The sequence below is a fragment of the Saccharothrix espanaensis DSM 44229 genome (assembly GCF_000328705.1).
GTDB lineage: Bacteria > Actinomycetota > Actinomycetes > Mycobacteriales > Pseudonocardiaceae > Actinosynnema > Actinosynnema espanaense.
In genome coordinates, this window is sequence record NC_019673.1 from 2,909,761 (window position 1) to 2,966,943 (window position 57,183).

Here is a 57,183-nt window from a genome sequence, read left to right on the forward strand (position 1 = left end):
GTTGTCCGACTTTTAAACTGTGTCTTCCACAGTCGAGGGGGTGCGCGGTGGTCGTCCCGCCCGACGCCGGCCACGAAGTCGAGGTACTGCTCCGCACAGGTCCGTTCCACGCCGCGCTGCGCGCCGCCGTCGAGCGCAGCGGGCTCACCCTGGAACGCCTGCGCGACCGCCTCGACCGGCGCGGCATCCACGTCAGCCTGTCGACGCTGAGCTACTGGCGGCTGGGCCGCAGCCGTCCCGAGCGCGCCGACTCGCTGCGCGCCGTGCAGGCCATCGAGACGATCCTCGGCCTGCCCCGGCACTCGCTGGAAGCCCTGCTCGGACCGCCGCGCCCCCGTGGCCGCTGGGTGTCCAAGCAGCAGCAGGCCCGGCAGTACGGGCGGATGCTGGAGCCCGCGCAATCGTTGGCGGAGACGGTGGAGGCGCTCGTCGGCCCGTCGGACGGCAACCTGCGCCTGTGGTCGCAGGACGACGCGGCCACAGTGGACGCCCACGGCGTGATCCGCTCGGTCCACACCAGACAGGTGCTGCGCGCCGTCGCCGGGCACCCCGACCGTTATCTGGCGGTGTACTGCGCGGACGCCGACACCCCGCCGGACGCGTTGGGCGCGGAAGCGGTGGCCAACTGCCGGCTCGGCCGCGTGCGCAGACACCCCGGTGCGCCGGTGATCGCGGCGGAGCTGCTGTTCGACCACACCCTGCGCGCCGGCCAGACACATCTGCTGGAGTACCGCTTCACCATCACGGAGAACGGCGCACAAGCCCACGACTACCGCCGCGCGTTCCGCTACCCCGTGGGCACGTACGTGTTGAGCGTGCGATTCACCGAGCCGCGCCTTCCCGTGCGCTGCTACGCCCTCGGGCAACCCGGCGTGGACGCGCCGCTCGTACACGGCGACGAACTCCCACTCACACCGGGCCGGATGCTGCACGTGACCGCGAAGGACGTCCAACCGGGCGTGGTCGGCATCGGCTGGGACTGGTCCTAGTCCAGCTCGGCCAGCCGCCGCGCCAGGTAACGGCGTTCCGCGGGCGGGTTCGCGACATGTCCGCCGATACGGTGTTGAAACTGACCCGACGTGAGGTTTTAGAGTCGGTCCCATGACGGGGACCGGGCACGCGAAGCAGCCGCGCTGGAGCGTCGGCGCGCTGGCGAAGGTCACCGGGCTGACGGTGCGCACCCTCCACCACTACGACGAGCTGGGTCTGCTGCGCCCCAGCGAGCGGACCCACTCCGGGCATCGCCGCTACACCGAGCCGGACGTCCAGCGGCTTTACCGGATCCGCCTGCTCCGGCAGTTGGGCATGTCGCTGGAGGAGATCGGCGAGGTGCTCGCCGACCCGTCGCACGGCCCGCTGCGCGGGGTGCTGGTCGGGCACCTGGACCGGTTGGACGACCAGGTGTGGCGGCTGGAGGCGCTGCGCCGGCAGACGAGGGGCCTGCTGGACCAGCTCGACGGGCCGCCGCAGCAGGACTCCGGCGGCCTGCTGGCACTGCTCGGCTGCACCGGGATCTTCGACGACTACCTCACCAAGGAACAGCACGAATTCCTCGACGGGCGCTCCGCCGGGCTCGGCGAGATCGGCCGCAAGGAACTCGACGCGGAATGGCCGCGGGTGCTCGTCGCGATCATCGGCCATTACCGCGCCAAAACCCCGCCGGACGATCCGGAGGTCCGCGAACTCGGCCGCCGGCTCGCCGGCATCGGCCGTGACTTCGCGGGCGGCGACCCGGCCATCCTCGCCTCGATGAGCGCGTTCTTCCGGACGCACGGCCACGGCGTGCTGCGTGACGTGCTGCCCGACGAACCGGTGTCCGACCTCGGGGACGGTCTCTGGGACTACGTCGGCCGGGTGCACGCGGCCGCGCGGTAAACGGCTCGGGGGAGCCCCTTCTCGAATTCCGACCACCGGTTCGGGCGGTCGGTGCTGCCCGAAATCAAGAAACAGGGGGAACTGTCTTGTTGCGCACAACAGCAGGCTTGACCGCCGCTTTGCTGCTCGCCTGGACGGGATCGGCGAGCGCCGCCGACACCGTGCGACTGCCCGCGCCGACCGGACCGCACCAGGTCGGCGTCACCACCCTGCACCTGGTCGACCGGGACCGGCCCGACCCGTGGCCGGACGCGCGAGGGCGCGCCCGCGAGCTGATGGCGACGGTGTTCTACCCGGCGCACGACGTGCGCGGCTACCCGGTCGCGCCGCAGATGACGCCGAAGGCCGCCGAGACGTTCGGCTGGCTCGACGTGACCGCCGCCCACCCCGAACTGCCCAAGTCGGGCGTCGACTGGGCGGCCACCAAAACCCATTCGCACGTCGGCGCGCCCGCGTCGCCCGTAAGGCGTCCGGTGCTGCTCTACAGCCCCGGAGCGGCCGATCCGCGCACGATCAACACGACGCTCGCGGAAGACCTCGCGAGCCGTGGCTACGTGGTGGTGTCGTTCGACCACCCCGGCGAGACCAGCGAAGTGGAGTTCCCGGACGGCCGGGTGCGCATCATCGCCCTGCCCGCCGACCCGCGCACCCACCCGGAAATCTTCCGGGCCATGATCGACACCCGGATCGCCGACACCAGGTTCGTCCTGGACCAACTGGAGGTGCTGGCGCGCGGGCAGAACCCCGACGCGGCCGGCCGGGCCCTGCCGCGCAACCTGTCCCGAGCCCTGGACCTGCGTCGGATCGGCATGTACGGGCACTCGGCAGGCGGCACCACGGCCGCCCAGAGCATGTACGACGACCGGCGCCTCGATGCCGCCGTGAACCTGGAGGGCTACCTCGACCACGGCACCGCTCAGCCCGGACAGCCCGGTGAACTGCTGCCCGTCGCACGCGACGGCGTCGACCGCCCGCTGCTCCTGTACGGCACGGACGGTTACCGCGACGCCCGTTACGACAGCTCGTGGGCCGCGATGCTGGCGCACGGCGGGTGCACTATGAAACGCGTGGTCACCAACGCGACACACTGGGTGTTCACCGACTTCGCCGCCATGGCCCCGCAGTTCCAGGCAGCCGGGCTGATGACGGCCGCCGACCGGGTCAAGCTGGTCGGTGCCATCGAGCCGAGCCGCTCGGTGCCACACGTGCGCGGCGCGGTCGCCGCGTTCTTCGACCGGCACCTGCGCTGAGCCCCGCTCCCGGTCGTTATGCCCACGGCGTAACGACTGGGAGCTGCCCCGGCACTGTGGACGGTGACAGGATTCGGACCGGACCGCACTGGGGGGATCATCTTGGGACAGACCATGTACGAGGCCATCGGCGGCGAGCCCGCTCTGCGCGAGCTGGTGGACGACTTCTACGCCAAAGTGCTCGCCGACCCGTTGCTGCGACCGGTGTTCGTGAACTTCACCGAACAACACCTCGATCACGTCGTCGTGTGGCTGGCCGAGGTCTTCGGCGGCCCCGCCCGGTTCACCGAACAGCTCGGCGGGCACCTGCACATCCTCCAAGCCCACCACGACCTCGGCATCACCGAGGAGCAGCGGGCCCGCTGGGCGGAGCTGATGGCCGAGTCGGCGCGGGTCACCCTGCCCGCCGACGAACACCTCCAGGACAGCTTCAACCGGTACATCCGGTGGGGCACCGAGATCGCCCGGGACGTGTCCGCACCCGGCGAGCCCTACCCCACCGAGGCGGGCGACGTGCCCCGCTGGGAGTGGCCGTGACCCGGAGTCGTACTACTTCGGGCTGATAGTCCTTCACCCCTCGGACGGACCGCCCGCATCCGTTGGGCCGATGTGCCCGACCGTCCCCACGCGGTCAACTGGTCACCTCGCAGGGATGCGACGGGGGATGACCGGGCCGCCGCGCCAACGGGGCCCGTTCCGGCGGCGCTCGTCGCGCCGGGACAGGCCCGACTGGACGCTCGCCTTGCGCACCCCTCGTGGCATCCTGACGGCCGCAGGCACCCGGACTCCGCCGGTGTCGTCGTGCGGCCGCGTGCGGGTCACCGCGACGAGTACGGGAAGGTGTTCGAGGCGTGTTGACGGGCGTGAGTGGACGTGCGCCGGGCGGAACCGCCCGGCGGACCCGGCTGGAGCGGGTGGCGGGCGGTGCGGTGCGGCTCGCCGCCGTGGTGCGCCGGGCCGGCGGCCTCGGCTCGTTCACCCGCCGCGCGCCGGTCACCGTGATCGCCCTGGTGACGCTGTGGACGGTCGGCGCGGTCACAGGCAGTCTGTGGTCCGGCCCGTCCGACGAACTGCTGGAGAACGTCGGGTTCGGCGTGACGTCCCCGCTGTGGGCGTCCCTCACGTCCACTCTGTGGTGCGCGAACCTCGCGGGCTACCTCGCGACGACCGTGCTGCTGGTGCTGTTCGGGCCCGCGGCGGAACGCGAGTTCGGGTCGCTGCGCGCCGCCGGGCTGCTCGTCTCGACCCACGTGCTCGGCGTCCTCGCCGGCAGCGGCCTGGTGCAGGTCGGCGCGGCGGCAGGGTGGAGCTGGCTGGACTACCTGGGCTACGACCTCGCGGTCGGCCCGTCGCCCGGCATCGTCGGCATGGCGCTCGCGCTGAGCTTCCGGCTGCCGCCCCTGTGGCGTCGGCGGGTGCGGCTGCTGCTCGTGCTCACGCTGCTGGTGCTCGCCCTGTACTCGGGGTACCTCCAGGACGTGCTGCGGCTGTGCGGCGGCATCGCCGGGCTGGTGATCGGTGCAGTCGCCGTGCGTGGACGCCCCGCGCCCGCGCCGCCGTCCCGCGAAGAGACCCGTGTGCTGGTCGCGCTGCTGATCGCCGCGTCCGCGCTGGGGCCGATCCTCGTGCTGATGTCGCCGTACTCCAACGGGCCGCTGTCGTGGTTCGCGGACGTGCTCGCCGTGCCCCAGGCCGACGCGGAGACGTTGGCGTCCTACTGCGCCGATCCCGACATGGTCGACCTGTGCCACACGCTGTCGATGCAGGCCGTGTACGACAGGCTGCCCGCGCTGTTGATGTCCGTCATGCCGGCCCTGCTGCTGCTCGTGCTCGCCGAGGGTCTGCGGCGCGGTCGCCGGTTCGCGTGGTGGGCCGCGTTCGTGGTCAACGTGGCCATGACCGGGCTGATCGGCTGGTACCTGTGGGAGGCCGTGCTGCTCACCGGCACCACCGTGACGCCGAGCGTGCTGGTCGAGTACTGCATCCCGTTCCTGCTGCCGCTGGGCACCGCGGTCGTGCTGCTGTTCACCCGACCGCACTTCCCGCTGGCCACGCCCGTGCGGCGGTTCTGGAAGACCACCGGCATCGGGCTGGTCGGGCTCAGCGCCGTGTACCTGATCGGCGGGTGGCCGGCGCGAGCGCAGTTCACGCCGGAGCCCGCCTTCCTCGACCTGCTGGCCGACCTGCCCGCGCGGTTCCTGCCGCCGGGGTACCTCGGTCTGGTGTCGACGCCGTTCCGGCCGGACGACTTCCTCGCGGCCGTGCTGTTCGAGTACATCGGCGCGGTGTTCTGGCTGATCGTGCTCGTCGCCATCCTCCAGGCGTCGTGGAACGCGCGCCGCGTCGAAGACGGGGACGCCGCCGCGCGCGCCCGTGAGCTGATGGTCGAGCACGGCGGGACGTCCCTGTCCTACATGACGACGTGGCGTGGCAACCGCTACTGGTTCACGCCTGACGGGCGTGCGGTCGTCGCGTACCGGGTGGTCGCCACGATCGCCCTTACGGTCGGCGACCCCATCGGGCCGCCTGACGCGTGCCGTGAGGCCGTGCGAGGGTTCGCGTCGTTCTGCGCGCACGAGGGCTGGACGCCGTGCCTGTACAGCATCAGCGAGGAGCTGCGCGACGAAGTGGCCCCGTTGGGCTGGCACGCCGTGCAGGTCGCCGAGGACACCGTCATCCCGTTGTCGGAGCTCCAGTTCACCGGCAAGAAGTGGCAGGACGTGCGCACGGCGCTCAACAAGGCCGCCAAGGAGGGCGTCACCGCCGAGTGGGTGCGCTACGCCGACGCGCCGCCCGCGCTCACCGACCAGATCAGGTCGATCTCGGCCGCGTGGGTGGCCGACAAGGGGCTGCCCGAGATGGGGTTCACGCTGGGCGGGCTGGAGGAGCTCTCCGGCGACGGCGTGCGGTGCCTGATCGCGGTCGACGCGGACCGGACCGTGCACGGCGTGACCAGTTGGCTGCCGGTGTACGTCAACGGGCAGGTCGTGGGGTGGACGCTGGACTTCATGCGGCGGCGGGCCAACGCGTTCGCCGGGTCCATGGAGTTCCTGATCGCGTCGGCGGCCATGACGTTGAAGGAGGAGGGCGCGGGGTTCCTCAGCCTGTCCGGCGCGCCGCTGGCCCGGCTGGACCGGGGCGTGCGGGCGTGCGGGGTGCAGCGGGTGCTGGACTTCGCCGGCCAGGTGTTGGAGCCGGTCTACGGCTTCCGGTCGCTGTTCGCGTTCAAGGCGAAGTTCCAGCCGGTGTACCGCCCGATGTTCATGGCCTACCCGGACCCCGCCGCGCTGCCCCGGATCGCCAACGCCGTCGGCCGCGCCTACCTGCCCGGCATGAACATCCGCCAGGGCGTCCGGCTGGCCCGGCTGCTCGCCTCCCGCCGCACCCGCCGCCCGTCCCCGGCCCGCTGACCCCGCTTGCCGGCCTTGCCTTGCCGGCCTTGCCGGCCCTGCCTGCTGAGCCCGCCCATGGGTCGCACCGGTCCCGGTCGGGTCACCCGGTGGCGAGCCGGCGCAGCCAGTCCTTCAGCAGCGCGGCTTCCGCCGGGCTCAACGGGTGCGACTGCCGGTTGAGCGTCATGTCCAGGGCCAGCGCGCGGGCCGAGAGCGAGGCGTCCAGCTCGGGCTGGTCGTCGGTGGTGATCGAGGCCAGCACGATCTCCCGGGTGTGCGCCGACAGGTCGGGGTCGCCGTCCCCGGACGGATCGGCGATCAGGCTCAGCGTCACGCCCGTGCCGGCCGCCTGGACGATGCTCGCCGCGGTCTCCGGCGGCACCCGCAGCCGGCCGGCCTCGGCCACCCGCTCCACGGTCGAGAGCAGGATCCGGTACGCCTCGGTTGCCGCGGCGGGCCGCCTGCCGGGCTGCGGAGTGCCGTACATCAGCACGTAGAAGGCCGGGTGGGTGAGCCCGAACTCGACGTGGCTGTCCCAGCCGCGCCGCAGGTCCCGCGCCGGGTCGCCGTCGCTCGGCGTGGCGAGCTTGGTCTCCAGGTACCGCTCGAACCCGTGCGCGGCCACCGCGTCGAGCAGCCCCTGCTTGTCCCCGAACAGCCGGTACAGCGCGGGTGCCTGCACCCCGGCCGCCGCCGCGACGGCCCGCGTCGACACCGCGTCGATCCCGCCCTCGGTCAGCAGCCCGGCCGCCGCCGCGATGATCCGCTCCCGGGGTGTGCCGGCCGCGCCCTCAGTCATGAGAACAACGTTAACACGATAGTGGGTAGCGCTGATACAGAACCACTGCTAACGTGAACTCGATACCACTGCTACCAACCCCAAGGAGTTCCGATGTCAACCCTTTCCGCAGTTCCCGCTGTCCCTACTCGCACCCTCGGCAAGACGGGCCCGCGGGTCTCCGCCCTCGGCCTGGGCCTGATGGGCATGTCCGACCTCTACGGCCCGGCCGACGAGGCGGAGAGCACCGCCACCATCCACGCCGCCCTGGACGCCGGCCTGACCCTGCTCGACACCGGCGACTTCTACGGCATGGGCCACAACGAACTGCTCCTGCGTGATGCCCTGCGCTCCTCGTCGCGCTACCGCGAGGAGGTCGTGATCAGCGTCAAGTTCGGCGCCCTGCGCGACCCGGACGGTGGCTGGTCGGGCTACGACAGCAGGCCCGAGGCGGTCAAGAACTTCGCCGCCTACAGCCTGCGCAGGCTCGGCACCGACCACATCGACATCTACCGCCCGGCCCGCCTCGACCCGGCAGTCCCGATCGAGGGCACCGTCGGGGCCATCGCGGAGCTGGTGGAAGCGGGCCACGTCCGCCACATAGGGCTGTCCGAGGTGGGAGCCGAGACCCTGCGCCGGGCGCACGCCGTGCACCCGATCTCCGACCTCCAGATCGAGTACAGCCTGCTCTCCCGGGGGATCGAGGCCGACATCCTCCCGACGGCCCGGGAGTTGGGCATCGGCATCACCGCCTACGGGGTCCTGGCGAGGGGCCTGCTCTCCGGCCACTGGACAGCGGACCGGGACCTGCCCGGCCAGGACTTCCGCACCATCAGCCCCAGGTTCCAAGGCGACAACCTGACCCGGAACCTGAAACTGGTCGAGGCCCTGCGAACAGTGGCGGAAGCCAAGGACGCCACCGTCGCCCAAGTAGCCATCGCCTGGGCCCTACACCAAGGCGACGACATCGTCCCCTTGGTAGGAGCCCGCACCAGGCCCCGCCTGGCCGAAGCCCAAGCAGCCACAACCCTGACCCTCACCCAAGCCGACCTGTCCGCCATCGAACAAGCCATCCCCGCAGGCGCCGCAGCAGGCTCCCGCTACGCAACCCCCTTGATGCGCGACCTGGACAGCGAACGCTGACCCACGCGCGCCGCCGGCTCCGCCGCCCGCCGGCCCTGCTGGCCCTGCCCCTGCCGCCCTCGCCGGGCCAGTCATCTAGGAGGCCAGCCCGCAGACCCGCCGACGACACGAAGCTACGACCCATGGCCACATCGGCTACGCCTTCGCCCGACCAGAACCGGCGCCAACCGAACTCCGAATGCGGCGGACCCGCCTCGCGCCGCCCGCGCCGGACACATCGGGCACCGTCAACCGCTATCGGGCACCGTTTCGAGGCCCGGCCAAGTCCTGTTCGATCGCGGTGCAGGCGGCCAACAGCGGGGGCAGCATCTCGTGGCGCAGCCGTTCCACCGTCGTGCGGCTGGCGTGGGTGGACACGTTCACCGCCGCCACCACCCGGCCCGCCCGGTCTCGTACCGGGGCGGCGATCGATCGGAGTCCTTCTTCCAGTTCCTGGTCGACCAACGCCCAGCCCTGGTCGCGGACCTGTGCCAGTTCGGTCCGCAGTCGGTCCGGCGAGGTGATGGTGTGCGACGTCAACGCTTCCAACCGCACGCCGCCCAGGTACGCCGTCAGCTCACCCACCGACAACCCGGCCAACAGAACGTGCCCCATGGACGTCGCGTACGCCGGGAACCGGGTGCCCACCGTGATCGACACCGCCATGATCCGCGACACCGCGAACCTGGCCACGTACACCACGTCCGTCCCGTCCAACACCGAGGCTGAAGTGGACTCCCGCACGTCCACCGACAACCGCTCCAGGTGGGGTTGCGCCACCTCCGGCAACGCCGCGCTCGACAAGAACGCGTACCCGAGTTCCAACACCCGCGCCGTCAACGAGAAGAGTTTGCCATCCGTACGCACATACCCGAGGTCCACCAACGTCAACAGGAAGCGCCGCGCCCCGGCCCGGGTCAGCCCGGTCCGCTTGGCGACGTCCGTCAGCGTCAAAGCGGGACTGTCTGCGGTGAACGCGCGGATCACCGCCAAGCCGCGTTCCAGCGACTGCACGTAATGCGCGCCGCGCTCCGGCGGTGCTTCCTGCTCCGTCATGGTGGCCATCACCCTATCCGCCGCACACCTCAACCCACCGCGCGACAATCCCTCGACGTGCGACAACTGCTCGACGTGCGTCGATCTCTCGACGTGCGACAACTGCTCGACGGGTTGTGGCGGCTCGTCGTGCGGTGGCTGGTCGTCGTGCGGTGGCGGCTCGTCGTGTGGTGGCGGCCGGTGGACGTGCCGTCCGCCGAACAGGTGCTGTCCGCCGGAGGTGCGCGAGCCGGCCGCCTTCCGACCGCTGCTACCCGACCACCGCCCAACCGTCCGTCGCTAGGCCTCCAGCACGACCGCCAAGCCCTGGCCCACGCCGATGCACAGCGCCGCCAAGCCCCACCCGCCGCCGCGTCGCCGCAACTCGTGTGCCAACTGGAGCACCACCCGCCCGCCGGACGCGCCCAGCGGGTGGCCGATGGCGATCGCGCCGCCGTTGACGTTGACGATCTCCGGGTCCAGTTCCGGCCAATCGGTCAGGCACGCCAGCGACTGGGCGGCGAAGGCCTCGTTCAGTTCCACCACCGCGAGGTCGCCCCACCCGATCCCGGCCCGCCGCAATGCGATCTCGGCGGCCTGCACCGGGCCGAGGCCGAACGCATGCGGGTCGACGCCGGCCGCGCCCCGGCCCGCGATCCGGGCCAAGGGCACCAGGCCCGCGCTGTCGGCCGCCTGCTTCGAGCCGAGCAAGAGCGCCGCCGCGCCGTCGTTGAGCGGGGAGGCGTTGCCCGCCGTGACCGTCCCCTGTGGACGGAACGCGGGCTTGAGGCCGGCCAGCTTCTCCAGGCTGGTGTCGGCGCGGATCCCTTCGTCCCGCGTCGCTGCCACACCGGGCGGGGGCACGACGTGGCCGTCGTAGAAGCCGTTGTCCCACGCCTTGGCGGCGAGCTGGTGGCTGCGCAGGGCGAACTCGTCCTGCCGCTCCCGCGTCACGCCGTACCGCTCGGCCAGTTGCTCGGTCGCCTCGCCGAGCGACACGGTCCACTCCGCCGGCAGGTCGGGGTTGGTCATCCGCCAGCCCAGCGTGGTCGAGTGCAGGGTCTCGTGGCCGACCGGGAAACCCTTGCCGGGCTTGAGCAGCACCCACGGCGCACGACTCATCGACTCGACGCCGCCCGCTACGACCAGCGACGCGTCGCCGACCGCGATGGTCCGCGACGCCTGCATGACGGCGTCCATCCCGGAGCCGCACAGGCGGTTGACCGTCGTCCCCGGCACGGACGTGGGCCAGCCGGCCAGCAGGGTCGCCATCCGGGCGACGTTGCGGTTGTCCTCGCCGACCTGGTTGGCGTCGCCGAACACGACCTCGTCCACGGTCGCCGGGTCGAGGTCGGTGCGGTCGCCGAGGGTTCGCAGGACGTGCGCGGCGAGATCGTCCGGGCGCACGCCGGACAGCGCCCCGCCGTAGCGGCCGAACGGGGTGCGCACGCCGTCGAGCACGAACACGTCGGTCACTTCGAGGCCTCCTTGAGCGCCCGCAGCGCGGCCAGCTCCTGGTCGGTGGGCGGGGGAGTGCGGTCCAGGTCCGGTGCCACCTTCAGGTCCCAGCCCGTGGCGGCGCGGACGTCGTCCACCGTCACGCCTTCGTGCACGGCGGTGAGCACCAGCTCGGCGGTCTCCGGGTCCGGGCGGAACACGCCGAGGTCGGTGATCACCAGGGTCGGGCCCGCTCCGCGCAGGCCCAGCCGCTCGCGGTCGCCCTTGCCCCGGCCGTGGCCGAACGAGGTGACGAAGTCGACCCGGTCCACGAACGACCGGCTGCTCTGCCGCACCACGACGTACACCTCGCGGCAGGACGCGGCGATCTCCGGCGCGCCGCCCGCGCCGGGCAGGCGCACCTTGGGGTGGTGGTAGTCACTGCCGATGACGGTGGTGTTGATGTTGCCGAACCGGTCCAACTGGGCCGCGCCGAGGAAACCGACGTCGATCCGGCCGGGCTGCAACCAGTAGTTGAACACTTCCGGGACGCTGATCACCGCGTCGGCGGTCTCGGCCAGCACGCCGTCGCCGATGGACGCGGGCAGCCGGTCCGGTTTGGACCCGAGCGTCCCGGACTCGTACACCAGCACCAGGTCCGGCGCGTGGGTGCGGCGGGCCAGGTTGGCGGCGGTGGACGGCAGGCCGATGCCGACGAACACCCGTTGCCGCCCGGAGAGCGCGCGGGCGGCGGCGACCGCCATCACCTCGTCCGACGTGGGGCCGGTGTCCGAGGCGGGTCCGGTGTCCTGTGCGGGGCTCATGCCGCTGCCTCCTTGACCTGCTCCAGCCACCGGCCGAACTCGTCGCGGTCCCGGCTGATCGGGTCCCACGCGGCGTAGTAGGCGTTGTCCCGCTCCGAGTAGCCCTGCGCGTACGAGGGGTGTGCGCCGCCGGGCACCTCGGCGACCCGGGTGACCGCCCACGACGGCAGCACGATCGCCCCCGGCACGGGGGACAGCTCGTCGACGATCTCCTCGACCGTCACCAGGCTGCGCCGCGCGGCCAGCACCGCTTCCTTCTGCACCCCGAGCAGTCCCCAGAGCTGCACGTTGCCGTTCCGGTCGGCGCGCTGGGCGTGCACGATCGCGACGTCCGGGTTCAGCGCGGGCACGGCGGTGAGTTCTTCGCCGGTGAACGGGCAGGTGATGGGCTTGATGGTGGTGGTCACCGACGGCAGATCGGTGCCGACGTACCCGCGCAGCACCGCGAACGGCAGGCCGGACGCGCCGGCGACGTACCGGTTGGCCATGCCCGCGTGGCTGTGCTCCTCGATCTCCAGCGGCACCGGCCACGAGTTCTGCACGGCGTCGCGGAACCGGTGCAGCGACCCCACCCCGGGGTTGCCGCCCCACGAGAACACCAGCTTGCGCGCGCAGCCCGCGCCGATGAGCTGGTCGTAGACGATGTCGGGCGTCATCCGCACCAGGGTCAGGTCGCGCCGCCCCTGTCGGATGATCTCCTGCCCGGCCGCCGTCGGGATCAGGTGGGTGAACCCTTCAAGGGCCACCACGTCCCCGTCGCCGACGAGGTCGCCGATCGCCTCCGCCAATGTTCCGATCTCCGCCACGGCACCCTCACGTGTTCGTATACCGAACAAAAGTTCTACATACGAACATACGAGGATGTGCGGGTCCGGTCAACCCCGAGGGGTGTCGCAAAGGCCTTCCAGCGGGCCCTACCGGTCAGTAGATTCACGTCGTGGACAAGCCCGACGCGAGTGGCAGCATCGATGTGGACGCCCCGGCCGACCTGGTGTACCGCCTGGTCAGCGACCTGCCGGGAATGGCGGACCTGGCTACCGAGTACTCGGGCGGCCGGTGGTTGAACGCCGACGGCCCACGGGTCGGTGCGCGTTTCCGGGGCACCAACAAGCGCGGGGTGCGCTTCTGGTCGACCGTCTCGACCGTGACGAACGCCGAGCCGGGCAAGTTCGCGTTCGAGGTCAGGTCGCTGGGGCTCGCGGTGTCGCGCTGGCAGTACGACATCGAGCCGAACGCGGAGGGCTGCCGGGTCACCGAAAGCACCTGGGACCGCCGCCCGGGGTGGTTCCGCCCGGTGACCGTCCTGGCCACGGGCGTCCGCGACCGCGTGCAGGAGAACCAACGCAACATCGAAGCCACGCTGGCCCGCCTCAAGCAAGCCGCCGAAGCGACCAAAGCCGCTGACGCCGCCGAGCGCCCCTGACGACCGGGCGTCCGTGGCGGCCGAGATGTCGGTGGTGGACCGAGCGGCCGACAGCCTGAGGGCCCTGGCTCGGCACCTCGGCCCCCGGGAACCGTCGGTCCCGGGAGCCTTCGACTTCGAAGCGCCTGCTCCGTGCTTGACGTTCCTTCGGCCCTGGCCCTGGCCCTGGCCGTGGCCGGGGGAGGGGTTACGAGTGCTTGAGGCGGCGCTTGAGTTCGGCGATCAGTTCCTCGTTGCTCACCTCGGCCGGGTTGGGGCGGGTGTGCCGCAGCTGCGCCTCCTCCGGGGTCAGCAGCTCGGCGGCGACCAGGACCTCCAGCGGGCTCACCTCGAACAGCTTCGCGATGGCGCGCGCCGTCTCGATGCTGATCGACTTGCCGCGCCGCCAGTCGGTGAACCGGCTGCGGTGCACGCCGGTGGCGCGTGCCAGGTCACCCGTGTTCAGGCCACGGTTCTCCAGGTTGGTCTCGATGTAGGTCCACAGGGGCGACGGCGTGATGTTCTGCTCTGAGCTCACGTCGGACATAGTAGTTGCGCGTACGCAACGCTCAACCGTTGCGTACGCACGTCCCCCGGTCCGGTGATCTCGTGACACGAACGGGGGTGCGAGACTGGGCGCGTGGTCGACGAACCCGAACCGACGTCCCGCAGCGCGTTCCCGTTGGCACCAACGCCGATCCACGTGTCGGACGACGTGCTGGCCGATTTGCGGACCCGACTCGAACTGACCCGCTGGCCCGATGACGCCGGCAACGAAGATTCACACTACGGGGTGAATCGCGGCTACCTGCGCGAGCTGGTCGACTACTGGCTCACCGAGTACGACTGGCGCGCGGCGGAGACCGCGATCAACGCCTACGAACACTACCGCGTGGCCGTGGACGGCGTGCCGGTGCACTTCATGCGCAAGCCCGGCGTCGGTCCCGCGCCCGTGCCACTGATCCTCACGCACGGCTGGCCGTGGACGTTCTGGCACTGGTCCAAGGTGGTGGACCCGCTCGCCGACCCCGGCGCGCACGGCGGCGACCCGGCCGAGGCGTTCGACGTGATCGTCCCGTCGTTCCCCGGGTTCGGGTTCTCCACACCGCTGCCGGACCACCCGGACCTGAACTTCTGGAAGGTCGCCGACGTGTGGCACCGGCTGATGACCGACACGCTCGGCCACGCCCGGTACGCCGCCGCCGGGTGTGATGTGGGCGCGCTGGTCACCGGCCAGCTCGGGCACAAGTACGCCGACTCGCTGTACGGCATCCACATCGGCTCGGGTTTGCTGCTGACCTTCTTCAACGGCGACCGGGGGTGGGACTTCACCGGTGGCCGACCCATCCCGGACGGGCTGGCCCCCGACGTCCGGGCGCGGCTGATCGAGCTGGAGCACCGGTTCGCCGGGCACCTGGCGGCGCACGTGCTCGCGCCCAGCACGCTCGCGTACGGGCTGTCCGACTCGCCGGCGGGCATGCTGGCGTGGATCCTCGAACGGTGGATCAAGTGGAGCGACTGCGGCGGTGACGTCGAGTCCGTGTTCTCGAAGGACGACCTGCTCACCCACGCGATGATCTTCTGGGTGAACAACGCGATCTCCACGTCGATCCGCACCTACGCCAACAACAACCGGTACCCGTGGCAGCCGTCGCACGACCGGGTGCCCGTGATCGAAGCGCCGACCGGGATCACGTTCGTGGGCTACGAGAACCCGCCCGGCGTCACCACCGACCAGCGGGTGCGGAGCTTCCTCGACAGCGAGCGGGCCGACTGGTATCACCACGTCAACCTGACCGTGCACGACCGCGGCGGCCACTTCATCCCGTGGGAGATCCCCGACCTGTGGGTGGACGACCTGCGCCGCACGTTCCGCGGCCGCCGCTGAACCGTGCGGGGCGGACGGTGTGCGCGTCAGGACTTCAGGAAGCGTTCGAGGGCGGTGAGCAGGCGTTCCACCTCGGCATCGGTCGAGTACGGCGCCAGGCCGACCCGTAGACCCCCGGCATCACCCAGGTCCAGCCAACGGGACGTTTCGACCGCGTAGAACGAGCCGGCCGGGGCGTTGACGTCCTGGTCGGCCAGGAAGCGGTAGGCGTCGGTCGGGTCGTGGTCGGTGAACGTCGCCAGCAGGGTCGGGGTCCGGGATTCGGCGCGCGACCACACCGTCACGCCGGGCAGGTCCCGCAGACCTGCCTCCACGGCCGCGCGCAGCCGGTCCTCGTGCGCTTCGACGGCCTCCCACGACGTGACGAGCCGCGTCCGGCGGTCGCCCGCACCGGGTGCGATACCGGCGATGAAGTCCACGGCGGCGGTGGTGCCCGCCAGCAGCTCGTAGGGCAGGGTGCCCAGTTCGAACCGCTCGGGCACCGCGTCGGAGGAGGGCAGCAGCTTGTCCGGGTCCAGCGTGGCCAGGAGGTCCGGGGCGGCCGCCAAGACGCCGCAGTGCGGGCCGAAGAACTTGTACGGGGAGCACACGAAGAAGTCCGCGCCGAACGCCGTCACGTCCACCGCGTTGTGCGCCGTGAGGTGCACGCCGTCCACGAAGAACAGCGCGCCGCGCTCGTGCACCAGTTCGGCGATGGCGGCCAGCGGCGGGCGGGTGCCGATCAGGTTGGACGCCCCCGTCACCGCGACCAGCCTGGTGCGCGGCGACAGCACGGCGGCCACGTCGTCGGGGGTCAGCTCGCCGGACGCCGGGTCGAACCCGATCCACCGCACCACCGCGCCCACCTGCGCCGCCACCTGCACCCACGGCCTGATGTTCGCGTCGTGGTCGAGCCTGCTCACCACGACCTCGTCGCCCGGCCGCCACGTCTTGGCCAGCGTGCGGGCGAACTCGTAGGTCAGCTGGGTGGCGCTGCGCCCGAACACGATCGCGGCCGGGTCCGCCGCCAGCAGGTCGGCCGCGGCCCGGCGCGCGGCGAGCACCACGTGGTCCGCGGCGCGCTCGGCCGCCGTGGTCCGGCCCCGGTTGGAGATCGAGGACACCATCACGTCGCGCACGGCGTCCGCGACCACCGAGGGCACCTGCGACCCTCCCGGACCGTCGAAGTGCGCGGTTCCGGTGGCCAGGGACGGGAAGTGGGCGCGGACCGCCTCGACGTCGTAGCTCATGTGCCCACTCTGGCAGTTCGCGCCGGCTCGCGGCACGGTGCGGTGGCGCGCAGAATCGGCCGTCATGGACAGGCACCGCGCGTGGAGCGACCTGGCCCGCCGGGCTCCGACCGCCGTGAACGGCTCGAAGCGGCGCTGGGCGCTGCTCATCGCGGTGAACTTCGTCGGCCCGCCGGCCTACTTGCGCCGGGCCGTCGCAGGTGACCCCGCCAGGAGGCCGGAGAGCGGCCGCCAGGCCGCCGGACCGGCGAAGTGTCCGGCGGCCGCGGCTGCGCGCCCGGGGCGCGGTACGTGGCGAGGACGCGCACCCGACGTGCACCGGGTGACGCGTCCAGCCGGCGACCGGCGGACGGCCTGGGGGAGCCGTCCACGGTCGCCCGGGGCGGGAGTGGCGTCCCGATCGCCACTCCGGGTCCGGGGCCTGCCCGGGGTCCGACCAGGTCGGAGTGGGCGGCTTCGGGGTCCACGGTGCCATCGGGGGCCGGGTGCGGCGCAGAGTCGGAAGTCCTCGGTGAACAGGGACCCCGGCACTGACCTCCGGCCCTGGGCGGTGCGGGCGGGAGCGGGCCAGGGTGGGGTGCGACACGAGGGAGGTCGACCGGATGGACACCTGGATCGCGCGGTCGGTGCGGCGGGCGCTGCCCGGGAACAACCCGCTGGCCCGGCCCGGTGACCGGGTCGAGGGGACGCTGCTGGTCGCGACCGCCGCGGTGGTGCTGCTCAGCCTGCCGGTCGCGGCGGCGATCGGGTCCGAGGTGCGCGTGACCAGCGGTGCGGGCACCGCCGTCCTGGTCGGGTTGGGGGTGTGGGCCGGCGCGAGCGGCGTGATGGTGCTGGCGTGCTTGCTGGTGCGCTCGACGCACAACCGGATCCGCGCCCGGCATTGGGAGCAGGACTGGAAGGCGTTCGAACCGGTCTGGCGCAAGTCGGCCTAGCCGGGCAACGGGCCCGCGCCGGTGACCTCCGGCCCGGGGGTGTCGGCGGGCCAGGTGTCGCACAGGTAGTGGCGCAGGAGCGCGGCGTGCGAGAGCGGGGTCGACAGGTCGGTCACGTCGCCGTTCGTCGTGTGGTCCAGCAGCACCACGTCGCCGCCGTTGGCTGGCTCGCGCAGCGCGGCGACCTCGTCGACCGCCCTGTTCTCCAGCACCCACCGGTAGACCGGCAGGTAGATGCGCCGCCGGGCGTCCTCGTAGGACAGCAGGTCCGCGCCGGCCCGGTGGCCGAGCACCTCGCCGAACCGGCGGACGGTCCGCTTGAGCCCGGTCATCCCGGTGACCCGGAGCTTGGCCAGGTCGACGTCGGCCTCCCGGAACACCTTGAGCGCCTGCCAGATGCCCTCCACGGACGCGCCCGTCAGGTGCGGGGTGAACGGCACCGGGATGCCGCCGTGCGGGTAGAACGGGCTCAGCCGCACCCACGGCTCCGGCCCGCGTGAGGTCACGTCGACCACCATCGCGCCGGGATGCGCCTTCTCGACCGACACCGCGCCGCGCCGTCGACTCACCACGTGCACCGCCACGTACCCACCCCCAGTTCGGCCGCCACGACCCCGTCACCGTAGCGACGGGGTACGACAACAGCGCCCGCGTGCGACGGCCGGTCGGAGGGCGGATCGGCCGTTGAGGTATACCCCTACCGGGCATAGGTGTGTGCGGGGTCTCAGGACGTTGACACGGGGATACCCCATGGGGGTATAAATGTGGTGGCTGAGAGGAGCGGGACATGCGGGGCTACAGCACCGGCAAGGACGACTACCTGGCGCGGCTGCGCCGGGTGGAGGGGCAGGTCCGGGGGTTGCAGCGGATGGTCGAGGGGGACAAGTACTGCATCGACGTGCTCACCCAGATCGCCGCCGCGACCAAGGCGCTGCAGGCGGTCTCGCTCGGCCTGCTCGACGAGCACCTCAAGCACTGCGTGGCCGACGCGCTGGCGCAGGGCGGCGACGGTGCCGACGAGAAGATCCGCGAGGCCGGCGAGGCGATCGCCCGCCTGGTCCGCTCCTGAACGGCTCCGGCACTCACGAGGAGGAACGTTTCCGATGGCAGAGACCACTTTCACCGTCACCGGCATGACCTGCGGGCACTGCGCGTCGTCGGTGACCGAGGAGGTCACCCGGATCGCCGGGGTCACCGACGTGGCCGTCGACGTCCCCACCGGCGCGGTCAAGGTCACCAGCGCCGAACCGGTCGCGCGGGCCGACGTGCGCGCCGCGGTCGAGGAAGCGGGCTACGCGCTCGCCGAATAGCAGGACCCACCGGAGCCCGCCCGCGCGGGGCGGGCTCCCCGGTTTCACCGAGGAACACCACCATGAGCACAACAGCGAAGCTCTCCGCCTACGGTGTGGCGCTCGTCCTGGTCGCGGGAGCGGCCTGGGCGGTCGGGAGCGCTGTCGGTCCCCTTCCCGCCGATTCCGCCGAGCGCGGTCACGGCGGCACGCACGGCGGCGAGGACGCCGGGCACGGGGACGACCACAGCGCCACCGTCGCGGGGGCCGAGCAGGACCAGCCCGCCGGGTTGGCGTCGTCCAGGGGCGGCTACACCCTCACGCCCACCGACCCGACGCCCGCCGCGGGATCACCCTTCACCTTCCGGATCTCCGACCGCGAGGGCCGTGCGGTCACCGCGTTCGAGGTCGAGCACGACAAGCGGCTGCACCTGATCGTGGTCCGCCGCGACACCGCCGGCTTCCGGCACGTGCACCCGGAGATGGCACCGGACGGCACCTGGTCGGTGCCGCTCGACCTGCCCGACGCGGGCACCTACCGGGTGTTCGCCGACTTCACCCCGACCGGCGGCCAGGCCCTCACGCTGGGCGCGGACGTGTCCGTGCCCGGTCTGTTCGAGCCGCGCGCGTACTCGCCGTCGCGGGTCGCCGAGGTCGACGGCTACCAGGTCCGGCTCGACGGCGACCTGGTGCCCGGCAAGGCGTCGCCGCTCAGGGTGACCGTCTCGCGGGACGGCGCACCGGTCACCGACCTCCAGCCCTACCTCGCGGCCTACGGCCACCTGGTGGCGTTGCGCCACAGCGACCTCGCCTACCTGCACGTGCACCCGGAAGGCGCGCCCGACGACGGGAAGACCGCGCCGGGACCGGAGATCTCGTTCGTCGCCGAGGTGCCGACCGCCGGGACCTACCGGCTGTTCCTGGACTTCCGGCACGCGGGCGCGGTGCGCACCGCCGAGTTCACCGTGGAGGCGGGTCATGGCCACTGACCTCGAACTGTCGATCACCGGCATGACCTGCGCCTCGTGCGCGGCCCGGATCGAGCGCAAGCTGAACAAGCTCGACGGCGTGACCGCGACGGTCAACTACGCCACCGAGAAGGCCAAGGTCACCTTCCCCGAGGGGCTCGACCCGGCGGCGCTGGTCGAGCAGGTCGAGGCCGCCGGGTACAGGGCGCGGCTGCCGCAGGCGGAGGCCGAGGCCGTGGCGGAGGAAGACCCGACGGCGGCGCTGCGGCAGCGGCTGGTCGTGTCGGCGGTGCTGTCGGTGCCGGTGATCGCGTTGGCGATGGTGCCCGCGCTCCAGTTCACCTACTGGCAGTGGATCTCGCTGGCGCTCGCGGCCCCGGTGCTGGTGTGGGGCGCGCTGCCGTTCCACCGGGCGGCGTGGACGAACCTGCGGCACGGCGCGGCCACCATGGACACGCTGATCTCGATGGGCACGCTCGCCGCGTTCGCCTGGTCGTTGTACGCGCTGCTGTTCGGCACGGCCGGCACCCCCGGCATGACCCACGCGTTCGAGCTGACCATCGCGCCGACCGACGGCGCGGGCTCGATCTACCTGGAGGTCGCCGCCGGCGTCACCACGTTCATCCTGGCGGGCCGGTACTTCGAGGCGCGGTCCAAGCGGCGGGCTGGCGCGGCGCTCACGGCGCTGCTGGAGCTGGGCGCGAAGGACGTGGCGGTGCTGCGGGACGGGCGCGAGACCCGGATCCCGGTCGCGGACCTCGCGGTGGGCGACCGGTTCGTGGTGCGGCCGGGGGAGAAGATCGCCACCGACGGCGTGGTGGAGGACGGCAGTTCGGCGGTCGACGCGAGCATGGTCACCGGCGAGTCGGTGCCGGTCGAGGTCGGCCCCGGTGACGCGGTGGTCGGCGCGACGGTCAACGCCGGCGGCCGGCTCGTGGTGCGGGCCACCAGGGTCGGCGGGGACACCCAGCTCGCGCGGATGGCGAAGCTCGTCGAGGACGCGCAGAACGGCAAGGCGCAGGCGCAGCGGCTGGCCGACCGGGTGTCGGCGGTGTTCGTGCCGATCGTGATCGCGCTGGCCGTCGGGACGCTCGCGTTCTGGCTGGGCAGCGGGCACGGGGTCGCGGCGGCGTTCACCGCCGGGGTCGCGGTGCTGATCATCGCCTGCCCGTGCGCCCTGGGCCTGGCCACGCCGACCGCGCTGCTGGTCGGCACGGGCCGGGGCGCGCAGCTGGGCATCCTGATCAAGGGGCCGGAGGTGCTGGAGTCGACCCGCCGGGTGGACACCGTGGTGCTGGACAAGACCGGCACCGTCACCACCGGTCGGATGAGCCTGGTCGAGGTGCACGCCCACGGTGCCGACGAGGACGTCCTGCGGCTCGCGGGTGCGCTGGAGAACGCCTCGGAGCACCCGATCGCCAAGGCGGTCGCGGCCGGCGCGCAGGCGCGGGTCGGCGAGCTGCCCGCCGTGGAGGAATTCCAGAACCTGGCCGGGCTGGGCGTCCAGGGCGTGGTCGACGGGCACGCGGTGATCGTCGGCCGGGAGCGCCTGCTCGCCGAGTGGAGCGTGCACCTGGACGAGGACCTGGCGCGGGCCAAGCGGGACGCCGAACGGCAGGGCCGCACGGCCGTGCTGGTGGCGTGGGACGGTGTGGCGCGGGCGGTCCTGGTGGTCGCCGACGCGGTGAAGCCCACGTCGGCCGAGGCGGTCCGCCGGCTGCGCGGCCTGGGCCTGACGCCCGTGCTGCTGACCGGCGACAACGAGGCCGCCGCGCGGGCGGTGGCCGCCGATGTGGGCATCGACGAGGTGTTCGCCGAGGTGCTGCCGCAGGACAAGGTGGACGTGGTGGCCCGGCTCCAGGCGGCGGGCAAGGTCGTCGCGATGGTCGGCGACGGGGTGAACGACGCTGCGGCGCTGGCCAAGGCCGACCTCGGGCTGGCCATGGGCACCGGGACCGACGCGGCGATCGAGGCGAGCGACCTGACGCTGGTCCGGGGCGACCTGATGGCCGCCGTGGACGCGATCCGGCTGTCGCGGCGGACGTTGGCCACGATCAAGGGCAACCTGTTCTGGGCGTTCGCCTACAACGTGGCGGCGCTGCCGCTGGCCGCGGCGGGGCTGCTCAACCCGATGATCGCGGGTGCGGCGATGGCGTTCTCGTCGGTGTTCGTGGTGTCGAACAGCCTGCGGTTGCGCGGGTTCCGCGGCACCGCGCCGACGGCCGCCCCGGTCGCCGGCGCGACCCGGCCGAAGGCGCCCGCCCCGGTCGGCTGACCACCCGCGACCCGATGGCCCGGAGCCGCCCGCTCCGGGCCATCACCCGTTGCGGCGGCCGAGGGCCTTGGCCTTGTCGTGGGCCCACCCCGCCAGCACCGCTCCCGCTGCGGTGGCGACCAGGTAGCCGGCCAGTTGCGCGCCGAACCCGCCGGGGACCCAGCCCAGCAGGCCGCTGTCGGCGTGGTCGAGGAGCAGCCGGACGGCCCCCTGCCCGCCGAGCACCAGCAGGATCGCGCCGGCGATCTGAAAGACGTCGTACTTCACGGTTCTCCCCCTCGCAGCCGTTCCAATGCATCTGCACTGTAATAGGATGGACGGGGCTGACGCAATGCGGTTGCATGGGAAAAAGGGGTGCGGGTGCCGAAGGTCGTGGACCACGAGGAACGCCGGGGACGGCTGGCCGAGGCGGTGTGGGCGCTCGCGGTCCGGGGTGGGCTGGAAGGTGTCACGCTGCGCGGGGTCGCGGCCGAGGCCGGCGTGTCGATGGGGCAGGTGCAGCACTACTTCCCGACGATGGAGGCGCTGGTCCGCGACGCGCTGGAGCGCGCCGTCCGCGAGCTGAACGCCCGGATCGAGCGGTCGATCCTCGCCATCGCCGACGCCGGGGCCGCCGTGGTGCTGCGGGAGTGCCTGCACGCGCTGATCCGCCCGGACGAGGAGAGCACCCGGCTGCTGCGCTTCTCGGTCGCCGTGCTCGGCCGGACCATCTCGGACCCGACCCTGGCCCGCGTGCTCGCGCCCGGCGACGACGAGCTGCTCTCGTTCACCGCCGGGCTCATCGCCACCGCCCGGCGCGGCACCGGCGACGACCGGCTCGACGCCGACATCTGCTGGTCGCTGGCGACGAGCCTGGGCGTGGACGTGGCGATCGGGCACCGCACGCCCGAGGACGCCCGCGCGGTGCTCGACTACCAGATCGACCGGGTGCTGCGGCCCTGACCGCTCAGCGCGCGAACAGGCTCCGCAGTGCCCGCACCACGTCGGCCGGCGCTTCTTCGGCCATGAAGTGCCCGCACGTCACGGTCTCGTGCACCAGGTCGTCGGCCCACGCACGCCACCGGCCCGCCGCGTCGAACCCCAGCGCCGCGCCCCAGTCCTGTTGCAGCACGGTCACCGGCATCCGCAGCCGGTTGCCCGCCCGGCGGTCCTCCTCGTCGTCCGCCACGTCCACCCCCGCCGACGCCCGGTAGTCCGCCACGATCGAGCCGATCGCCGCGCGGGACGCCGCCAGGTAGGTCTCGCGCACGTCGGCGAGCGCCTCGGGCCGGGTCGTCCACGCGTCGAGGAAGTGCCCGAAGAACGCGTCCGGAGCACCCGCGATGAGCTGTTCGGGCAGGTCCGGTGCCTGCGCCATGAGGTACAGGTGGAAACCGACGGCGGCCGAACGGCCCTGCATGACCTCCCACATGTCCAAGGTCGGCAGCACGTCGAGCGACGCCAGGTGGGTGACCGCGTCCGGGTGGTCCAGGCCGGTGCGGATGGCGACCAGCGCGCCCCGGTCGTGGCCCGCCAGCGCGAAGCGGTCGAAGCCGAACGCCTTCGCGACGGCCACCACGTCGGCGGCCATGGTGCGCTTGGCGTAGGTGCGGCCGGTGTCGGCCGGCTGGTCGCTGGCGCCGTAGCCGCGCAGGTCGGGGCAGATCACGGTGTGGTCTGCCGCCAGGTCGGCGGCGACGTGCCGCCACATCAGGTGGGTCTGCGGGAAGCCGTGCAGCAGCACGACGGGGCTCCCCGACCCGCCCACGGCCACGTTGAGGCGCACGCCGTCGGCGACGGTGACGTGCTGCTGGTCGAATCCTGCGATGGTCATCTGCGATTCCTCCCGGAGTGGTGCCACCAGGCTGTCCGGGCCCGATCAGCATCCGGTCAGCGTCCGGTTCACGCGGGGTTGACCAGCGAAGATGCCTGCCCCGGTTAGGCTGACCGGGTGATGGAGTTCGGGGTGCTCGGCCCGCTCACCGCGAGCGGACCCGGTGGTCCGGTCGACCTCAAGGGGCCCCGGCACCGGGCGGTGCTGGCCCGGCTGCTGGTCGCCAAGGGCCGGGTGGTGCCGGTCGCCCGGCTGGTCGACGACCTGTGGCCGGACCCGCCCGAGGGCGCGGTCGGCGCGGTGCAGAGCTTCGTGTTCACGCTGCGCCGCGCGCTGGAACCCGACCGGCCCGCCCGCAACCCGCCCCGGCTGCTGGTGACCGCCGCGCCCGGCTACGCGCTGGTCACCGACGAGGTCGACGCCGTGCGGTTCGAGGCCGCCGTGCACGAGTCGCGCGACCGGCTCGCCGCAGGCGACCCCCGGGCCGCGCTCGCGTCCGCCGAGGCGGGGCTCGCGCTGTGGCGGGGACCGGCCTACCCGGAGTTCGCCGACGAGCCGTGGGCGCGCGGCGAGGTGTCCCGGCTGGACGAGCTGCGCCTGCTGGCCGTGGAGCGGCGGGTCGAGGCGGTGCTGGCGCTGGGCCGGCCCGCCGAGGCGGTGGCCGAGCTGGAAGCGCACCTGGCCGGGCTGCCGTGGCGGGAGAACGCCTGGCGGCTGCTGGCGCTGGCGCTCTACCGGGCCGGGCGGCAGGCCGACGCGCTGGGCGCGCTGCGCCGGGCCCGGCGGTCGCTGGCCGACGAGCTGGGCGTGGACCCCGGTCCGGAGCTGCGCCGGCTGGAGACCGACATCCTCGACCACGCGCCGCACCTGGCCGCCGCGCCCGCGCCGGTCGTGCCCGCCGGCGGGACGGTCGCCGGCAGGGCGTTCGTCGGCAGGGACGCGGAGCTGGCCCGGCTGCTCGGCGCGGCCGCCGAGGCCGGCGCGCGGCGGCGGCTCGGGGTGGCGCTGGTCTCCGGCGACGCGGGCGCGGGCAAGACCGCGCTGGCCGGGGAGCTCGCCGCCCGGCTGGCCGGCTGGCGCACCGAGTGGAGCCGGCAGCACGAGCAGGGCGGCGGGCGGCTGCTGCCCGACGACGCCCGACCGGACCGGCGGCGCGCCCTGGTCGAGCACCTGTCCGCCGCGCCCGGCCCGCTGCTGCTCGTGGTGGACGACCTGCACTGGGCGGGGGAGGACGTGCTGGCGCTGCTGGCGGCGCTGGTCGCCGAGCCGGTCGACCTGCCGGTGCTGGTGGTCGGCACCTACCGGAGCACGGAGATCTCCGCCGCGCTGGGCGAGGCGCTCGCGCGGCTGGCCCGGGTCGAGCCGGTGCGGGTGTACCTGGGCGGCCTGCCCGAGCCGGACCTGGCGCGGCTGGTGCGCGCGACCGCCCACCGGGACGTGGACGACGCCACGGCCCGCGCCATCCACCGGCGCAGCGGCGGCAACCCGTTCTTCGCCCGCGAACTGGCCCGGCTGCTGGACGACGAAGGCGCGGAGGTGCTCTCCGCCGTCCCCGAGGGCGTGCGGGACGTCCTGCGCCGCCGCGTCGACGGGTTGCCACCCGCGCGGCGGCAGGTGCTGCGGCAGGCCGCGGTGATCGGCCGCGAGGTCGACCTGGACGTGCTGGTCGCGGTGGCGGGCGACGAGGACGTGGTGCTGGACGCGGTGGAATCCGCGCAGTTGCTGGGTTTCGTCACCGAACGCGGCCCGGACGCGGTGCGGTTCGCGCACGACCTGGTGCGTGACACGCTCTACGCCGACATCCCGTCGTCGCGGCGGTCGCGCTGGCACACCGCCGTCGCGCAGGCCGTCGAACGGGACCGGCCCGACGACGTCGAGACCGTGGCGCACCACTACGTCCGGGCCGAAAGCCGTGCCACGGCGGGGAAAGCGGCGCACTACGCCGGTGCGGCGGCCGAACGCGCCGAACGCCGGTTCGCCCCGCACGAGGCCGTCCGGTGGCGGCGCGACGCCGTCGCCGCCCACGACCGGGCCCACGACCGAGCCCACGATCGGGCCCCGGACGGCGAGCGGGTGCGGCTGGCGGCGGTGATGGGGTACGTGCGGGCGCTGGCCGTGACCGGGGAGCTGGCGTCGGCGCGGCGGTTGCGGGGCGAGGCGTTGAGCGCCGCCGAACGGGTCGGCGACCCGGAGCTGACCGCGGCCGTGCTCGGGTCGTTCGACGTGCCCGCGATCTGGACCGGCAACGACGACCAGGACCTGTCCGACCAGGTGGTCGCCGTCGCGGAGCGGACGCTGGCGGTGCTCCCGCCGGACCGGCCCGCCGAGCGGGCCCGGCTGCTCACCGCGATGGCGCTGGAGCTGCGCGGCACCGCCGAGGACCGGGGACGGGCGGCGGCCCGGGAAGCCGAGGCGATCGCCCGCCGGCTGGACGACCCGGCGCTGCTCGCCTACGCGCTCAACGGCCGGTTCATGCAGTCCTTCGAACGCGCGGGACTCGCGGCTGACCGCGTCCGGATCGGCCGGGACCTGCTCTCGGTGTCGACCCGGCACGGGCTCGTGGCGTTCGAGGTGCTGGCCCACCTCGTGCTGCTGCAAGCACAGTCGGCGCTGGCCGAGTTCGAGGCCGCCGACGACCACGCGGCGACCGTCGACCGGATCGCCGCACGCCACGAGCTGCCGCTGGTCGGCGTGTTCACCGGGTGGTACGCCGCGCTGCGGGCCTCGGTGTCGGGCCGGGACGCGCGGGCCGCCTACCGCACCGCCGCCGCCCGGTTGGGTGGCACCGGGATGGCCGGGCTGGAGGCCGGGATCCGCCCGTTCGCCCTGCTGTGCCACGGGATCCAGGCCGGCGGACCGGTCGCCGTGGACCTCGCCGAGGACTGGGGGCCGTACCGGCCGTGGGCGCTCGCGCTGCACGAACTCGACGCGGGCCGGCCGGCGCGGGCGCGCGCCGCCGTGCGGGAGTCGCCGCGCGACCTGCTCTACGAGGCGCGGACGTGGCTGACCGGGTTGGTCGCGCTCGGTCTCGACGACCGCGACCTGATGGGTGAGGTGTACGCGGCCCTGCGTCCGGCGGCCGGGGAGCTGGCCGGGGCGGGCAGCGGGCTGCTCGTGCTCGGGCCGGTGGCCGGGCTGCTCGGCCGGCTCGCCGGGGCGCTGGGCCGTCCGGGGGACGCCGAGGACCATTTCCGGCAGGCCCGCGACCTGGCCCGCAAAGCCGGTGCGGCGCACTGGGAAAACGAGCTCGGGGCCCGATCGCCGGGGCGGTCGCGGCGCTGATCGGCGATTCGCGCCGAATCGCGGAGGCGGTGGTGCGCCCCCGCGATTCGCTATTGCGCGCGAGGCGCGGTCAGACCTGGGTGTAGGTCAGGCAGTTGGCCGCGTGGTCGCCCGACCCGGGGCCGACCCGCACGTCGGACGCGGTGCACTCCAGGTTGGCGTTGTGCACGCAGTCCGTCCGCGAGCAGGCTCCCACCTGCGCTACGACCTTGTCCAAGCCGCCCTTGCGGGACAGCGGGACGAAGGTGCCGCAGTCGGCGGTGCCGTTGACGCCGTTGACCGTGATCGCGAACGCGTGGCAGCCGTCGTGGTTGTACGAACAGCCCGCGACGGTGCACGAGCTGACCGCGGGCATTTCGGTGGTGGTCATGGTTGCTCCTCATGCCGGTTCGGTGTTGTGGACATTGCCACCGGCATTACAAGGTCGCAACACGGGAATGATTAGGTAAGGCTAACCACGGTCTATTTTTGCTGTCCCGCACCTATTTCCAGGGGTTTCCGGGTGCCCCGGCCGGGAGTGCCCCGGCGCGACACACCACCGGGCGCTCGCCGATCAGGTGACGCTTGGCCGGCATCGTGGTCGGGTACACACGTTCGAAGGTCGCTCGATCGGGTCATGAGTGCTCGACGCGCGCCGCGGGAATGGGAGCAGTGGTGGACGAGCGCACCATCGCGGGCCGGTACCGGTTGACGGACCGGATCGGCGCGGGTGGCATGGGTGTGGTCTGGCGGGCCGAGGACACCCGGCTGCGGCGGATCGTGGCGGTCAAGGAACTGCTGACCCGCAACGGTTTCGACGCCGACTCGGCCAAGCGGGCGGTGCGCGAGGGCCGGATCGCCGCGCGGCTCCAGCACGCCAACGTGATCGCGCTCTACGACGTGGTCGAGGACGACGACCGGCCGTGGCTGGTGATGGAGTACCTCCCGTCGCGCAGCCTGGCCGCGGTGCTGGCCGACCGGGGCACCCTGACGCACGACGAGGTGCGCCGGATCGGGCAGCAGCTCGCCGCCGGCCTCGCCTCCGCGCACGACGCCGGCGTGATCCACCGCGACGTCAAGCCCGGCAACGTGCTGGTGACCGAGTTCGGCACGGTGAAGGTCACCGACTTCGGCACCTCGCGGGTCGCCGGCGAGGGCACGCTCACCGCGTCCGGGATGCTCGTCGGCACGCCCGCCTACCTCGCGCCGGAGGTCGCGCTCGGCGCCGAGCCGGGCTTCCCGTCCGACGTGTTCGGGGTCGGCGCGACGCTCTACGCGGCGCTGGAGGGCGCGCCGCCGTTCGGGGTGGACGGCAACCCGATCCTGCTGCTGCACCGGGCGGCCGAGGGCAAGTACCCGCCGCCGGAGAACGCCGGACCGCTCGGGCCGGTGCTGGCCCGGCTGCTCGACCGCGACCCGGAGAACCGGCCCACCATGGCCGAGGCGGTGCGGATGCTCGCCGAGGGGTCCGCGGAGCCGGTCACCGTGGTGGCCGAGGCCCTGCCCTTCGCCGCCGCGACCCGGATCGTGCTGCCGGTGCTCGACCCGCCCGCCGAGACCGGCCCGTCCGAGCCGCTGCCGGCTCCCGCGCCGCCCGCCGAGCCCGCGGCCACCGCCGCGGACGAGCAGGCGGCCGGCCTGCCCGAGACCGTCCCGCCGCTCGCGCCGCCCGCCGTGCCGATCCCGGCGGCGGACGCCCCCGCCGGGACGACCGTCTCGGCCGAGCCGGTGGCCACGAACCCAGCCACAACCCCGGCCGAGGCGGACCCCACCGACGCGGACCCCGCCGGGACGGACCCGGCAGAGACCGACTCGGCAGAGACGACGCCGGCCAAGACGAAGCCGGCCACGCTGCCGGTCGCGACGACCCCGGCGACCCCGCCGGCCAAGACCAAGGTGGCGACCCCACCGGTCGAGCCGCCGCCCGCCGGACGGCCCGACGGCGAGTCCGACGGTGTCCGGCGGCGGGTCGTGCTGATCGTCGCCGCGCTGGTGGTGCTGCTGGGCGTGGTGGTGGTGGTGCTCCTCAGCCACGACGGCGAGACGCCCCTCGACCAGCCCGGCGGTTCCACGGCGACCGGCGCCACCCAGCCGACCGGCCAGGACCAGCCGACCGGCGAGCAGCCCACCGGTGGGCAGCCCACCAGCGGGCAGGACCAGCCGACCGGGCAGACGACCCAGGAGACCACCCAGGAGACCACCACCGCGCCGCCGACGACGACCACCCCGGCCCAGCCGACCGGCCCGGACCAGGCGCTGACCGACTACTACGCGTTGCTGCCCGGCAACACCGAGGTCGCCTACACCAGGCTGACCGACCGCTTCAAAGCCGGTCGCACCCTCACCCCGGCCAAGTACCGCGACTTCTGGTCGCGGGTGGCGAGCGCGCCGCTGAGCGAGGTGCGGGTGGACGGCGACAAGGTGACCGCGCGGGTGACCTACAACTACCGCGGCGGGGGCAGCGAGTCCGAGGTGAACGTCTACACCCTGGTCCGGGTCGGCGACGGGTGGGCGATCGACCAGCAGGACACGATCGGCTGAGCGCCGCACGATGTCCGGTGTCCTGACCGCCGCGCCGTGCCTTTTGCGCTAATGCGGCTCGCACAACGGAAGCGTTCGCGCGCGGCGGGGCGGAGTTAGGCTGTGAGGCCCGCCGGGGGCGGTGTCGACGCCGGTCGGGGCGGCGTTTCACCAGGTGGGCGCCGTGTGGACGGGTGGTGTCCACATGATGGAATCACGAACGGGTGAAGGGCGTCCGAAGTTGATCTTTCGGTATGCTGGGCGGCCTGGGAGCGAGAGGCGCTGCAACGGATGCGAATCCGCCACGCTCGCCCCGGGGACCACCGGACAAGGGCGCCTTCCATGTCAATGGGAGGTGTCCGGATGAACGGTTCGGCGAAGATCGACGCCCTGCGGCAGCTCATGGACCGCCGCGTGGCCGTGCTCGACGGCGCGTGGGGCACCATGCTCCAGAACGCCGGCCTCACCCCTGCGGACTACCGGGGCGACTTCCTGCACGACCACCACAAGGACGTCGCCGGCGACCCCGACCTGCTCAACATCACCCGCCCGGACGTGATCCTCGACGTCCACCGGCAGTACCTCGCGGCGGGCGCGGACATCACCACCACCAACACCTTCACCGCCACCGGCATCGCCCAGGCCGACTACGGGCTGGAGTCGCTGGTCCGCGACATGAACGTGCAGGGCGCGCGGCTGGCCCGGCAGGCGGCCGACGAGGTCGGCGGGCGGTTCGTCGCGGGCTCGGTCGGCCCGCTCAACGTCACCCTGTCGCTGTCGCCCCGGGTCGACGACCCGGCCTACCGCGCGGTGACCTTCGACCAGGTCAAGGCCTCCTACGCGGAGCAGATCGCGGCCCTGGACGAGGGCGGCGTCGACCTGCTGCTGGTCGAGACCATCTTCGACACGCTCAACGCCAAGGCCGCCATGTCGGCCGCCCGCGAGGTCGCGCCGCACCTGCCGCTGTGGATCTCGGTGACGATCGTCGACCTCAGCGGCCGGACGCTGTCCGGGCAGACCGTCGAGGCGTTCTGGCGGTCCATCGAGCACGCCGAGCCGCTCGTGGTGGGCGTCAACTGCTCGCTGGGCGCGACCGAGATGCGCCCGCACGTCGCCGAACTGGCCCGGATCGCCTCCGCCTACACCGCGGCGCACCCCAACGCGGGGCTGCCCAACGCGTTCGGCGGCTACGACCAGACCCCGGACGAGACCGCCGAGCTGCTGCACGAGTTCGCCGACGCCGGCATCGTCAACGTGGTCGGCGGGTGCTGCGGCACCACGCCCGAGCACATCGCGCGCATCGCCGCGGCGGTCAAGGACCTGACCCCCGGCCGGGAGGCGACCGGGCCCGCCCCGGCCACCTCGTTCAGCGGGCTGGAGCCGTTCACCATCGGCGCGGACACCGGGTTCGTGATGATCGGCGAGCGCACCAACGTGACCGGCTCCAAGCGGTTCCGCCGGCTGATCGAGGCCGACGACCACCAGGGCGCGGTGGACGTGGCGCTGGAGCAGGTCCGCGGCGGGGCGAACCTGCTCGACGTCAACATGGACGCCGACCTGCTCGACAGCGAGGAGGCGATGACGACCTTCCTCAACCTCATCGCCACCGAACCCGAGGTCGCCCGCATCCCGATCATGATCGACAGCTCCCGGTGGAGCGTGCTCGAAGCGGGCCTCAAGTGCGTGCAGGGCAAGGGCGTGGTCAACTCGATCAGCCTCAAGGAGGGCGAGGAGCCGTTCCTGGCCCAGGCCCGCGCGATCCGCGACTTCGGCGCGGGCGTCGTGGTCATGGCGTTCGACGAGCAGGGCCAGGCCGACACCGCCGACCGCAAGGTGTCCATCTGCGGCCGGGCCTACGACCTGCTGGTGCAGCAGGTCGGGTTCCGGCCCGAGGACATCATCTTCGACCCGAACGTGCTCGCCGTGGCGACCGGCATCGCCGAGCACAACGGCTACGCCAAGGAGTTCATCGAGGCGCTGCCCCGGATCAAGCAGCGCTGCCCCGGCGCGCGCACCAGCGGCGGCATCTCGAACCTGTCGTTCTCCTTCCGCGGCAACGACGTCATCCGCGAGGCGATGCACTCGTCGTTCCTGCTGCACGCGGTGCGCGCGGGGCTGGACATGGGCATCGTCAACGCCGGCCAGCTCGCCGTCTACGAGGACATCCCCCAGGACCTGCTGGAACTGGTCGAGGACGTGCTGTTCGACCGCCGGCCGGACTCCACCGACCGGCTGGTCGCCCACGCCGAGACGGTCAAGGGCTCGGGCACCAAGCGGGTCGCCGACCTGGCGTGGCGGGAGGCCCCGGTCGAACAGCGGCTGTCGCACGCGCTGGTGCACGGGATCGTGGACTTCATCGAGGAGGACACCGAGGAGGCCCGGCAGAACGCCGCCCGGCCGCTGGAGGTCATCGAAGGTCCGCTGATGGACGGCATGAAGGTGGTCGGCGACCTGTTCGGCGCGGGCAAGATGTTCCTGCCGCAGGTGGTCAAGAGCGCGCGGGTGATGAAGCGCTCGGTGGCGTACCTGGAGCCGTACATGGAGGCGGAGAAGGAGAAGGCCCGGCTGGAGGGTCGGGTCGACACCCGGCGCGGGCCCGGCAAGATCGTGGTGGCCACGGTGAAGGGCGACGTCCACGACATCGGCAAGAACATCGTCGGCGTGGTCCTGGGCTGCAACAACTACGAGGTGATCGACCTCGGGGTGATGGTGCCGTCGTCGGTCATCATCGACACGGCGGTGGCCGAGGGCGCGGACGCGATCGGCCTGTCCGGGCTGATCACGCCGTCGCTGGACGAGATGGTCACGGTGGCGTCGGACATGCAGCGCCGCGGCGTGAAGCTGCCGCTGCTGATCGGCGGCGCGACCACGTCCCGCCAGCACACGGCGGTCCGCGTCGCGCCCGCCTACGAGGGCACGACCGTGCACGTCCAGGACGCGTCGCGGGTGGTCGGCGTGGTGTCCGAGCTGCTGGACGCGGGCCGGTCGGACGCGCTGACCGCGCGCAACCACGCCGAGCAGGACCGGCTGCGCAAGCAGCACGAGGAGCGCCGCAGCGTGCCGCTGCTGACCTACCCGAAGGCCCGGGAGAACCGGGAGGTGGTGGACTTCGCCGACCTGCCGGTGCCGGACTTCACCGGGGTGCGGCTGGTCGAGCCGGACATCGAGGTGCTCCGGGAGATGATCGACTGGCAGTTCTTCTTCCTGGCCTGGGAGGTCAAGGGGAAGTACCCGGCGATCCTCGACGAGCCGGTGGCCCGCGAGCTGTTCGACGACGGCAACGCCCTGCTGGACGAGATCATCGCGACCGGGGCGTTCCAGGCGCGCGGCCTGCTCGGCTTCTGGCCCGCCACCTCCGACGGCGACGACCTGGTGCTCGACGGCGGCCGGGTGCGGCTGCCGATGCTGCGCCAGCAGACCACCAAGCCGCAGAGCAGGCCCAACCGGAGCCTGGCGGACTACGTCGCGCCCGAGGGCGACCACCTGGGCGGGTTCGCGGTGGCCGTGCACGGCGCGGAGGTGCTGGCCGCGAAGTACGAGGCCGAGCAGGACGACTACCGGTCGATCATGACCAAGGCGCTGGCCGACCGGCTGGCCGAGGCGTTCGCCGAGCACATCCACCTCCAGGCGCGGCGGATGTGGTTCGAACCCGGCGCGGAGCCGTCGCTGGCGGACCTGCACGCGGAGCGCTTCCGCGGCATCCGGCCCGCGATGGGCTACCCGGCCAGCCCCGACCACAGCCTCAAGCAGCCGCTGTTCGACCTGCTGGGCGCGGAGCGGGCCGGGTTGGCGCTGACCGAGTCGTTCGCGATGACGCCGGCGGCGGCGGTGAGCGGGCTGATCTTCGCGCACCCGGCGTCGCGGTACTTCAACGTCGGGCGGATCGGCCGCGACCAGGTGCAGGACTACGCGAAGCGGCTGGGCACGTCGGTGCGGGAGGTCGAGCGCTGGCTGCGCCCGAACCTCGCCTACGACATCGACTGAGCCCGGCGTAACGGGCCGTCCGGCCGGGGCGATGCACGGTCGACGCCGAGTTCCGGCGTCGACCGCCACCGCCGAACGGGACCCGATGCTGGACGACGCCATTCGCAAGGCCGCCGCCGAAGCCGACCGCCGGGACGCGGCCCTCAAAGCCAGGCAGGACCGGGCGGACGCGGTGGCCGAGGTCGCCGTGCCGAAGATCCTGGCGCTGCTGGCCGATGGCCGCGACCGGCTGCGCGCGGCGGGCGTGCGGCCGGTGCAGGTCATCGCGCCGCGCAAGTCGACGCTGTTCCGCCCGGCGGGCTACGCCCCGCGCGCCGCGGTCTGGCAGGTGGGCGAGGTCGCCATCAGCCTCGACGACCAGGTGTTCCGGCTCAGCACCACCCTGCACGCGGTGCGGGACCGGCGTGCCGCCCGGGACCGGGGCCTGGCCGTGGGCGACGTGTACGCGGTGCTCGGGTCCCCGCTGTTCCTGCGGGGGTCGGCCGGGGCCGAGGAGGTCGCGCTGCGCGACTGCGTGTCGGTCGGGCGCGGCGGCTCCGGGCTGTTCCACGCCGGTCTGACCGGCGGCATCACCGTGCACACCTCGTCCGAGCCGGACGTGTACACGCCGCTGGAGGACGTCATCGCGGCGCAGGTGGTGGCGGCCACCCGGCGGTGACCGGGTGGCCGCCGGGTGGGTCAGAGCCCGCCGGCGAGGCGTCGGCGGGTGGCGCGTTCGACCAGGATCGCCGCGAACGACGTGATCCGGGAGCCCGCCAAGCGGGAGGACTCCTCACGGCGCAGGCGGCGGATCTCCTCGGCGGGGACGGTGGGGTGGTGGTCGATCAGGCGGGCGTCCACGGCGGCCAGGTGGTCGTCGGGGTGTTCGGCGGCGAAGTCGTCGGCGGTCTTGCTCAACGGGTGCCTCCTGTTCACGGCGGGCCCCCTCGGAGTAACCAGACCAGGTAAATTCCGGAGAAACGCAGGATGAACCGACGGTGGGTCCCGTGGTTGCTTCGACCGGGCGCGGGGGACTTCGCGGACGGACCGCCGAACTGCGGGTGAACGGGTGTGCGAGTCGACGCCGAACCGGGCGCGGCGTGGACTAGCGTCCGGCCGTCGAGAGGAGACCGTCGTGACTGACCGCGGCGACCGCATCGTGGCCGTGCTCCAGGACGCGTTCGCGGACCTGATGTCGGCCGACCCGGCCGCCTTCCGCCACAAGTTCCGCAAGATGGCGGCCGAGCCGTTCACCTTCTACCGGGGCAGCGCCTGCCTGTTCTACGCCGACATGGCCGACGAGCCCGACGAGTGGGCCGACGAGCGCACCGGCCGGGTGTGGATCCAGGGCGACCTGCACGCGCAGAACTTCGGCACCTACATGGACGCCGAGGGCCGGCTGGTGTTCGACGTCAACGACTTCGACGAGGCCTACCTCGGGTCGTTCACCTGGGACGTCCGCCGGTTCGCGGCCAGCCTCGCGCTGCTGGGCTGGCGCAAGGCGCTGCCCGACCACACCATCGCCGACCTGGTGCGCGCCTACGTCTCGGCCTACGTCCGCCAGGTGCGCGCGTTCGCCGAGCACCCCGGTGACGAGCTGTTCGGCCTGCGGCTGGACAGCACGGACGGCGTCCTGCACCGGGTGCTGCTGCGCGCCCGGCTGGCCACCCGCGTCGGCCTGCTGGACCAGAAGACCGCGGTGGTCGACTACGAGCGCCGCTTTCGCCGCGACCGCGAGGGGATCCGCGAGCTCGACGACGCCGAGCGGGCCAGGGCGGTGACGGCGTTCGAGGCGTACCTGGACACCATCCCGAGCGGCAAGCGGGCCGCGAGCAGCCTCAGCTACGCGGTCAAGGACGTGGTGGGGCGCTTCGGGTTCGGCATCGGGTCGGCCGGGCTCTCGGCGTACAACGTGCTGGTGGAGGGCCGCACCCAGGCGTTGGAGAACGACGTCGTGCTGTCGATGAAGCAGGCGAGCGTGGCCGCGCCCAGCCGGATCGTGGCCGACGAGCGGATCCGCCGCTACTTCACCCACCACGGCCACCGCACCGCCGTGTCGCAGCGGGCGTTGCAGGCGCACGCGGACCCGTGGCTGGGGCACACCACGATCGACGGCGTCGGGTACGTGGTGGCCGAGCTCTCGCCGTACGAGTCCGACCTGGACTGGTCGGACCTGACCGAGCCGGCCGACATGCTGCCGGTGCTGGAGTACCTGGGGCGGGCGACCGCGAAGATGCACTGCGTGGCCGACTCGGACTCCGACCAGACCCTGGTCGACTTCCAGGTCGAGGAGGCCATCGCGCACGTGGTCGGCGACCGGGAGGCGGAGTTCACCGAGTCCATGGTGGAGTTCGCGCTGCGCTACGCCCAGCGCACCCGCGAGGACCACCGGCTGTTCGTGGAGGCGTTCCGCGACGGCCGGATCAAGGGCGTGGAGTCGACCGCGCGCTGACCCCGCGTGACCGGCGTTCAGCCCACCGGGTCGGGGTGTCGCCGTGCGGGAGGCGGGGGTCGTGGTCCACGTTGGACGGACGGGGCCCCGCCCCACCGCCGAACCAGGGATGACACCACATGACTCGACGTCTCACCGCCCGGATCACCGTTCTGGCCACCACCGCGGCACTCGCCCTGGCGATCGCCGCCGCGCCGGCGTCGGCCGCCGAGGGCGTGCTCCTGCTGTCCGGTCGCGCCATCGAAGACCCGCGCGGCTGCTACGACGTGTACGGCTACGAGGAGATCCGGAACCTGACCGACGAGAACGTCCTCGTCTTCGACGACCGCGACTGCGAAGGCCGGCTGGTGCAGATCATCGGGCCGGACGGTGTGGGCGACGACCTCGTCCGCGACCGTGGCCGCAGCGTCTTCGTCGCCTGACCACGACGGGCGGCGGCACGGTCCACCGACCGGACCGCCGCCCGTTCGGGTGCTACGCGGGCTCGCCGCGCAGCGGACGGCCAGGGAGGGCGTCGACCTGCACGTCCCCGTCGCGCACCACGAAGGTGCCGGCCACCAGCAGGTGCCGGACGCCCACCGACGGCCGGACGGGGTCGAGGTAGGTGGCGGTGTCGGTGATCCGCTCCGGGTCGAGCACGACGATGTCGGCGTCCGCGCCCACCCCGAGGTGGCCCTTGGCCACCGCGCCGGGCGCGATCGGGTCGAGCACCCGGGCGGGCAGCCAGGAGCACCGCCGGAACGCCTCCAGCCACGACCACGTGCCGGTCTCGCGGACCATCAGGCGCAGCGACTTGGCGAACGTGCCCGCCGTGCGCGGGTGGGTGCGGCCCTTCGGCGGCAACGGCCACTCGCGGCGTTCGTGGGTGCCGTCCGGCCACAGGACCGGCATGGCGTCGCTGGCCACGATCGAGTCCGGGAAGGCCAGCGCGCGGTGCAGCATCGCCGCGTCGGCCGGGTTCTCCTCGTCGACGAAGGACACCACGCACAGCGCGCCGGGATCGGTCTCCCGCAACTGCCTCAGCCGGCCCACGTCGGCGACCCGCTCACCGGTCTCGACCATCATGATGTCGCCCGGCGTGATGTCCCACGCCGCCAGCCGTTCGGGCGCGAGGAAGAACGCGCCGATGCCGGTGCTGCCCGCGCCGTACGGGTAGGCCTCCACGGTCACCCGCGACCCCTCCGCGCGGGTCTTCTCCAGCAGGCCCAGCACCCGGTCGACGTGCCGCCGGGACGTGCTGTTGACGTGGCAGTGGTGCATCGACGCGCCGGTCTCGACGGCGGCCCGGACCACCTCGAACGACCCGTCCACCGGGGTGTCCGGGTTCGACTCGACCAGTTCGCGCACGTGGGTGTAGATCGGCGCGTTGGCCCGCGCCGCCATCGCGGCCACCGCCAGGTACTCGGCCGGGTCGGTGTCGGGCGCGTAGCCGAGCAGCACGCCGACGCCGAGCGCGCCCGCGCCGATCTCGCGCTCCAGCACCGCCACCCACGCCGCCAGCTCCGCCGGGCTGGAGGACCGCTGCCAGCGGGGGTCGCCGAGCAGGTGCAGGCCGCTGCGGAAGTCGGCGTCGGGCTCCAGCCCCATCAGCACCTGCGCGCGGGCCGCGCCCCACGACGCGGAGAAGCCGTAGTTGAGCGGCCGGCCCTCCCAGGCGGCCCGCGCGTAGGCGCGGCCGATCGGGGTCAGGCCCGCCTCCAAGTCCAGCGCGGTGGTCACGCCGTCCAGTCCTTGGAGGCGGTGGCCCGCGATGCTGTGCACGTGGCTGTGCAGGTCGACGAACCCGGGCCCGACGACCAGCCCGGTGACGTCCACGACCGGCACGCCGCCGGGGGCGGGCAGCGACGGCCCGACCGCGGCCACCTTCCCGTCCCGCACCAGCACGTCCGCGACCCGGTCGACACCTGTGCCGGGATCGAGCACCCGGCCGCCACGCAGCAGCACCATGCCGCCAGTCCACCACGCGGCGGTCCGCCGGCACGTCGTCGCGACCGACAAGCCGGCGAGGTCGGGTTGGTGCGTTCCCCCGATGACCCGGCTCGCCGGGGAGCGGGACGCTCGACCAAAGATCCGCGCACGAGAGGAACCCCGCATGGCGGACGCCACCGTGCTCGCCGGTGCCGACTGGCAGGCCCGGCTCGACGACCTCGCCGCACGCCACCGGGTGCCCGGCTTCCAGGTGGGCCTGCTGACCCCGGAGGGCGGGGTGCGGGTGCCGGCGGCGGGCCTCGCCGACCCCGACCACGGCCCGGAGATCACCGTCCGGCACCTGCTCACCCACACCAGCGGCATCGACGGCGACCTGCTCCGGTTCGCCGCGCACCTGCGCGACGACGTCGGGCTCACCGGCGAGCGGATCCTGTCCGCCGAGTCGGCCCGGCTGGGGCGGCACGGCGGCCGCGCACCACAACGGCAGCACCAGCGGCCGGCTCGCCGAACTGGTCTCGTTCCCCGAACCGGGGTGGCGCTGTGCGTGCTCACCGCCCGCAACGGCGCGCGGCGCGAATTCGCCCTGCTCACCCACCTGGGTGTCGATCACGTGTTCGCCGGTCGGCTGTTCGGGCGCACCGGCTGACGGCGGTGTTGTCCGATCCCACTACCCGGCGGTGGAAGTTCGGTCGGATCGTCCGACGAAGTGATCTGGGTCGCAAACGCAGGATTGCCGCATGTCCACCCCAACACTCGACGTCGACGCCGGGGCCCCACCGGGGGAGCGGGTGCCCGACGCGGTCCGACACCCGCTGGCGCGCTACCTGGCCCGCCGGCTCGGCCGGCTCGTGGCGTCGGTGGTCGTGCTGGTCACCGCCGCCTACCTGATGGTCCGGCTGCTGCCCGGCGACCCGGCGCGGCTGTCGCTGGGCGCGGAGGCGACCGCGGAGCAGGTGGCGCGCCGGCGCACGGAGCTGGGGCTGGACGAGTCGATCCTCACCCAGTACGCGCGGTTCTGGGCCGACCTGTTCCAGGGCGACCTGGGGCTGTCCTACAGCAAGCGGCTGCCGGTCTCGGAGGTCATCGCGCAGCGGATGCCCGCCACGCTGGAGCTCTCGCTGCTGGCCATCGTGGTGATCCTGGTGGTGGGGGTGCCGCTGGGGATGTTCGCCGCCGAGGCCGTCCGGGGTGGGCGGAACAAGGCGTTCGACGCGGTGTTCTCCGCGGTGACCGGGTTCGTGACGGTCGTGCCGGTGTTCGTGGTGGCCGCGGTGCTGATCCTGGTGCTGTCGGTGAACGCCCGGCTGCTGCCGGTGGCCGGGCAGTCCGGGCCGGACTCGTACGTGCTGCCGGTCGCCGCGCTCGCGTTCGGCGCGGTGTGCGCGCTGGCCCGGATCGTGCGGGCGGCGACGCTGACCGTGCTGGACACCGACTACGTGCGCACCGCCCGCGCCAAGCGGATGAGCCGGACCCGGCTGTACCTGCGGCACGTGCTGCCCAACCTGCTCGCGCCCACGCTCACCACGGCCGGCCTGGTGCTCGGCTCGCTGGTGGCGGGCAGCGTGTTCGTGGAGACGGTGTTCGCCTGGCCCGGCATCGGGCAGGTGGTGGTCGGCTCCATCACCCAGCGGGACTACCCGCTGGTGCAGGGGATCGTGCTGGTCTACGGCGCGCTCATCCTGGTGGTCAACCTCGTGGTGGACCTGCTGATCGGGTTGTTCGACCCGCGCTCCCGCATCGCTACGGTCTAGGGCGGCACGCATGTCCACACTCCCCGGCGCGGCCGTGCGCCGTTCCCGCCCGGTGCTGCGGCACCTGGCGAGCCCGACCGCAGTCATCGGCGTCGTCGGAACCCTCATCTTCGTCGGCCTGGCGGTGCTGGCCCCCGTGCTGTGGGGTGACGCCGCGGCGCAGGAGGACCTGGCCGCGATCGGGCGCGGCGCGTCCGCCGAGCACTGGCTGGGCACCGACGCGTCCGGCCGCGACATCCTCCTGCGCACCCTGGTCGCCACCAGGACGTCGCTGTTCTACGGCCTCCTGGCCACCGTCATCGGCGTCGTGCTGGGTGTGGTCGTCGGCTGCCTGCCCTACGTCCTGCCGGTGTGGCTCGGGCGGCTCGTGGTGTCCACGGTGAACATGCTGGTGGCGTTCCCGGCGCTGCTGCTCGTGCTGTTCCTGGCGGTGTTCTTCGGCCAGGGCACGGTCGGCGCGGTGTTCGCGCTCGGCCTGGCCATCGCGCCCACCGTCGCCCGGCTGTGCCAGACCATGGCCGCGAGCGTGGCGGGCATGGAGTACATCAGCGCGGCCCGGGTGCTCGGCGTGTCCCGCTCCAAGGTGCTGTTCCGGCACGTCATCCCGAACATCGGGGACGTCGTGCTGGTCAACGCGACCGCTGCGGCGGCCAACAGCCTGACCGCGTTCGCCGGGCTGTCGTTCCTCGGCCTGGGCGTGCAGGCCCCCGACTACGACTGGGGCCGGCTGCTCGCCGAGGGCCTGTCCCGGATGTACCTCCAGCCCGCCGCCGCGCTGGGCCCGGCGGCGGCCGTGGTGCTGGCCGGGATCGCGCTGACCATGCTGGGCGACGCGGTCGGCCGGGCGGTGGGCATCACCCCGGTGCTGTCGCTGCGCCGGCTCGGGTCCCGGCCGACCCGGACGGCCCCGGCCGCCGAGCCGGACCGGTCGGCCGTGCTGTCGGTGCGTGACCTGTGGGTGCGGTTCCCGACCGAGGACGGCTGGCGGTCGCCGGTGCGCGGCGTGAGCTTCGACGTGGCGGCCGGCGAGCGGGTCGGCATCGTGGGCGAGTCCGGGTCCGGCAAGAGCCTCACCGCGCTGTCGGTGGCGCAGCTGGTAGACGGTCCGGGCGTGGTGGACGCCGGGTCGATCCGGTTCGACGGCTTCGAGTACGCCGGGCTGACCCGCAAGCAGGTCAAGGCCCGGGGCGACCACCTGGGCACCGCGCTGTCGATGGTCTTCCAGGACCCGATGTCCTCGCTCAACCCGTCACTGCGGGTCGGCGCGCAGGTCGCCGAGGTCGCCCTGCTGCACGGCGGGACCGGTGCTGCTCGGGCACGTGAGCGGGCGGTGGCCCGGCTCGCCGAGGTGGGCATCCCCGACCCGGCGGCCCGCGCCGAGCAGTACCCGTTCCAGTTCTCCGGCGGGATGCGGCAGCGGGCGATGATCGCGATGGGCCTGATGGGCCGCCCCCGGCTGATCATCGCCGACGAGCCGACCACCGCGCTGGACACCACCGTGCAGCGGGAGGTGCTGCGGCTGCTGGACCGGGTGGCCGCCGAGCACGCCGCCGCGGTCGTGTTCATCTCGCACGACATCGCGCTGGTGACCGGGTTCTGCGACCGGGTGCTGGTGATGTACCAGGGCGAGGTCGTCGAGGACATCACCACCGCCGACCTGGTCGCGGGCCGGGCCGCGCACCCCTACAGCCGGGCGTTGATGGCCTCCATCCCGACCCTGACCACCGACAAGTCCGCGCCGCTGCCCACCGTCGGCGACTTCGTGAAGGGAGCGGGGGAATGACCGCCTTCGAGGTTCGCGACCTGGTCGTCGGCTACGGCCGGGGCGCCCGCCGGGTGCGGGCCGTGCGCGGGGTCGGCTTCGCGGTGCCCGCCGGCACCACGCTCGGGCTGCTCGGCGAGTCCGGCTCGGGCAAGTCGACCATCGCCCGGGTCGCGGTCGGGCTGGAGCAGGCCACCTCCGGCGACGTGCTGGTGGACGGCGAGTCGGTGCTCGGCCCGGCCGGGCGCCGGGCGCGCTCCCGCGTGCAGATGGTGTTCCAGGACCCCTACTCGTCGCTCGACCCCCGGATGACCGTGGGGCGGTCGATCGCCGAGGGCGTCCACGCCGGCCGGCGGCAGCCGAAGGTCGACGGGTCACTGCCCGACGACCCGGCCGGGCTGCTGGAACTGGTCGGCCTGGACCCGTCGTTCGCCCGCCGGCTGCCGCACCAGCTCTCCGGCGGCCAGCGGCAGCGGGTGGCGCTGGCCCGCGCCCTGGGTGCCCGGCCGGCCGTGCTGCTGGCCGACGAGATCACCTCCGCGCTGGACGTCTCGGTGCAGGGCACCGTGCTCAACCTGTTCCGGCGCATCCAGCGGGACCTGGGCCTGTCCTCGGTGTTCATCTCGCACAACCTGGCCGTGGTCCGGTACGTGTGCGACCAGGTCGCCGTGCTCGACCGCGGTGAGCTGGTCGAGATGGGGCCGGTCGAGAAGGTGCTTTCCGAGCCCGAGCACCCCGCCACCCGGGCCTTGGTCGCCGCGGTGCCGCAGATCGGTGTCCCGCTGTTCACCCGCGTCTGAGAACGGAAACGCCATGCCCCGCACGTGCGCCATCGACGACCTGTGGGCCGACCGGGTCCCCTCCCACCCCGCGATCTCCGCCGACGGGACGCGCGCCGTGTTCGTCCGGGGCAGCCTGGACCGCGATGGCGACCGCGTCGTGCTGGGCGGCGCGTGGTCGCCGGACGGCAAGCGGCTGGCCGTGGTCACGCTCGGCGCGTACCCGGACCCGACCGCGCCGCTGGTGGTGGACACCGCGTTCCACAAGGCAGACGGGCTGGGCCGGTTCGGCGGCCTGCGGCTGGACCTGGTGGTGCTGGACGTGGTGGTGCTGGACGTGGCGTTCGGCGAGCTGACCCGGCCGGTGACCGGCCTGCCGGTGATCGACGGCGTCACCTGGTCGCCGGATGGCACCACGATCGCCTACGTCACCCACCGCGACGACCGGTGGGACACCACCTTCACCGGAGCCGTGGAGACCGTCGAGGTGGCCGCGCCGGAGCTGGACCGCGGCGTCCACGCGGGCCCCGGCGGGGCGGCGGACCAAGCCGTGCCGCTGCGGTTCACCCCGGACGGCCGCACGCTGTACTTCGCCGTGCGCGACCAGGGGCTGACCCACCTGCACGCGGTCGACTGGTCCACTCCGGACGCTCCCGCCCGGCGCGTGTTCGGCTCCACCACCGAGAGCCTGAACGGCCTGGCGGTGGCGGGCACCGGCCGACCGGCCACCATACTGTCCACTGTGGACAGCTTTCCGGAGGTCGTGCTGCTCGACGGCACGCGGGTCGTGCACCGGACCGCGCTGAGCGGCAACGGCCCGGCGCGGCTGATCCCGTGGGGGTACAGCTACGGCGGCTACGCCACCTGCTACCTCACCTCGCACCACCCGGAGGTGTTCGCGGCGGCGGTCGCGGGCGGGGTGGTCTCCGACCTGGCCGCGCTGCGGGCCGCGTCACCGATCGCCAAGGTCCGCGAGGTCACCGCGCCGACCCTCCTGCTGCACGCCGCCGACGACCAGCGCTGCCCGGTCGGCCAGTCCGAGCAGTGGTTCGTCGGCCCGCGCGAGACCGGCGTGCCGACCCGGCTCGTGCTCTACCCCGGGGCGTCGCACCTGTTCGTCCTCCTCGGCCGTCCCTCCCAGCGCGTCGACTACCGGCACCGCCTGCTCGCCCGGCTCGCCCAGCACGTGCGCTGAGCCCCCGCACTCCCCGGTCGCCGCGAGACCGGCCCAACCCCCGAAGGACATCCTCCGCATGAACACTCGGTCGAAGACAACCGCGGTGGCCGCCACCGCCGCGCTCGCGCTCGCCGCCTGCTCGTCCGGCACCTCCGCGGGCGGCTCCGGCGAGCCCCTGGTGGACGGGACGCTCAAGCTCGCCCTCCAGGCCGACCCCGGCTCGCTGTTCCCGCACACCACCGCCGACAGCTACAGCCGGCAGGTCATCGCGTTCGGCTACGAGAGCCTGGTGACCATCGCCCCGGAGGGCGAGGTCCGGCCGTGGCTGGCCGAGAAGTGGGAGACCTCGACCACCGCGACGACGTTCACCGTCCGCGAGGGCGTCAAGTGCGCCGACGGCAGCCCGCTCACCGCGAAGACCGTCGCCGCGAACTTCGACTGGCTCGCCGAGCCGAAGAACGGCTCGCCGCTGCTCGGCGTGTTCGTCCCGCCGGGGCTGACCACCACCGTGGACGAGGCCGCGCGGACCGTGACGCTCACCGCGTCCGGACCCGCCCCGTTCCTGCTGGAGAGCCTGGGCCAGGCGTTCATCGCCTGCGACGCCGCGCTGAAGGCGCCCACCGACCACGCGGCCAAGTTCAACGGCACCGGGCCGTACGAGCTGACCGAGGTCAAGGCGGGCAACAGCTACACGCTGACCCGCCGCGAGGACTACGCGTGGGGCCCGATGGGGACCACCGCGAAGACGCCGGGCCTGCCCAAGACCGTGGTGGTGACCGTGGTCGGCGACAACACCACCCGGGCCAACCTGCTGCTCTCGCGCGAGACCAACGGCGCCGGCGTGGAAGGCCCGGAGGCCAAGCGGGTCGCGGGCGCGGATCTGCCCTCGCTGGACTTCAACCTCCCGTCGACCGCGGTGTTCCTCAACCACGCCGCCACCCGCCCGACCGCCGACCCGGCGGTGCGCAAGGCGCTGGTGCAGGCCACCAACACCAGGGCGGTGGCGGACATCCTCGGTGGCGGTGACGGCGGCGAGGCGCTGTCGTTCATGGCCGGCGACCCGAAGGTGTGCCAGCCGGGCAAGATCCACGAGGCCGCGCCGAAGTACTCGGTGGACGAGGCCAAGCGCACCCTCGACGCCGCCGGCTGGACCGCGGCCGGCGACGGCACGCGGACCAAGGACGGCCGCGAGCTGGCGCTCGTCGTCGTGGTGCGCAGCGACGCCCAGCGGGTCGCCGGCTTCGAGTACCTGGTCAAGGAGTGGCAGAAGATCGGGGTGAAGGCCACCCTGAAGACCACCGACCCGGCGGGCGCGAGCGCCATCCTGTTCGACCCCGTCGCCGGCGACTGGGACGTCGCCGACTGGGGGCTGGCCGCCCCGTTCCCGAACATGCTGGTCCCGTTCTTCAGCGGCGCGGGCCCGGGGAACTTCTCCAAGATCGCCAACCCGGCCTACGACGAGAAGGTGGCGGCGGCCTCCGGCAAGCTCGGCGCGCAGGGCTGCGCCGACTGGGTGGCCGCCGAGACCGCGCTGGTCGCCGCCGCCGACATCCTGCCGATCGGCTGGACCCAGGTCTCCTACTTCTACCAGGGCTTCAAGTCCGACCGCTCGCTCCAGATCGAGCCGTGGTCGCTGCGCCAGTCGTCCTGACCACCGACGTCGAACCCGAGAGGACACCATGAACCACGCACTGCTCGCCTCGCCCGAGTGGCAGGAACGCCTGGACGTGCTCGCCACCGCGCACGACGTGCCGGGCGTCCAAGTGGGCGTGCTGGAGCTCGACGCCGACGGCAACGCGGAGGTCCGCGTGCTCGTCTCCGGCGTCACCAGCCTGGACACCGGCGTGACGGTCACCGAGGACACCCTGTTCCAGTACGGCTCGATCAGCAAGGTGTGGACCACGACCCTGCTGATGCAGCTCGTCGACGAGGGTCTGCTGACCCTGGACACCCCGGTCGTCGACGTCCTGCCGGAGTTCCGGCTGGCCGACCCCGAGCACGCCCCGAAGGTGACCGTCCGGCAGCTGGTCACCCACACCAGCGGCATCGACGGCGACATCTTCCTGGACACCGGCGACGGTGACGACTGCGTCGAGAAGTACGTGGCCGCGCTGGCCGAGACCCTCCCGTACACCCGGCCGGGCGGCCCGCTGAGCTACTGCAACGCCGGGTTCGTGCTGGCCGGGCGGATCATCGAGGTGCTGCGCGGGACGTCCTGGGACGACGCCGTCGCCCAGCACCTCGCGCGGCCCCTCGGGCTGACCCACGTCATCACCCGGGCCAAGGAAGCGCCGCTGTTCCGCACCGCCGTGGGGCACCAGGACAACCCCGACCAGGACAACCCCGACCCGGACGCCGCCGGCAAGGTCGTGCCCGCCAAGGTGTGGATGCTGCCGCGCTCGGTCGGGCCGGCCGGCCTGATCACCGGCACGGCCGACGCCCTGCTCCGGTTCGGCGCGCTGCACCTGCGCGACGGCGTCGGCCTCAACGGCGAGCGGGTGCTCTCCGCCGAGTCCGCCCAAGCCATGCGAACCCTCCAGGTCGACCTGTCGGGCGTGTCCACAGTGGACCGGGGCTGGGGGCTGGGCTGGATCCTGAGCGACTGGGGCCGCGCGGACGGCGCCCCGGTGACCGCCTCCCAGCACGGCGGCCACACCATCGGGCAGGTCGCCCGGCTGGTCACGTTCCCCGAGATCGGCGTGGCGGTCTGCGTGCTCACCAACGCCGACCGGGGCCTGGGCCTGTCCGACGAGCTGCTGGACCTGATCGGCGCCGAACTCGGCCTCAGCGCGCCCAAGCCGCTGGTGGAGGAGGGTGCGGACCTCGACGACCTGCTCGGCACGTACGAGACGGTGATGGTGCGCCAGACGATCGGCCGCGACGAGGACGGCCGGTACTACACGGACCTGGAGACCAAGACGCCCGGCATCGAGGACGCCGTCCAGCCGCGCCGGGAGGTCGTCCCGTCCGGCAAGGGCCGGTTCCTGACCGACGTGAACGGCGCGCAGACCGAGTTCACCCACGTGGTCGACGGGGAGGACGAGTACCTGTACATGTTCCGGCTGTTCAAGCGCGTCGACCGGTGAACTACCGGGACGCCGCCCGCGATCGGCTCGACCTGCTGATCGACCACGCGCTGCGGCTGGTGGCCTGCGAGTCCCCGTCCGGGGACCCGGGGGCGCTGGAGCGCTCCGCCGGGCTGGTGGCGATGATCGGCGCGGCGTACTTCGGGGTGCGCGGCGAGGTCGTGACGCGCGACGGCGTCCCGCACGTGCGGTGGCGGCTGGGCCACGGGCCGCGCCGCGTGCTGGTGCTCGGCCACCACGACACGGTGTGGCCGGTGGGCAGCCTGCAGCGGCTGCCCGCCGTGGCCGACGGCGGCGCGCTGCGCGGTCCGGGCAGCTACGACATGAAAACCGGCCTGGTGCAGGCGTTCCTGGCGTGCGCGCTGGTCCGGGAGCGGCCCGGCGGGCTGGCCGGGGTGAGCGTGCTGGTCACCGGCGACGGCGAAGCCGGGTCGGCGACGGCCCGCGCGCTGATCGAGCGCGAGTCCGCCGGGTGCGCCGCCGTGCTGGTGCCCGAGGGCGCCGGGCCCGGCGGCGAGCTGCTCACCGCGCGCAAGGGCGTGGCGCGCTACCGGCTGGAGGTCGTCGGCCGGGCCGCGCACCCCGGGCTGGAGCCGGAGCGCGGCGTCAACGCCGGGCTGGAGCTGGCCGCGCAGATCCCGGTGGTCGCCGGGCTCGGCGACGCCTCGGTGGGCACGACCGTCGTGCCCACCGCCGGGTCGATCGGCACGTCGGTGAACACCGTGCCGGACACCGCGCGGGTCGCGGTGGACGTGCGGGCGCGCACGGACGCCGAACTGGCCCGGGTGGACGCCGCCCTGCGCGGCCTGACCCCCCGGACGCCGGGCGCGCGGCTGGTCCTGCACGGCGGCGTCACGCACCCGCCGATGCCCCCGTCGGCGGACCTGTTCGCGCTGGCCGCGGCGTCGGCGGCGGCACTGGGCCTGGACCCGCCGGCCGACCTCGCGGTGGGCGCGGCGTCGGACGGCAACTTCACCGCCGCCGCGGGCGTGCCCACGTTGGACGGGCTGGGCGCGGTCGGCGGCGGCGCGCACACGCCCGACGAGCACGTGCTGATCGCCCCGATCGCGGACCGGGTGGCGCTGTTCGCGCACCTGCTGGACCGGTTGCTGGCCGGCTGACTGCGCCAAAAGGCGCATTAGAGTGAATCGGGGGATCGGTTCGGCGAGGAACGAGGACGGCGATGACGCAGACAGGCACCGGGGCACCGCTCGCGCCGCTGATCCAGGCGGTCGGCGCGACGCTGCTCAGCGTGCTGGCGGGCGACGTGGCCGGGGCCCGCCGGGTCGGCGGCATCGCCATCCACGACCCGCACGACACCGCCGCGCGGCCGGAGCGGGCCGTGGTGCTCGGCGTCGGCGTCGCGGGGGAGCGGCAGATCGCGGACGTGGTGTGGACGTGCCTGTCGGCCGGGGCGTGCGCGCTGGTGCTGCGCGACGACACCGGCCTGCCCGAGGCGGTCGCGGCCGAGGCGGCGACCGGCGGCCTGGTGCTGCTGCGGATCGCGCCCGGAATCTCGTGGAGCCAGCTGTCCGTGGCGCTGTCCACCGCGCTGGACCGGGAGACCGCGCGCGGCCGGCGGTGGGGCGAGCCGGAGCGGGTGAACAAGGAGCGGTCGCTGTCGGACCTGGCCAACGCGCTGGCCGCGACGATGCACGCGCCGGTCACCATCGAGGACCTCAGTTCCCAGGTGCTCGGCTACTCGGACAACCAGAACCTGGGCGACGCGCAGCGGCACGAGACCATCCTGGGCCGGGTCGTGCCGCCGAAGTACACCGAGAAGCTGCGCCGCGCCGGGATCTTCGAACGCCTCTACGCCCACGACGAGCCGGTGCTGGTGGACCTGGCGGTGATGCCGGAGCTGGACGTGCCCCGGGTGGCCATCCGGATCGCCAACGGCCAGTACGTGATCGGCTCGATCTGGGTGGCCACCGCGACGCCGATCGCCGAGATCGACACGTCGGTCCTGCGGGCGGCGGCCGAGCGGGCGGGCGAGCTGATCGACAGCGGCACCCACGACCAGGACCGGCGGCGGCGCTACGTCGGCGCGCTGGTCGGCGAGGACGAGCTGGAGGCCGCGCGCAGCGCGCAGGAGCTGGAGATCGACACCGAGTTCATCTACCTGGTGGTGGCCGAGCCGGTGCGGTCGGGCCTGGACCTGTCGGCGCGCGGCCTGGATCGGCACGCCGACATCCTGCACCTCCAGCTCACCGGCGTGAGCAGCCGCGCCATCGCCGCCGCGGTCGGCGGTCGGGTGGTGGGCGTGCTGCCGGTGGAAGCGCCCGAGACGGGCGGCCGGCGGGCCGTGGCGGCGGCCGAGAGGTTCGCCCAGACCGTGCCCGCGCACGTCGTGGTGGGCTCGGCGGTGAAGGGCGCGGGCGGGGTGTTCGGGGCGTGGAGCGACGCGCTGAAAGCCCTGGCGTCGGTGAACCGGAGCCCGGCCACGGCGAACCGCGCGACGGTGGTGCGGGTGGAGGACGCGTACTTCGACGTCCTGCTGCACGAAGTGGGGGAGAAGCTGCTGGCCCGAGACCCGGCCCTGCCGACCCCGGTGTCCCGGCTGCTGGACTACGACGCGGAACACCACACGGACTTCGCGGAGTCGCTGGTGGTGTACCTGCGCGAGTTCGGCTCGGTGCACGACGCGGCCCAGGCCCTGCACATCCACGCGAACACCATGCGCTACCGCCTGCGCCGCCTGTCGGACATCTGCGGCATCGACCTGACCAACCACGACGCCCGCTTCAAAGCAATGCTGGAACTCCGCATCCGCAACCTACTCGCCTAACCCGCCACTCTTGCCGCTCCTCTCCCGCCCCGTTCCCGCTGCCCGTCGACTTCTCGGCTCCCGCCACCGTTCCCGCTGCCCGCCGTCCCCGCCGCTCCTGCTGCTCTGCCGCTCCCCGCCGCCTTGCCTCTCCGCTGCTCCATCGTCAGCGCTCCCCACCCGGACCGCATCCGTCTTCTCCCGCCCGCCTTTCGCCCGCGCTCGCGTTCCGCCTCGACCACCTTCCGCCCCGGCCGCTGTCAGTCAGGCGCTCCGTCCAGGAGATCCACTAACCTTCCTCGCGCCTCGCGCCTCGCGCCTCGCGCCTCGCGCCTCGCGCCTCGCGCCTCGCGCCTCGCGCCTCGCGCCTCGCGCCTCGCGCCTCGCGCCTCGCGCCTCGCGCCTCGCGCCCCGCGCCCCGCGCCCCGGGCGGCGGGCCAGAGGCGGCGCGCGGCGGGTGGAGGCGGCGGGTGAGGCATCGCTGGTGCGGGGCGGTGATGGTGCGGCCAAGGTGTGGTTAAGCGTTGTTTGGTGGCGTTGGCACGACGCCATGGTCGTGGGGCTGGGTGGCGGGTCGGCTCGGAAGTGTGAACAGCGGCGCGTTTCGCCGCCCGGCCGGGTGGTCTTGCTCGTCACGGCGGGTGACGGGTCGGGGGCGTGGTGGGATTCCACGAATGCCCCGGCGGCATTAGGTGGCCTCGGACAAAGACCGGGGGTGGGGTCGCTCCGCAGTATTGGCGGCATGACGGATCTCCTTGCGCGCGACGCCTCGGCGTTGGTCGGGCAGTCCCGACAGGACGCGCTCGCCGCGGCGGACCGGGCCGGCGTCGCCATCCGGGCGCTCGACACGCTCCCCGAGCTGAGCGCGGCGTACGAGCTGTACCGGCGGATCTGGCGGCCCGACGCCGAGCACGTCGCGCTCTCCGTCGAGATTCTGCGCGGACTGTCCAAAGCGGGCGGCTACGTCGTCGGGGCGTACGCCGGTGAGCAGCTCGTGGGCGTCTCGGTGGGGCTCAACGGGGTGCCCGCGAGCGGTCGGCTGCACAGCCACATGGCCGGTGTCGCGCCGGAGGCGCAAGGGCGCAGCGTCGGGTCGGCGATCAAGCTGCACCAGCGGGCGTGGGCGTTGGCGAGCGGCATCTCCACCGTCGCCTGGACGTTCGACCCGCTGGTGCGCCGCAACGCCTACTTCAACCTGGCCAAGCTCGGCGCGCGACCCGAGGCGTACCTGACCGACTTCTACGGCCCGATGACCGACGGCATCAACGGCGGCGACGCCTCCGACCGGCTGCTGGTCGGCTGGGACCTGGCCGTGCCGTTCCCGCCAGCCGGCGCGGCCGACGACGGCGGCGTGCCCGCCCTGATCCGGTGCACGGACGAGGGCGTTCCGCACGTCGTGGCGTCGTCGGCGGGCTTGGTAGCGGTGCCGACGCCGCCCGACGTCGAGTCGTTGCGGCAGACCGAGCCGCGGGTCGCCGCCGCGTGGCGGCACGCGGTCCGGGAGGCGCTGGCGGGCGAGCTGTCGACCGGGTCGACCGTCACCGGTTTCTCCCGGACCGGCTCCTACCTGGTGGCACGGAAGGACAACGCGTGAAACTCGACGGCTTCGAACTGATCACGACCACGCTCCCGCTGGTCTCCCCGTTCCGCACGTCGTTCGGCGTGGAGACCGAGCGGGGCGTGCTGCTGGTGCGCGCGGTGACCGACGAGGGGGAGGGCTGGGGCGAGTGCTCGACCCTGCTCGACCCGCTGTACTCGTCGGAGTACCTGGCGGGCGTGCTCGACGTGCTGCGCCGCTACCTGGTGCCCGCGCTGGCCGACCTGCCGGCCGTCGAGGCGCACCGGGTCGGGCCGGCGCTGGCCCGGTTCGCCGGGCACCGGATGGCCAAGGCGGTGCTGGAGATGGCGGTGCTGGACGCCGAGCTGCGGCACCGGGGCGTGTCGTTCGGGCGCGAGCTGGGCGCGGTGCACGACAGCGTCCCGTGCGGGGTGTCGGTCGGCATCATGGACAGCGTGCCGCAGCTGCTCGACGCGGTCGCCGAGTACCTGGAGCAGGGGTACGCGCGGATCAAGCTGAAGATCGAACCCGGTTGGGACGTCGAGCCGGTGCGCGCGGTGCGCGAGCGGTTCGGCGACGACCTGCTCCTCCAGGTCGACGCGAACACCGCGTACACGCTCAAGGACGCCGGTCAGCTCGCCCGGCTCGACCCGTTCGGCCTGCTGCTGGTCGAGCAGCCGCTGCCGGAGGAGGACATCCGGGGGCACGCCGAGCTGCAGCGCCGGATCGCCACGCCGGTGTGCCTGGACGAGTCGATCGTCTCGGCGCGGGCGGCGGCCGACGCGATCAGCCTGGGCGCGTGCCAGGTGGTGAACATCAAGCCCGGCCGGGTCGGCGGGTACCTGGAGGCGCGGCGGATCCACGACGTGTGCGCGGCCCACGACGTGCCGGTGTGGTGCGGCGGGATGCTGGAGAGCGGCATCGGCCGGGCGGCGAACCTGGCGCTGGCGGCGCTGCCGAACTTCACCCTGCCCGGCGACACCTCGGCGTCGAGCCGGTACTTCCACCAGGACCTCACCCCGCCGTTCGAGCTGGTCGACGGCCGGATGGCGGTGCCGACCGGGCCGGGGCTGGGCGTCGAGCCGATCCCGGAGCTGCTGGCCGGGGCACGCCGGGAGTGGGTCCCGGTGCGCGGGTAGTTCACCTGGTGGAACGCCCCGCGCGGGCACCGCGCACGCTGGGAGTATCGGGTACGTCGGCGCGCGGTCACCGGAGCGCGCCGCGGACCGCTGGAGGGGTGCCGTGCCGCTGCCCGACGAACCGTTGCGGAAGCTGGGTTTTCTCATCATCGGGCTGTTCGACGGCGACGACCCGAGGACCGGCCACGAGTCCACACTGGACATCATCCGGTTCGGCGAGGACCTGGGCTTCGACAGCGCGTGGGTGCGCCACCGGCACCTCCAGTACGGCATCTCGTCGCCGGTCGCGGTGCTGGCGGCGGCCTCCCAGCGGACCAGCCGGATCGACCTGGGCACCGCCGTCATCCCGCTCGGCTGGGAGAACCCGCTGCGCCTGGCCGAGGACCTGGCGACGGTCGACGTGCTCTCCGGCGGCCGGCTCAACCCCGGCGTCAGCGTCGGCCCGCCGACGCACTACGACCGGGTCCGCGAGGCGCTCTACCCGGACACCGCCGACCAGGAGGACTTCAGCCACGACCGGGTGAAACGGCTGCTGGGCTTCGTCCGGGGCGAGCGGGCGACCGGGTTCAGCGGCACCGAGGGCATCGAGGTGTTCTCCGACCGGGTGCAGCCGCACGCGAAGGGCCTGGCGGAACGGCTGTGGTACGGCGGCGGCAGCACCCGGTCGGCGCGGTGGGCCGGCGAGAACCGGATGAACTACCTGACCAGCAGCGTGGTGAAGGCCGACGGCGACGCGGGGTTCGAGCAGCTCCAGCTCGCCCAGGTCCGGGAGTTCCGCGCGCACCACCCGGACGGCGAGAAGGCCCGCGTCTCCCAGGGCCTGGTGGTGATCCCGACCGACACGGCGACGGCGGAGCAGAAGGCGAAGTACCACGACTACGCCGCGAAACGCCTGCCGCGCACCGCGTCGCCGCAAGGCCCGGCCCGGCTGCTGTTCGCGCCGGACCTGGTGGGGCACTCGTCCGAGATCGCCGCGCGGCTGCACGCGCACGCGGTGTTCCGGGAGGTGGCCGAGGTGGCGTTCGCCCTGCCGTTCACGTTCGAGCACGCCGACTACGTCCAGATCCTGACCGACATCGCCACCGGCCTGGGCCCCGCACTCGGCTGGCGCCCCGCCACCTGAAGCCCCATCACCTGAAGCACCGTCACCTGACGACCGGGTCCGGAGTCTCCTGGCCCGTCGCCGTGGATCCTCCCCGTGCCGCATCCCGGGCCTCCGGTGGACGGGTGCGCGGTCGAGTCAGACGCGAGGAGTCAGGCGCGGGGGCGCCAGCGCTTCCACAGGGCGGTCGCCTCGGCGCGCGTCTTTCCGTCCCACACCAGTGACACGTCGACGGTCATCTGCGCCTCGGACGCCTCGGTCACCGTCGCCCGCAGCTCCACCGGGTCGTGCAACGGCGACGGGCGCAGGTAGCGGACGTCCAGCCCGGCCGTGACGTAGGACAGCGCGGCGTCGCCGAGCGGCGGCCACCCGCGCTTGTCGGCCTCCTGCATGACGGCGGCGGCGCTGTGGCAGTCCAGGACGGTGCAGATGATGCCGCCGTTGAGGAAGCCCAGACCGTTGTCGTGCGCGGGCCACGGCGTGAAAGTCGCGGTCACCACGCCGTCGTCGGCGGAGTAGCTGCGCAACTTCAGGCCGTCGGCGTTGGCGTGGCCGCACCCGAAGCACGGGAGGTCCGGGTACAGGCGTTCCTGGATGCTGGTCACCGGTCCACAGTAGGCACGGGGTCGGCCCGCGACGGCGGCCGGGCACCACCCGTCACCAGGTGCGGCCATCCGGGTACGTCGGGTAAACCGTACAGCGGCACGTGCTAGTGTGACCTGTGCCCGACGCGCCCACCCGGTACGGCTGGAGCTGTCGGCCGGGCGCGCGCGGGACCAGTGGCTCGGCAACCCAGTCCCCGGAGGATGTCTTCCCATGTTCAAGCGGATGCTCAGCGCCTTCGGCGTCGGCGGACCGTCCGTCGACACCGTTCTCGACTCACCGCACGCCACGCCCGGCCAGGTGATCACCGGCCAGGTGCGCATCCAGGGTGGCAGCGGCGACGCCAACATCGACCAGATCGTGCTCTCGCTGGTGACCAGGGTCGAGGTCGAGCACGGCGACCACGAGTTCGCCGGGGTGTCGGAGTTCCTGCGGATCCCGGTCGCCCAGGGCGTCCGGGTCGCGGCGAACCAGCCGCTCACCGTGCCGTTCCAGCTCCCGATCCCGTGGGAGACCCCGATCACCGCCGTCGGCGGGCACCCGCTGCCCGGCATGACGGTCGGCGTGCGCACCGAACTGGTCATCTCGGGCGCGCCGGACAAGGGCGACCTCGACCCGGTCGTGGTCTCGCCGCTGCCGTCGCAGGACCGCGTGCTCGACGCGTTCGGGCAGCTCGGCTTCCAGTTCCGCAGCGCGGACGTGGAGGCCGGCCGGATCCACGGCGTGCACCAGGAACTGGGCTTCTACCAGGAGATCGAGTTCTTCCCGCCGGCGCAGTACGCGGGCCGGCTCAACCAGGTGGAGCTCACCTTCGTCACCAGCCCGCACGAACTCGTCGTGGTGCTGGAGGCGGACAAGCGCGGCGGGCTGTTCAGCTCCGGCGGCGACTCGTTCGGCCGGTTCCACGCCTCGCACCAGGACGCGCAGCACACCGACTGGGCGTCGGCGATCAACGGGTGGCTCGCGCAGATCGTCGAGCGCGGTGGCCACGCCGCCCACGGCCAGTCGGCCTTCGGTCAGTCCGCCTTCGGCCAGCCCGGCCACCCGCAGGCCGGCTACCAGCAGCACGGGCACTACGACCAGCACGGCCACCACGGGCGGCGCGGTCCCGGCGTGGGCGGTGTCGTCGCGGGCGCGGCGGCCGGTGTCGTCGGCGGGATGATCCTCGGCGAGGTCGTGGAAGACGTCTTCGAGGGCGACGGCGGAGACTTCGCCTCCGAGGAGTGAGCGCGGTCCGGGGTGGGCCGCGGCGGATATCCGGTCGCGCGGCCCACTCCCGGCCGGAGATCATCGGTTGATGGGACAGAGGTCGGAACGGGCCGTCGTGCTCGTCACGGGGATCCAGGCGGCGGGCAAGTCCACGGTCGCGCAGTCGCTGGCCGAACGGCTGCCGCGCTCGGTGCACGTCCGCGGTGACGTGTTCCGGCGCATGGTCGTCGGCGGGCGTGCGGAGATGGGGCCGGAGCCGTCCGAGGAAGCGTTGCGGCAGTTGAGGTTGCGCCACGACCTGGCGGCGTCCACCGCGGACGCGTACTACGAGGCCGGCTTCACCGCCGTGGTGCAGGACGTGGTGCTCGGCGAGTTCCTGCCGTACCTGGTCGACCGGGTCCGCAGCCGCCCGTTGCTGGTCGTGGTGCTGGCGCCGACGCCGGCGGCGATCACCGTGCGCGAGGCGGGCCGCGCCAAACGCGCCTACGACGAGTGGACCGTGAACGCCCTCGACCGCGTGCTGCGCGAGGAGACCCCGCGCCTGGGCCTGTGGCTGGACACCTCGGAGCAAACAGCGGACGAAACCGTCACCGAGATCCTGGCCCGATGGTCGGAGGCCGTGGTCGAGTAGTCCGCACGTTCGTGCGCGCGGCCGGGGGCGTGTCGGCGGATCAGCCTCGGCCGAGCGTCACGCGGTCCTCCTGCGCCGGCCCACCACGACCGCGCCCAGCCCGGCGGCGAGCAGGGTCAGCGCGGCGAGCGACTGCCACAGCAGGCCGCCGAACCCGGTCTTGGCCAGCGACGAGTCACCCGAATCGCCCGAGCCGGCACCGGGCAGCGAACCACCGGGCACCACCGCGCCGGGTGACGTCGTGGTCGCGCCGGTCCCGCTGGTCCCGCCGGTGGTGTGGGTCGTCGTGGTCGGGGCCGTCGTCGTGGTCTGGTCGGTGGTCGTCGCGCCGGTGGTCGGCGAGGTCGGGGTACTGGGGCTTGTGGTCACGTCGGGGGCGCAGTTCGCGGCCACCTCGCCCAGCCGGACGGACGCGATCGGGCCTTCGTGCTTGCCCGCGAACGACCCCGCGATGGTGATGTCGAGCCACGCGCGGGCGGTGTCCTGGCGGGACTGCGCGGCCGGGTCCTGGTGCGGCGTCACGGTCACGGTCAGCGTGCCGGACCCGAGGTCGGCCACGCCGAGGTCCGCGCCGGTCACCGGGAGCGCGGTGACCCCGGCCCCGACCCGGTGGCCGAGCACGGTGATCTCGCCGCTGTCGGACCGGTTGTAGGCCAGCGCCCACGGGCCGACCGGCGGCGGCACGCACTCGGCGTAGGAGTCCAGCGACGCGACGGCCAGCAGGTCGCGCCCGTTGTACGGCAGCGTCAGCGCGGTGAGCTGGGCCTGGGCGTAGTTCTTGCCGTCGGACGACGCGGTGCGGGTGGTCCTGGTGGCGATCCCGACCCGGTCGAGCACGCCGTCCGGGTCGCTGAAGTCGCCGGGGTTCTCGCCGTGGCCGGTGCTGACCGCGGACCCGTAGTCGCCGGTGTACGCGCCGAGGCCGAGCGCCGGGACGTCCGCGACGGTCAGCCGCACGAGGCTCGCGCGCGCCGCCTCGGACTCGGCCGCGGCGACGGACGGCGCGAGCAGCCCCGCGCCGGCGGCGAGCAGCAGCGTGGAGGCCACGAGCGAACCTGATCTGACTGGTGAAAAGTTGCGCACCGTGCATATGTACGCCTGAATGGGTGTATTTCATAGCCCGAACAGGTCACACTGACGGCGGCTGCTTGCTTTGCCCGAGGTCGTAGGGGCCAAAGGAGGGCGCCGGCCGACCGGTCGTGTCGATTGTCACGGAGCCACGCGGGCCGCGGGGCCCAGGAGGTGTGGCCCAGGAGATGTGGCCCAGTGGCCCTAAGAGGGCGGCCGGGTCTGATGGCTGCCCGGAGGTCACCGGGCAGCCATCCGGGGTCACGGGACGTGGACGCTCCCGCCGAACTCGCTCACCGCGAGACTGCCCGGCCCGACCAACCCGACGCGCTCGCCGGCGCAGCGCGAGTCGTGGAAGATCACCACCACCTGGTCGGTGCGGTTCTCGACCCTGAGCGGGGTCGTGGTGTTGCGGTAGCAGCCGCTCGGGTTGCGGTACTCGCGGTCGCCCACCTTGAGCACGCCTTGCGCGGCCGACGCCGCCGGAGCCGCGACCAACCCCACCGCCACCGCCGCGGCCACGCCGACCGCGGCGGCCAGTTGTCGTGTCACCATCGCGGAGAACTCCCTTCCGGTCCGAATGCCGCACAGCATCCGCACCATCCGGACCTCGCGCGCGCGAATCGACCCCAGGTCCCACGACGGAACAGCATCCAACTCGAACCGGTGATGTGCGCCGGGCGTGCGTGACGCGCGGTCACCGGGCTTCGAGGGCGGTCCGACCCCGACCCGTCAACGGACCGCCGCACGGCTCGGGCGGGTGTGGTGCTGTACTGACCGCTGATCCGTCGCAGGGGGAGGTCGTCAGTGGCTCAGATCCAGGTGCGTTCCGGTGTCAACCCGGACGAACCGGAGGTGCCGGTCGTGGTCGTGGTGATCGACCCCGAGGGGCCGCCGGCCGAGCAGGTCCTGAA

The 57,183-nt window shown here is 73.3% G+C and carries 51 protein-coding genes (1 of these 51 only partly in view); 35 read left to right on the forward strand and 16 right to left on the reverse strand.

Annotated elements, in window-relative coordinates; all coding sequences use genetic code 11:
- Positions 1–47: 47 nt before the first annotated feature.
- The 5 genes from BN6_RS13330 (at position 48) to BN6_RS13350 (ending at position 6,535) form a co-directional block, all read left to right on the forward strand.
- Positions 48–989 carry a hypothetical protein gene (locus tag BN6_RS13330; RefSeq protein WP_041312709.1) on the forward strand — a complete coding sequence of 314 codons (942 nt, stop codon included), beginning with the start codon at positions 48–50 and terminating at the stop codon, positions 987–989.
- 112 nt (positions 990–1,101) lie between these two features.
- Entirely contained in the window at positions 1,102–1,875 is a 774-nt protein-coding gene (locus BN6_RS47770) for a MerR family transcriptional regulator (RefSeq protein ID WP_015100175.1), read from the forward strand.
- A gap of 107 nt (positions 1,876–1,982) precedes the next feature.
- Complete coding sequence (locus tag BN6_RS13340; RefSeq protein ID WP_231905273.1) at positions 1,983–3,125, forward strand: alpha/beta hydrolase family protein; 1,143 nt, start codon at positions 1,983–1,985, stop codon at positions 3,123–3,125.
- 114 nt (positions 3,126–3,239) lie between these two features.
- Positions 3,240–3,662, forward strand: coding sequence for a group II truncated hemoglobin (locus BN6_RS13345; RefSeq protein ID WP_015100177.1), 423 nt, complete (start codon positions 3,240–3,242; stop codon positions 3,660–3,662).
- Between the two features lie 314 nt (positions 3,663–3,976).
- Positions 3,977–6,535 (forward strand): DUF2156 domain-containing protein, encoded by a 2,559-nt coding sequence (locus BN6_RS13350; RefSeq protein ID WP_015100178.1) that lies wholly within the window; start codon positions 3,977–3,979, stop codon positions 6,533–6,535.
- An 82-nt stretch (positions 6,536–6,617) separates the two neighbouring features.
- Here the strand turns inward: BN6_RS13350 and BN6_RS13355 are convergent, their stop codons facing one another.
- Complete coding sequence (locus BN6_RS13355) at positions 6,618–7,316, reverse strand: TetR/AcrR family transcriptional regulator (RefSeq protein ID WP_015100179.1); 699 nt, start codon at positions 7,314–7,316, stop codon at positions 6,618–6,620.
- 93 nt (positions 7,317–7,409) lie between these two features.
- Between BN6_RS13355 and BN6_RS13360 the strand changes: the two genes are divergently transcribed.
- Complete coding sequence (locus BN6_RS13360) at positions 7,410–8,438, forward strand: aldo/keto reductase (protein ID WP_015100180.1); 1,029 nt, start codon at positions 7,410–7,412, stop codon at positions 8,436–8,438.
- Positions 8,439–8,672: 234 nt separating this feature from the next.
- Here BN6_RS13360 and BN6_RS13365 read toward each other — a convergent pair whose 3' ends face one another.
- The 4 genes from BN6_RS13365 to BN6_RS13380 all read right to left on the reverse strand — a co-directional run bounded on the left by BN6_RS13365 (position 8,673) and on the right by BN6_RS13380 (position 12,519).
- The gene (locus BN6_RS13365) at positions 8,673–9,473 is read right to left on the reverse strand and encodes an IclR family transcriptional regulator domain-containing protein (RefSeq protein ID WP_015100181.1); all 801 of its coding nucleotides are present in this window, start codon (positions 9,471–9,473) and stop codon (positions 8,673–8,675) included.
- A 279-nt stretch (positions 9,474–9,752) separates the two neighbouring features.
- A complete protein-coding gene (locus BN6_RS13370) occupies positions 9,753–10,928 on the reverse strand; it encodes a thiolase family protein (protein ID WP_015100182.1) in 1,176 nt (391 codons plus the stop codon).
- Positions 10,925–11,713 carry a CoA-transferase subunit beta gene (locus BN6_RS13375; protein WP_015100183.1) on the reverse strand — a complete coding sequence of 263 codons (789 nt, stop codon included), beginning with the start codon at positions 11,711–11,713 and terminating at the stop codon, positions 10,925–10,927. Before BN6_RS13375 ends, BN6_RS13370 begins: the two co-directional genes overlap by 4 nt.
- Positions 11,710–12,519, reverse strand: coding sequence for a CoA transferase subunit A (locus BN6_RS13380; RefSeq protein WP_015100184.1), 810 nt, complete (start codon positions 12,517–12,519; stop codon positions 11,710–11,712). The genes BN6_RS13375 and BN6_RS13380 overlap by 4 nt, the downstream gene beginning before the upstream one ends.
- A 131-nt stretch (positions 12,520–12,650) precedes the next feature.
- On the opposite strand from BN6_RS13380, the gene BN6_RS13385 reads away from it, so the two are divergent.
- Entirely contained in the window at positions 12,651–13,136 is a 486-nt protein-coding gene (locus BN6_RS13385) for an SRPBCC family protein (protein WP_015100185.1), read from the forward strand.
- 187 nt (positions 13,137–13,323) lie between these two features.
- Here the strand turns inward: BN6_RS13385 and BN6_RS13390 are convergent, their stop codons facing one another.
- Positions 13,324–13,662 (reverse strand): helix-turn-helix domain-containing protein, encoded by a 339-nt coding sequence (locus BN6_RS13390; RefSeq protein WP_015100186.1) that lies wholly within the window; start codon positions 13,660–13,662, stop codon positions 13,324–13,326.
- A 93-nt stretch (positions 13,663–13,755) separates the two neighbouring features.
- Between BN6_RS13390 and BN6_RS13395 the strand changes: the two genes are divergently transcribed.
- The gene (locus BN6_RS13395; RefSeq protein WP_015100187.1) at positions 13,756–15,003 is read left to right on the forward strand and encodes an epoxide hydrolase family protein; all 1,248 of its coding nucleotides are present in this window, start codon (positions 13,756–13,758) and stop codon (positions 15,001–15,003) included.
- Between the two features lie 26 nt (positions 15,004–15,029).
- Here the strand turns inward: BN6_RS13395 and BN6_RS13400 are convergent, their stop codons facing one another.
- Positions 15,030–16,232 (reverse strand): cysteine desulfurase-like protein, encoded by a 1,203-nt coding sequence (locus tag BN6_RS13400; RefSeq protein ID WP_041316661.1) that lies wholly within the window; start codon positions 16,230–16,232, stop codon positions 15,030–15,032.
- A gap of 602 nt (positions 16,233–16,834) precedes the next feature.
- On the opposite strand from BN6_RS13400, the gene BN6_RS13405 reads away from it, so the two are divergent.
- Complete coding sequence (locus BN6_RS13405) at positions 16,835–17,167, forward strand: hypothetical protein (RefSeq protein WP_041312714.1); 333 nt, start codon at positions 16,835–16,837, stop codon at positions 17,165–17,167.
- Here BN6_RS13405 and BN6_RS13410 read toward each other — a convergent pair.
- Positions 17,164–17,751 (reverse strand): DUF6939 family protein, encoded by a 588-nt coding sequence (locus BN6_RS13410; RefSeq protein WP_015100190.1) that lies wholly within the window; start codon positions 17,749–17,751, stop codon positions 17,164–17,166. The genes BN6_RS13405 and BN6_RS13410 overlap by 4 nt on opposite strands.
- Before the next feature lie 203 nt (positions 17,752–17,954).
- Between BN6_RS13410 and BN6_RS13415 the strand changes: the two genes are divergently transcribed.
- From BN6_RS13415 to BN6_RS13430, 4 genes are all read left to right on the forward strand, one after another.
- Positions 17,955–18,236: a metal-sensitive transcriptional regulator gene (locus BN6_RS13415; RefSeq protein WP_015100191.1), complete on the forward strand. Its 282-nt coding sequence runs from the start codon at positions 17,955–17,957 to the stop codon at positions 18,234–18,236.
- A 34-nt stretch (positions 18,237–18,270) separates the two neighbouring features.
- A complete protein-coding gene (locus BN6_RS13420; RefSeq protein ID WP_015100192.1) occupies positions 18,271–18,477 on the forward strand; it encodes a heavy-metal-associated domain-containing protein in 207 nt (68 codons plus the stop codon).
- Positions 18,478–18,539: 62 nt separating this feature from the next.
- The gene (locus BN6_RS13425) at positions 18,540–19,445 is read left to right on the forward strand and encodes a hypothetical protein (RefSeq protein ID WP_015100193.1); all 906 of its coding nucleotides are present in this window, start codon (positions 18,540–18,542) and stop codon (positions 19,443–19,445) included.
- A complete protein-coding gene (locus tag BN6_RS13430) occupies positions 19,435–21,699 on the forward strand; it encodes a heavy metal translocating P-type ATPase (RefSeq protein WP_015100194.1) in 2,265 nt (754 codons plus the stop codon). The genes BN6_RS13425 and BN6_RS13430 overlap by 11 nt, the downstream gene beginning before the upstream one ends.
- Before the next feature lie 42 nt (positions 21,700–21,741).
- Here the strand turns inward: BN6_RS13430 and BN6_RS13435 are convergent, their stop codons facing one another.
- Entirely contained in the window at positions 21,742–21,966 is a 225-nt protein-coding gene (locus BN6_RS13435; RefSeq protein ID WP_041312716.1) for a hypothetical protein, read from the reverse strand.
- Between the two features lie 93 nt (positions 21,967–22,059).
- Between BN6_RS13435 and BN6_RS13440 the strand changes: the two genes are divergently transcribed.
- Positions 22,060–22,641, forward strand: coding sequence for a TetR/AcrR family transcriptional regulator (locus tag BN6_RS13440; protein WP_041316665.1), 582 nt, complete (start codon positions 22,060–22,062; stop codon positions 22,639–22,641).
- 4 nt (positions 22,642–22,645) lie between these two features.
- On the opposite strand, the gene BN6_RS13445 is transcribed toward BN6_RS13440, so the two are convergent.
- On the reverse strand, positions 22,646–23,512 hold the full coding sequence (locus BN6_RS13445; protein WP_015100197.1) for an alpha/beta fold hydrolase: 867 nt from the start codon (positions 23,510–23,512) through the stop codon (positions 22,646–22,648).
- A 120-nt stretch (positions 23,513–23,632) separates the two neighbouring features.
- Between BN6_RS13445 and BN6_RS13450 the strand changes: the two genes are divergently transcribed.
- Positions 23,633–26,794, forward strand: a complete 3,162-nt coding sequence (locus BN6_RS13450) for a BTAD domain-containing putative transcriptional regulator (RefSeq protein ID WP_015100198.1) — start codon at positions 23,633–23,635, stop codon at positions 26,792–26,794.
- Positions 26,795–26,864: 70 nt separating this feature from the next.
- Here the strand turns inward: BN6_RS13450 and BN6_RS13455 are convergent, their stop codons facing one another.
- Positions 26,865–27,164, reverse strand: a complete 300-nt coding sequence (locus tag BN6_RS13455; protein ID WP_015100199.1) for a DUF1540 domain-containing protein — start codon at positions 27,162–27,164, stop codon at positions 26,865–26,867.
- A 284-nt stretch (positions 27,165–27,448) separates the two neighbouring features.
- Between BN6_RS13455 and BN6_RS47775 the strand changes: the two genes are divergently transcribed.
- The 3 genes from BN6_RS47775 (at position 27,449) to BN6_RS13470 (ending at position 33,935) form a co-directional block, all read left to right on the forward strand.
- Positions 27,449–29,314: a serine/threonine-protein kinase gene (locus BN6_RS47775; RefSeq protein WP_231905277.1), complete on the forward strand. Its 1,866-nt coding sequence runs from the start codon at positions 27,449–27,451 to the stop codon at positions 29,312–29,314.
- Positions 29,315–29,656: 342 nt separating this feature from the next.
- Positions 29,657–33,277 (forward strand): methionine synthase, encoded by a 3,621-nt coding sequence (metH, locus tag BN6_RS13465; protein ID WP_041312718.1) that lies wholly within the window; start codon positions 29,657–29,659, stop codon positions 33,275–33,277.
- An 85-nt stretch (positions 33,278–33,362) separates the two neighbouring features.
- A complete protein-coding gene (locus BN6_RS13470) occupies positions 33,363–33,935 on the forward strand; it encodes a hypothetical protein (RefSeq protein WP_015100202.1) in 573 nt (190 codons plus the stop codon).
- 20 nt (positions 33,936–33,955) lie between these two features.
- Here the strand turns inward: BN6_RS13470 and BN6_RS13475 are convergent, their stop codons facing one another.
- The gene (locus BN6_RS13475) at positions 33,956–34,174 is read right to left on the reverse strand and encodes a three-helix bundle dimerization domain-containing protein (protein ID WP_041312720.1); all 219 of its coding nucleotides are present in this window, start codon (positions 34,172–34,174) and stop codon (positions 33,956–33,958) included.
- A 274-nt stretch (positions 34,175–34,448) separates the two neighbouring features.
- Between BN6_RS13475 and BN6_RS13480 the strand changes: the two genes are divergently transcribed.
- Positions 34,449–35,708 carry a DUF2252 domain-containing protein gene (locus BN6_RS13480; protein ID WP_085983597.1) on the forward strand — a complete coding sequence of 420 codons (1,260 nt, stop codon included), beginning with the start codon at positions 34,449–34,451 and terminating at the stop codon, positions 35,706–35,708.
- Between the two features lie 119 nt (positions 35,709–35,827).
- Positions 35,828–36,130 (forward strand): hypothetical protein, encoded by a 303-nt coding sequence (locus BN6_RS13485; protein ID WP_015100205.1) that lies wholly within the window; start codon positions 35,828–35,830, stop codon positions 36,128–36,130.
- A gap of 52 nt (positions 36,131–36,182) precedes the next feature.
- On the opposite strand, the gene BN6_RS13490 is transcribed toward BN6_RS13485, so the two are convergent.
- On the reverse strand, positions 36,183–37,655 hold the full coding sequence (locus BN6_RS13490) for an amidohydrolase family protein (RefSeq protein WP_015100206.1): 1,473 nt from the start codon (positions 37,653–37,655) through the stop codon (positions 36,183–36,185).
- 145 nt (positions 37,656–37,800) lie between these two features.
- Here BN6_RS13490 and BN6_RS13495 point away from each other — a divergent pair, with 145 nt between their 5' ends.
- The 12 genes from BN6_RS13495 (at position 37,801) to BN6_RS13550 (ending at position 52,779) form a co-directional block, all read left to right on the forward strand.
- Positions 37,801–38,283: a serine hydrolase gene (locus BN6_RS13495; RefSeq protein ID WP_015100207.1), complete on the forward strand. Its 483-nt coding sequence runs from the start codon at positions 37,801–37,803 to the stop codon at positions 38,281–38,283.
- A 91-nt stretch (positions 38,284–38,374) separates the two neighbouring features.
- Positions 38,375–39,388 (forward strand): ABC transporter permease, encoded by a 1,014-nt coding sequence (locus BN6_RS13500; protein ID WP_015100208.1) that lies wholly within the window; start codon positions 38,375–38,377, stop codon positions 39,386–39,388.
- A gap of 10 nt (positions 39,389–39,398) precedes the next feature.
- Positions 39,399–41,171 carry a dipeptide/oligopeptide/nickel ABC transporter permease/ATP-binding protein gene (locus tag BN6_RS13505; protein WP_015100209.1) on the forward strand — a complete coding sequence of 591 codons (1,773 nt, stop codon included), beginning with the start codon at positions 39,399–39,401 and terminating at the stop codon, positions 41,169–41,171.
- Complete coding sequence (locus tag BN6_RS13510; protein ID WP_015100210.1) at positions 41,168–41,950, forward strand: ABC transporter ATP-binding protein; 783 nt, start codon at positions 41,168–41,170, stop codon at positions 41,948–41,950. Before BN6_RS13505 ends, BN6_RS13510 begins: the two co-directional genes overlap by 4 nt.
- Before the next feature lie 13 nt (positions 41,951–41,963).
- Entirely contained in the window at positions 41,964–43,124 is a 1,161-nt protein-coding gene (locus BN6_RS13515; RefSeq protein ID WP_041312727.1) for a S9 family peptidase, read from the forward strand.
- 58 nt (positions 43,125–43,182) lie between these two features.
- Complete coding sequence (locus tag BN6_RS13520; protein ID WP_015100212.1) at positions 43,183–44,757, forward strand: ABC transporter substrate-binding protein; 1,575 nt, start codon at positions 43,183–43,185, stop codon at positions 44,755–44,757.
- 28 nt (positions 44,758–44,785) lie between these two features.
- Complete coding sequence (locus BN6_RS13525) at positions 44,786–46,192, forward strand: serine hydrolase domain-containing protein (protein WP_015100213.1); 1,407 nt, start codon at positions 44,786–44,788, stop codon at positions 46,190–46,192.
- On the forward strand, positions 46,189–47,313 hold the full coding sequence (locus BN6_RS13530; protein ID WP_015100214.1) for a M20/M25/M40 family metallo-hydrolase: 1,125 nt from the start codon (positions 46,189–46,191) through the stop codon (positions 47,311–47,313). The genes BN6_RS13525 and BN6_RS13530 overlap by 4 nt, the downstream gene beginning before the upstream one ends.
- 62 nt (positions 47,314–47,375) lie before the next feature.
- Entirely contained in the window at positions 47,376–48,980 is a 1,605-nt protein-coding gene (locus tag BN6_RS13535) for a PucR family transcriptional regulator (protein WP_015100215.1), read from the forward strand.
- A 721-nt stretch (positions 48,981–49,701) separates the two neighbouring features.
- Positions 49,702–50,553, forward strand: a complete 852-nt coding sequence (locus tag BN6_RS13540; protein WP_063641800.1) for a GNAT family N-acetyltransferase — start codon at positions 49,702–49,704, stop codon at positions 50,551–50,553.
- Positions 50,550–51,656 carry an o-succinylbenzoate synthase gene (gene menC / locus BN6_RS13545; protein ID WP_015100217.1) on the forward strand — a complete coding sequence of 369 codons (1,107 nt, stop codon included), beginning with the start codon at positions 50,550–50,552 and terminating at the stop codon, positions 51,654–51,656. Before BN6_RS13540 ends, menC begins: the two co-directional genes overlap by 4 nt.
- Positions 51,657–51,759: 103 nt before the next feature.
- Positions 51,760–52,779: an LLM class flavin-dependent oxidoreductase gene (locus tag BN6_RS13550; RefSeq protein ID WP_015100218.1), complete on the forward strand. Its 1,020-nt coding sequence runs from the start codon at positions 51,760–51,762 to the stop codon at positions 52,777–52,779.
- A gap of 131 nt (positions 52,780–52,910) precedes the next feature.
- On the opposite strand, the gene BN6_RS13555 is transcribed toward BN6_RS13550, so the two are convergent.
- A complete protein-coding gene (locus BN6_RS13555) occupies positions 52,911–53,363 on the reverse strand; it encodes a PaaI family thioesterase (RefSeq protein WP_041312730.1) in 453 nt (150 codons plus the stop codon).
- A 211-nt stretch (positions 53,364–53,574) separates the two neighbouring features.
- On the opposite strand from BN6_RS13555, the gene BN6_RS13560 reads away from it, so the two are divergent.
- Positions 53,575–54,588, forward strand: a complete 1,014-nt coding sequence (locus BN6_RS13560; RefSeq protein ID WP_015100220.1) for a sporulation protein — start codon at positions 53,575–53,577, stop codon at positions 54,586–54,588.
- Between the two features lie 70 nt (positions 54,589–54,658).
- Positions 54,659–55,201 (forward strand): AAA family ATPase, encoded by a 543-nt coding sequence (locus BN6_RS13565; protein ID WP_015100221.1) that lies wholly within the window; start codon positions 54,659–54,661, stop codon positions 55,199–55,201.
- Between the two features lie 57 nt (positions 55,202–55,258).
- Here BN6_RS13565 and BN6_RS13575 read toward each other — a convergent pair whose 3' ends face one another.
- Complete coding sequence (locus BN6_RS13575) at positions 55,259–56,248, reverse strand: hypothetical protein (protein ID WP_015100222.1); 990 nt, start codon at positions 56,246–56,248, stop codon at positions 55,259–55,261.
- Positions 56,249–56,530: 282 nt separating this feature from the next.
- Positions 56,531–56,824, reverse strand: a complete 294-nt coding sequence (locus BN6_RS13580; RefSeq protein WP_148302857.1) for a hypothetical protein — start codon at positions 56,822–56,824, stop codon at positions 56,531–56,533.
- 252 nt (positions 56,825–57,076) lie between these two features.
- On the opposite strand from BN6_RS13580, the gene BN6_RS13585 reads away from it, so the two are divergent.
- On the forward strand, positions 57,077–57,183 hold the start of the coding sequence (locus tag BN6_RS13585; protein WP_015100224.1) for a hypothetical protein. It continues 349 nt past the right edge of the window; only the first 107 of its 456 coding nucleotides appear in the window; the start codon lies at positions 57,077–57,079; its stop codon lies off the right edge, out of view.

What these genes read in the sequence shown, in the direction of transcription:
- BN6_RS13390 (WP_015100186.1), bottom strand. Translation starts at nt 13,662, where the DNA reads ATGTCCGACGTGAGCTCAGAGCAGAACATCACGCCGTCGCCCCTGTGG.
- BN6_RS13485 (WP_015100205.1), top strand. Translation starts at nt 35,828, where the DNA reads ATGACTCGACGTCTCACCGCCCGGATCACCGTTCTGGCCACCACCGCG.
- BN6_RS13450 (WP_015100198.1), top strand. Translation starts at nt 23,633, where the DNA reads ATGGAGTTCGGGGTGCTCGGCCCGCTCACCGCGAGCGGACCCGGTGGT.
- BN6_RS13565 (WP_015100221.1), top strand. Translation starts at nt 54,659, where the DNA reads ATGGGACAGAGGTCGGAACGGGCCGTCGTGCTCGTCACGGGGATCCAG.
- BN6_RS13400 (WP_041316661.1), bottom strand. Translation starts at nt 16,232, where the DNA reads ATGAGCTACGACGTCGAGGCGGTCCGCGCCCACTTCCCGTCCCTGGCC.
- BN6_RS13425 (WP_015100193.1), top strand. Translation starts at nt 18,540, where the DNA reads ATGAGCACAACAGCGAAGCTCTCCGCCTACGGTGTGGCGCTCGTCCTG.
- BN6_RS13540 (WP_063641800.1), top strand. Translation starts at nt 49,702, where the DNA reads ATGACGGATCTCCTTGCGCGCGACGCCTCGGCGTTGGTCGGGCAGTCC.
- BN6_RS13375 (WP_015100183.1), bottom strand. Translation starts at nt 11,713, where the DNA reads ATGAGCCCCGCACAGGACACCGGACCCGCCTCGGACACCGGCCCCACG.
- BN6_RS13580 (WP_148302857.1), bottom strand. Translation starts at nt 56,824, where the DNA reads ATGGTGACACGACAACTGGCCGCCGCGGTCGGCGTGGCCGCGGCGGTG.
- BN6_RS13355 (WP_015100179.1), bottom strand. Translation starts at nt 7,316, where the DNA reads ATGACTGAGGGCGCGGCCGGCACACCCCGGGAGCGGATCATCGCGGCG.
- BN6_RS13480 (WP_085983597.1), top strand. Translation starts at nt 34,449, where the DNA reads ATGTCGGCCGACCCGGCCGCCTTCCGCCACAAGTTCCGCAAGATGGCG.
- BN6_RS13430 (WP_015100194.1), top strand. Translation starts at nt 19,435, where the DNA reads ATGGCCACTGACCTCGAACTGTCGATCACCGGCATGACCTGCGCCTCG.
- BN6_RS13490 (WP_015100206.1), bottom strand. Translation starts at nt 37,655, where the DNA reads ATGGTGCTGCTGCGTGGCGGCCGGGTGCTCGATCCCGGCACAGGTGTC.
- BN6_RS13420 (WP_015100192.1), top strand. Translation starts at nt 18,271, where the DNA reads ATGGCAGAGACCACTTTCACCGTCACCGGCATGACCTGCGGGCACTGC.
- BN6_RS47770 (WP_015100175.1), top strand. Translation starts at nt 1,102, where the DNA reads ATGACGGGGACCGGGCACGCGAAGCAGCCGCGCTGGAGCGTCGGCGCG.
- BN6_RS13515 (WP_041312727.1), top strand. Translation starts at nt 41,964, where the DNA reads ATGCCCCGCACGTGCGCCATCGACGACCTGTGGGCCGACCGGGTCCCC.
- BN6_RS13525 (WP_015100213.1), top strand. Translation starts at nt 44,786, where the DNA reads ATGAACCACGCACTGCTCGCCTCGCCCGAGTGGCAGGAACGCCTGGAC.
- BN6_RS13535 (WP_015100215.1), top strand. Translation starts at nt 47,376, where the DNA reads ATGACGCAGACAGGCACCGGGGCACCGCTCGCGCCGCTGATCCAGGCG.
- BN6_RS13445 (WP_015100197.1), bottom strand. Translation starts at nt 23,512, where the DNA reads ATGACCATCGCAGGATTCGACCAGCAGCACGTCACCGTCGCCGACGGC.
- BN6_RS13500 (WP_015100208.1), top strand. Translation starts at nt 38,375, where the DNA reads ATGTCCACCCCAACACTCGACGTCGACGCCGGGGCCCCACCGGGGGAG.
- metH (WP_041312718.1), top strand. Translation starts at nt 29,657, where the DNA reads ATGAACGGTTCGGCGAAGATCGACGCCCTGCGGCAGCTCATGGACCGC.
- BN6_RS13520 (WP_015100212.1), top strand. Translation starts at nt 43,183, where the DNA reads ATGAACACTCGGTCGAAGACAACCGCGGTGGCCGCCACCGCCGCGCTC.
- BN6_RS13470 (WP_015100202.1), top strand. Translation starts at nt 33,363, where the DNA reads ATGCTGGACGACGCCATTCGCAAGGCCGCCGCCGAAGCCGACCGCCGG.
- BN6_RS13365 (WP_015100181.1), bottom strand. Translation starts at nt 9,473, where the DNA reads ATGACGGAGCAGGAAGCACCGCCGGAGCGCGGCGCGCATTACGTGCAG.
- BN6_RS13505 (WP_015100209.1), top strand. Translation starts at nt 39,399, where the DNA reads ATGTCCACACTCCCCGGCGCGGCCGTGCGCCGTTCCCGCCCGGTGCTG.
- BN6_RS13345 (WP_015100177.1), top strand. Translation starts at nt 3,240, where the DNA reads ATGTACGAGGCCATCGGCGGCGAGCCCGCTCTGCGCGAGCTGGTGGAC.
- BN6_RS13415 (WP_015100191.1), top strand. Translation starts at nt 17,955, where the DNA reads ATGCGGGGCTACAGCACCGGCAAGGACGACTACCTGGCGCGGCTGCGC.
- BN6_RS13560 (WP_015100220.1), top strand. Translation starts at nt 53,575, where the DNA reads ATGTTCAAGCGGATGCTCAGCGCCTTCGGCGTCGGCGGACCGTCCGTC.
- BN6_RS13455 (WP_015100199.1), bottom strand. Translation starts at nt 27,164, where the DNA reads ATGACCACCACCGAAATGCCCGCGGTCAGCTCGTGCACCGTCGCGGGC.
- BN6_RS13510 (WP_015100210.1), top strand. Translation starts at nt 41,168, where the DNA reads ATGACCGCCTTCGAGGTTCGCGACCTGGTCGTCGGCTACGGCCGGGGC.
- BN6_RS13495 (WP_015100207.1), top strand. Translation starts at nt 37,801, where the DNA reads ATGGCGGACGCCACCGTGCTCGCCGGTGCCGACTGGCAGGCCCGGCTC.
- BN6_RS13405 (WP_041312714.1), top strand. Translation starts at nt 16,835, where the DNA reads ATGGACACCTGGATCGCGCGGTCGGTGCGGCGGGCGCTGCCCGGGAAC.
- BN6_RS13360 (WP_015100180.1), top strand. Translation starts at nt 7,410, where the DNA reads ATGTCAACCCTTTCCGCAGTTCCCGCTGTCCCTACTCGCACCCTCGGC.